The sequence below is a fragment of the Photorhabdus noenieputensis genome, from assembly GCF_018448935.1.
Classification (GTDB): domain Bacteria; phylum Pseudomonadota; class Gammaproteobacteria; order Enterobacterales; family Enterobacteriaceae; genus Photorhabdus; species Photorhabdus noenieputensis.
Window position 1 is genome coordinate 1 of record NZ_RCWC01000001.1, and the last position, 57671, is coordinate 57671.

58 protein-coding genes, 1 tRNA gene and 3 pseudogenes (1 of these 62 running past the window's edge) are annotated in these 57671 nt (G+C 42.3%); 27 read left to right on the forward strand and 35 right to left on the reverse strand.

The features are described from left to right. Window positions 1-116: 116 nt before the first annotated feature. The 3 genes and pseudogenes from EAE91_RS00005 to EAE91_RS24860 all read right to left on the reverse strand — a co-directional run. The gene (locus tag EAE91_RS00005; protein WP_214086718.1) at window positions 117-263 is read right to left on the reverse strand and encodes a hypothetical protein; all 147 of its coding nucleotides are present in this window, start codon (window positions 261-263) and stop codon (window positions 117-119) included. A gap of 32 nt (window positions 264-295) precedes the next feature. Beyond that, on the reverse strand, window positions 296-742 hold the full coding sequence (locus tag EAE91_RS00010) for a hypothetical protein (protein ID WP_214086719.1): 447 nt from the start codon (window positions 740-742) through the stop codon (window positions 296-298). A 691-nt stretch (window positions 743-1433) separates the two neighbouring features. Further along, window positions 1434-2397, reverse strand: a pseudogene (locus EAE91_RS24860) (VENN motif pre-toxin domain-containing protein); the annotation flags it as partial. On the opposite strand from EAE91_RS24860, the pseudogene EAE91_RS23975 reads away from it, so the two are divergent. From EAE91_RS23975 to EAE91_RS00025, 3 genes and pseudogenes are all read left to right on the forward strand, one after another. Next, window positions 2397-2534, forward strand: a pseudogene (locus EAE91_RS23975) (DUF1281 domain-containing protein); the annotation flags it as partial. The pseudogenes EAE91_RS24860 and EAE91_RS23975 sit on opposite strands and share 1 nt — an antisense overlap. A gap of 33 nt (window positions 2535-2567) precedes the next feature. After that, complete coding sequence (locus EAE91_RS00020) at window positions 2568-3419, forward strand: DNA methyltransferase family protein (RefSeq protein ID WP_244868576.1); 852 nt, start codon at window positions 2568-2570, stop codon at window positions 3417-3419. Between the two features lie 365 nt (window positions 3420-3784). Next, window positions 3785-4069, forward strand: a complete 285-nt coding sequence (locus EAE91_RS00025; RefSeq protein WP_247982967.1) for a TraI domain-containing protein — start codon at window positions 3785-3787, stop codon at window positions 4067-4069. Between the two features lie 318 nt (window positions 4070-4387). On the opposite strand, the gene EAE91_RS00030 is transcribed toward EAE91_RS00025, so the two are convergent. From EAE91_RS00030 to mutY, 4 genes are all read right to left on the reverse strand, one after another. Continuing rightward, window positions 4388-4463, reverse strand: a tRNA-Phe gene (locus tag EAE91_RS00030). 160 nt (window positions 4464-4623) lie between these two features. Further along, on the reverse strand, window positions 4624-5697 hold the full coding sequence (mltC, locus tag EAE91_RS00035) for a membrane-bound lytic murein transglycosylase MltC (RefSeq protein ID WP_214086720.1): 1074 nt from the start codon (window positions 5695-5697) through the stop codon (window positions 4624-4626). A 63-nt stretch (window positions 5698-5760) separates the two neighbouring features. Next, a complete protein-coding gene (locus EAE91_RS00040; protein WP_036776906.1) occupies window positions 5761-6033 on the reverse strand; it encodes an oxidative damage protection protein in 273 nt (90 codons plus the stop codon). Between the two features lie 30 nt (window positions 6034-6063). Then, the gene (mutY, locus tag EAE91_RS00045) at window positions 6064-7104 is read right to left on the reverse strand and encodes an A/G-specific adenine glycosylase (protein ID WP_214086721.1); all 1041 of its coding nucleotides are present in this window, start codon (window positions 7102-7104) and stop codon (window positions 6064-6066) included. Window positions 7105-7470: 366 nt separating this feature from the next. Here mutY and trmB point away from each other — a divergent pair, with 366 nt between their 5' ends. The 5 genes from trmB to EAE91_RS00070 all read left to right on the forward strand — a co-directional run bounded on the left by trmB (window position 7471) and on the right by EAE91_RS00070 (window position 11505). Continuing rightward, on the forward strand, window positions 7471-8190 hold the full coding sequence (gene trmB / locus EAE91_RS00050; RefSeq protein ID WP_214086722.1) for a tRNA (guanosine(46)-N7)-methyltransferase TrmB: 720 nt from the start codon (window positions 7471-7473) through the stop codon (window positions 8188-8190). Then, on the forward strand, window positions 8190-8516 hold the full coding sequence (locus EAE91_RS00055; RefSeq protein ID WP_049583164.1) for a YggL family protein: 327 nt from the start codon (window positions 8190-8192) through the stop codon (window positions 8514-8516). Before trmB ends, EAE91_RS00055 begins: the two co-directional genes overlap by 1 nt. A 209-nt stretch (window positions 8517-8725) precedes the next feature. Then, on the forward strand, window positions 8726-9652 hold the full coding sequence (gene glsB, locus EAE91_RS00060; protein ID WP_214086723.1) for a glutaminase B: 927 nt from the start codon (window positions 8726-8728) through the stop codon (window positions 9650-9652). Between the two features lie 47 nt (window positions 9653-9699). After that, a complete protein-coding gene (locus tag EAE91_RS00065) occupies window positions 9700-10422 on the forward strand; it encodes a YggN family protein (protein ID WP_214086724.1) in 723 nt (240 codons plus the stop codon). Between the two features lie 117 nt (window positions 10423-10539). Beyond that, on the forward strand, window positions 10540-11505 hold the full coding sequence (locus EAE91_RS00070; protein ID WP_214086725.1) for a siderophore ABC transporter substrate-binding protein: 966 nt from the start codon (window positions 10540-10542) through the stop codon (window positions 11503-11505). A gap of 215 nt (window positions 11506-11720) precedes the next feature. Here EAE91_RS00070 and EAE91_RS00075 read toward each other — a convergent pair whose 3' ends face one another. The 6 genes from EAE91_RS00075 to EAE91_RS00100 form a co-directional block, all read right to left on the reverse strand. Then, on the reverse strand, window positions 11721-12383 hold the full coding sequence (locus EAE91_RS00075; protein ID WP_214086726.1) for a hypothetical protein: 663 nt from the start codon (window positions 12381-12383) through the stop codon (window positions 11721-11723). Between the two features lie 904 nt (window positions 12384-13287). Next, the gene (gene hemW, locus EAE91_RS00080) at window positions 13288-14418 is read right to left on the reverse strand and encodes a radical SAM family heme chaperone HemW (RefSeq protein ID WP_214086727.1); all 1131 of its coding nucleotides are present in this window, start codon (window positions 14416-14418) and stop codon (window positions 13288-13290) included. Continuing rightward, on the reverse strand, window positions 14411-15004 hold the full coding sequence (locus EAE91_RS00085) for an XTP/dITP diphosphatase (RefSeq protein ID WP_214086728.1): 594 nt from the start codon (window positions 15002-15004) through the stop codon (window positions 14411-14413). Before EAE91_RS00085 ends, hemW begins: the two co-directional genes overlap by 8 nt. A 26-nt stretch (window positions 15005-15030) precedes the next feature. Then, on the reverse strand, window positions 15031-15579 hold the full coding sequence (locus EAE91_RS00090) for a YggT family protein (RefSeq protein ID WP_214086729.1): 549 nt from the start codon (window positions 15577-15579) through the stop codon (window positions 15031-15033). Window positions 15580-15597: 18 nt separating this feature from the next. Beyond that, window positions 15598-16419 (reverse strand): pyrroline-5-carboxylate reductase, encoded by an 822-nt coding sequence (gene proC, locus EAE91_RS00095; protein WP_214086730.1) that lies wholly within the window; start codon window positions 16417-16419, stop codon window positions 15598-15600. A 25-nt stretch (window positions 16420-16444) separates the two neighbouring features. Then, window positions 16445-17140 carry a YggS family pyridoxal phosphate-dependent enzyme gene (locus tag EAE91_RS00100; RefSeq protein WP_214086731.1) on the reverse strand — a complete coding sequence of 232 codons (696 nt, stop codon included), beginning with the start codon at window positions 17138-17140 and terminating at the stop codon, window positions 16445-16447. Window positions 17141-17161: 21 nt separating this feature from the next. Here EAE91_RS00100 and EAE91_RS00105 point away from each other — a divergent pair, with 21 nt between their 5' ends. Continuing rightward, entirely contained in the window at window positions 17162-18175 is a 1014-nt protein-coding gene (locus EAE91_RS00105) for a type IV pilus twitching motility protein PilT (RefSeq protein ID WP_214086732.1), read from the forward strand. Window positions 18176-18283: 108 nt separating this feature from the next. Here EAE91_RS00105 and ruvX read toward each other — a convergent pair whose 3' ends face one another. The 4 genes from ruvX to rsmE all read right to left on the reverse strand — a co-directional run bounded on the left by ruvX (window position 18284) and on the right by rsmE (window position 21067). Next, window positions 18284-18703: a Holliday junction resolvase RuvX gene (gene ruvX / locus EAE91_RS00110; protein WP_214086733.1), complete on the reverse strand. Its 420-nt coding sequence runs from the start codon at window positions 18701-18703 to the stop codon at window positions 18284-18286. Beyond that, on the reverse strand, window positions 18704-19267 hold the full coding sequence (locus tag EAE91_RS00115; RefSeq protein ID WP_214086734.1) for a YqgE/AlgH family protein: 564 nt from the start codon (window positions 19265-19267) through the stop codon (window positions 18704-18706). A gap of 108 nt (window positions 19268-19375) precedes the next feature. Then, window positions 19376-20326: a glutathione synthase gene (gene gshB / locus EAE91_RS00120; protein WP_214086735.1), complete on the reverse strand. Its 951-nt coding sequence runs from the start codon at window positions 20324-20326 to the stop codon at window positions 19376-19378. Window positions 20327-20335: 9 nt separating this feature from the next. Then, entirely contained in the window at window positions 20336-21067 is a 732-nt protein-coding gene (rsmE, locus tag EAE91_RS00125; protein ID WP_036814728.1) for a 16S rRNA (uracil(1498)-N(3))-methyltransferase, read from the reverse strand. A gap of 286 nt (window positions 21068-21353) precedes the next feature. On the opposite strand from rsmE, the gene EAE91_RS00130 reads away from it, so the two are divergent. Beyond that, window positions 21354-22010 (forward strand): prepilin peptidase, encoded by a 657-nt coding sequence (locus tag EAE91_RS00130; RefSeq protein ID WP_214086736.1) that lies wholly within the window; start codon window positions 21354-21356, stop codon window positions 22008-22010. A 66-nt stretch (window positions 22011-22076) separates the two neighbouring features. Here EAE91_RS00130 and EAE91_RS00135 read toward each other — a convergent pair whose 3' ends face one another. Both EAE91_RS00135 and EAE91_RS00140 read right to left on the reverse strand, forming a co-directional pair. After that, window positions 22077-22718, reverse strand: coding sequence for a DsbA family protein (locus EAE91_RS00135; RefSeq protein ID WP_214086737.1), 642 nt, complete (start codon window positions 22716-22718; stop codon window positions 22077-22079). 31 nt (window positions 22719-22749) lie between these two features. Beyond that, complete coding sequence (locus tag EAE91_RS00140; RefSeq protein ID WP_214086738.1) at window positions 22750-23634, reverse strand: MBL fold metallo-hydrolase; 885 nt, start codon at window positions 23632-23634, stop codon at window positions 22750-22752. 106 nt (window positions 23635-23740) lie between these two features. Between EAE91_RS00140 and EAE91_RS00145 the strand changes: the two genes are divergently transcribed. Continuing rightward, window positions 23741-24655, forward strand: a complete 915-nt coding sequence (locus tag EAE91_RS00145) for a LysR family transcriptional regulator (RefSeq protein ID WP_214086739.1) — start codon at window positions 23741-23743, stop codon at window positions 24653-24655. Here the strand turns inward: EAE91_RS00145 and EAE91_RS00150 are convergent. Next, a complete protein-coding gene (locus tag EAE91_RS00150) occupies window positions 24638-25573 on the reverse strand; it encodes a LysR family transcriptional regulator (RefSeq protein ID WP_214086740.1) in 936 nt (311 codons plus the stop codon). The genes EAE91_RS00145 and EAE91_RS00150 overlap by 18 nt on opposite strands. Window positions 25574-25698: 125 nt before the next feature. Here EAE91_RS00150 and lysA point away from each other — a divergent pair, with 125 nt between their 5' ends. Next, window positions 25699-26991, forward strand: coding sequence for a diaminopimelate decarboxylase (gene lysA, locus EAE91_RS00155; protein ID WP_214086741.1), 1293 nt, complete (start codon window positions 25699-25701; stop codon window positions 26989-26991). Between the two features lie 70 nt (window positions 26992-27061). Here lysA and fadE read toward each other — a convergent pair whose 3' ends face one another. Continuing rightward, window positions 27062-29497 carry an acyl-CoA dehydrogenase FadE gene (gene fadE / locus EAE91_RS00160; protein WP_214086742.1) on the reverse strand — a complete coding sequence of 812 codons (2436 nt, stop codon included), beginning with the start codon at window positions 29495-29497 and terminating at the stop codon, window positions 27062-27064. A 259-nt stretch (window positions 29498-29756) separates the two neighbouring features. Here fadE and lpcA point away from each other — a divergent pair, with 259 nt between their 5' ends. Both lpcA and EAE91_RS00170 read left to right on the forward strand, forming a co-directional pair. Then, window positions 29757-30338 (forward strand): D-sedoheptulose 7-phosphate isomerase, encoded by a 582-nt coding sequence (lpcA, locus tag EAE91_RS00165; RefSeq protein WP_214086743.1) that lies wholly within the window; start codon window positions 29757-29759, stop codon window positions 30336-30338. Between the two features lie 24 nt (window positions 30339-30362). After that, complete coding sequence (locus EAE91_RS00170; RefSeq protein ID WP_214086744.1) at window positions 30363-31130, forward strand: class II glutamine amidotransferase; 768 nt, start codon at window positions 30363-30365, stop codon at window positions 31128-31130. Here EAE91_RS00170 and EAE91_RS00175 read toward each other — a convergent pair. Further along, complete coding sequence (locus tag EAE91_RS00175) at window positions 31101-31835, reverse strand: L,D-transpeptidase family protein (RefSeq protein WP_214086745.1); 735 nt, start codon at window positions 31833-31835, stop codon at window positions 31101-31103. The genes EAE91_RS00170 and EAE91_RS00175 overlap by 30 nt on opposite strands. Before the next feature lie 418 nt (window positions 31836-32253). Between EAE91_RS00175 and EAE91_RS00180 the strand changes: the two genes are divergently transcribed. From EAE91_RS00180 to EAE91_RS00220, 9 genes are all read left to right on the forward strand, one after another. Continuing rightward, window positions 32254-33597, forward strand: coding sequence for a Na(+)-translocating NADH-quinone reductase subunit A (locus EAE91_RS00180; protein ID WP_214086746.1), 1344 nt, complete (start codon window positions 32254-32256; stop codon window positions 33595-33597). A gap of 4 nt (window positions 33598-33601) precedes the next feature. Beyond that, window positions 33602-34840 (forward strand): NADH:ubiquinone reductase (Na(+)-transporting) subunit B, encoded by a 1239-nt coding sequence (locus tag EAE91_RS00185; protein ID WP_214086747.1) that lies wholly within the window; start codon window positions 33602-33604, stop codon window positions 34838-34840. Further along, window positions 34833-35630, forward strand: coding sequence for a Na(+)-translocating NADH-quinone reductase subunit C (locus tag EAE91_RS00190; protein WP_214086748.1), 798 nt, complete (start codon window positions 34833-34835; stop codon window positions 35628-35630). Before EAE91_RS00185 ends, EAE91_RS00190 begins: the two co-directional genes overlap by 8 nt. Further along, a complete protein-coding gene (locus tag EAE91_RS00195) occupies window positions 35623-36252 on the forward strand; it encodes an NADH:ubiquinone reductase (Na(+)-transporting) subunit D (protein WP_214086749.1) in 630 nt (209 codons plus the stop codon). Before EAE91_RS00190 ends, EAE91_RS00195 begins: the two co-directional genes overlap by 8 nt. A gap of 8 nt (window positions 36253-36260) precedes the next feature. Further along, window positions 36261-36857 carry an NADH:ubiquinone reductase (Na(+)-transporting) subunit E gene (gene nqrE / locus EAE91_RS00200; protein ID WP_011145527.1) on the forward strand — a complete coding sequence of 199 codons (597 nt, stop codon included), beginning with the start codon at window positions 36261-36263 and terminating at the stop codon, window positions 36855-36857. A 15-nt stretch (window positions 36858-36872) separates the two neighbouring features. Continuing rightward, window positions 36873-38099: an NADH:ubiquinone reductase (Na(+)-transporting) subunit F gene (gene nqrF, locus EAE91_RS00205; protein WP_214086750.1), complete on the forward strand. Its 1227-nt coding sequence runs from the start codon at window positions 36873-36875 to the stop codon at window positions 38097-38099. 87 nt (window positions 38100-38186) lie between these two features. Further along, window positions 38187-39215 carry an FAD:protein FMN transferase gene (locus tag EAE91_RS00210; RefSeq protein ID WP_214086751.1) on the forward strand — a complete coding sequence of 343 codons (1029 nt, stop codon included), beginning with the start codon at window positions 38187-38189 and terminating at the stop codon, window positions 39213-39215. Between the two features lie 13 nt (window positions 39216-39228). After that, on the forward strand, window positions 39229-39456 hold the full coding sequence (gene nqrM / locus EAE91_RS00215) for a (Na+)-NQR maturation NqrM (RefSeq protein ID WP_214054539.1): 228 nt from the start codon (window positions 39229-39231) through the stop codon (window positions 39454-39456). 570 nt (window positions 39457-40026) lie between these two features. Further along, window positions 40027-40305 carry an LCI fold-containing protein gene (locus EAE91_RS00220; protein WP_214086752.1) on the forward strand — a complete coding sequence of 93 codons (279 nt, stop codon included), beginning with the start codon at window positions 40027-40029 and terminating at the stop codon, window positions 40303-40305. Window positions 40306-40460: 155 nt separating this feature from the next. Here EAE91_RS00220 and EAE91_RS00225 read toward each other — a convergent pair whose 3' ends face one another. Together EAE91_RS00225 and EAE91_RS00230 are read right to left on the reverse strand one after the other, a co-directional pair. Beyond that, entirely contained in the window at window positions 40461-40862 is a 402-nt protein-coding gene (locus EAE91_RS00225; RefSeq protein ID WP_214086753.1) for a DUF1240 domain-containing protein, read from the reverse strand. Beyond that, window positions 40852-41721, reverse strand: a complete 870-nt coding sequence (locus EAE91_RS00230; protein ID WP_214086754.1) for a hypothetical protein — start codon at window positions 41719-41721, stop codon at window positions 40852-40854. The genes EAE91_RS00225 and EAE91_RS00230 overlap by 11 nt, the downstream gene beginning before the upstream one ends. Before the next feature lie 823 nt (window positions 41722-42544). On the opposite strand from EAE91_RS00230, the pseudogene EAE91_RS00235 reads away from it, so the two are divergent. The 3 genes and pseudogenes from EAE91_RS00235 to EAE91_RS00245 all read left to right on the forward strand — a co-directional run. After that, a pseudogene (locus EAE91_RS00235) lies at window positions 42545-42715 on the forward strand (zinc ribbon domain-containing protein); the annotation flags it as partial. Window positions 42716-42952: 237 nt separating this feature from the next. Further along, window positions 42953-43996, forward strand: coding sequence for an AAA family ATPase (locus EAE91_RS00240; RefSeq protein WP_214086756.1), 1044 nt, complete (start codon window positions 42953-42955; stop codon window positions 43994-43996). Further along, window positions 43974-46496: a S8 family peptidase gene (locus EAE91_RS00245; protein ID WP_214086757.1), complete on the forward strand. Its 2523-nt coding sequence runs from the start codon at window positions 43974-43976 to the stop codon at window positions 46494-46496. Before EAE91_RS00240 ends, EAE91_RS00245 begins: the two co-directional genes overlap by 23 nt. A gap of 299 nt (window positions 46497-46795) precedes the next feature. Here the strand turns inward: EAE91_RS00245 and EAE91_RS00250 are convergent, their stop codons facing one another. Genes EAE91_RS00250 through EAE91_RS00280 form a run of 7 tightly spaced genes read right to left on the reverse strand, consistent with a single transcriptional unit; the run spans window position 46796 to window position 52689 of the window. Beyond that, a complete protein-coding gene (locus EAE91_RS00250; protein WP_214086758.1) occupies window positions 46796-48133 on the reverse strand; it encodes an MSMEG_0569 family flavin-dependent oxidoreductase in 1338 nt (445 codons plus the stop codon). Window positions 48134-48145: 12 nt separating this feature from the next. Then, window positions 48146-48436, reverse strand: a complete 291-nt coding sequence (locus EAE91_RS00255; RefSeq protein WP_214086759.1) for an MSMEG_0570 family nitrogen starvation response protein — start codon at window positions 48434-48436, stop codon at window positions 48146-48148. Further along, the gene (locus EAE91_RS00260; protein ID WP_214086760.1) at window positions 48424-49479 is read right to left on the reverse strand and encodes a sll0787 family AIR synthase-like protein; all 1056 of its coding nucleotides are present in this window, start codon (window positions 49477-49479) and stop codon (window positions 48424-48426) included. The genes EAE91_RS00255 and EAE91_RS00260 overlap by 13 nt, the downstream gene beginning before the upstream one ends. Next, window positions 49476-50039 carry an MSMEG_0567/Sll0786 family nitrogen starvation N-acetyltransferase gene (locus EAE91_RS00265; RefSeq protein WP_214086761.1) on the reverse strand — a complete coding sequence of 188 codons (564 nt, stop codon included), beginning with the start codon at window positions 50037-50039 and terminating at the stop codon, window positions 49476-49478. Before EAE91_RS00265 ends, EAE91_RS00260 begins: the two co-directional genes overlap by 4 nt. A gap of 12 nt (window positions 50040-50051) precedes the next feature. Further along, window positions 50052-51149, reverse strand: a complete 1098-nt coding sequence (locus tag EAE91_RS00270; RefSeq protein ID WP_214086762.1) for an MSMEG_0568 family radical SAM protein — start codon at window positions 51147-51149, stop codon at window positions 50052-50054. A gap of 23 nt (window positions 51150-51172) precedes the next feature. Next, window positions 51173-52180: a Nit6803 family nitrilase gene (locus EAE91_RS00275; RefSeq protein ID WP_214086763.1), complete on the reverse strand. Its 1008-nt coding sequence runs from the start codon at window positions 52178-52180 to the stop codon at window positions 51173-51175. A gap of 26 nt (window positions 52181-52206) precedes the next feature. Continuing rightward, window positions 52207-52689: an MSMEG_0572/Sll0783 family nitrogen starvation response protein gene (locus EAE91_RS00280; protein WP_214086764.1), complete on the reverse strand. Its 483-nt coding sequence runs from the start codon at window positions 52687-52689 to the stop codon at window positions 52207-52209. A 247-nt stretch (window positions 52690-52936) separates the two neighbouring features. Between EAE91_RS00280 and EAE91_RS00285 the strand changes: the two genes are divergently transcribed. Further along, a complete protein-coding gene (locus EAE91_RS00285; RefSeq protein WP_214086765.1) occupies window positions 52937-54862 on the forward strand; it encodes a sigma 54-interacting transcriptional regulator in 1926 nt (641 codons plus the stop codon). Window positions 54863-55179: 317 nt separating this feature from the next. Here the strand turns inward: EAE91_RS00285 and EAE91_RS00290 are convergent, their stop codons facing one another. From EAE91_RS00290 to EAE91_RS00305, 4 genes are all read right to left on the reverse strand, one after another. Further along, window positions 55180-55461 carry a helix-turn-helix domain-containing protein gene (locus EAE91_RS00290; RefSeq protein ID WP_214086766.1) on the reverse strand — a complete coding sequence of 94 codons (282 nt, stop codon included), beginning with the start codon at window positions 55459-55461 and terminating at the stop codon, window positions 55180-55182. Then, window positions 55448-55771, reverse strand: coding sequence for a type II toxin-antitoxin system RelE/ParE family toxin (locus tag EAE91_RS00295; RefSeq protein WP_214087030.1), 324 nt, complete (start codon window positions 55769-55771; stop codon window positions 55448-55450). Before EAE91_RS00295 ends, EAE91_RS00290 begins: the two co-directional genes overlap by 14 nt. A gap of 436 nt (window positions 55772-56207) precedes the next feature. Further along, window positions 56208-57083 (reverse strand): glycerophosphodiester phosphodiesterase family protein, encoded by an 876-nt coding sequence (locus EAE91_RS00300; protein ID WP_214086767.1) that lies wholly within the window; start codon window positions 57081-57083, stop codon window positions 56208-56210. A 102-nt stretch (window positions 57084-57185) separates the two neighbouring features. After that, window positions 57186-57671 carry the 3' portion of a sigma-70 family RNA polymerase sigma factor gene (locus EAE91_RS00305; protein WP_244868578.1) on the reverse strand. It continues 33 nt past the right edge of the window, so the window shows 486 of its 519 coding nt (coding positions 34-519); the start codon falls outside the window, past its right edge; its stop codon occupies window positions 57186-57188.

Genomic DNA, 57671 nt, shown 5'->3' on the forward strand with positions numbered 1-57671 from the left:
GTTTCTTTTGGTGTATGGGCCTGTACATTTTGTGAGTGGTGTATTAGTTCAGATTAGATCTGATACTTCGATTTGAAAAGAAGAGAGTTACCCGCTTTGATTAAAGGCGCTGAATCTTAAATCAAAGCGGGTCTTCTCAATCGGTCGCGGTAGGAATAGCCGTTACCAGCTACCCCTACCGTGACCGATTTTTTAGCCTGATAAGCCACTTTTCCCGGACGTAGTGAACTGTCCCTTTTAAATGTCGGATGATTGTCTAACATTTGGGGGGCAGTTCATAAACCCGGGATCTTTATTAGTGTAATATATGGGTGAAAAGATCATCAATATCAATCAAGTATCGCCATTCTCCCTTATTTGTATATAAGGATAATTCATAATTTTCACCTGATTTTCCAATATATATTTCAGGGAAATTAACCCCTCGTGCAGCGAATTTAAAACAATGGCTTGCTCGATACTCGAACATCATATCTATAAGACTTTCATTATCCACATCTATTTTTTCGTAAAATTCATGTATGTAATAAGCAATAGAGTCAATACTACAATTATGATCAGGTAGATCAACATAGCGGATATTAGATTCATTATCTTTCATCCATAAAATAAACTCAGACACATTGACTTTCCCATGAAAAATAGAAAAATTTTCTTTATCTTTATATAAAATAAGGTTAATAAGATTACCTTCATCATATGATGATATTTCATCTAACAATACAATTCTTAATTTATACATCATCATTTTCCTTCAATCATTTTATTATACTCAGACTTACTGATATCACCTCTAGAGAGAAATTCTCGTAGTACTTTCGGAGGGGCTTCGTTGCCAGGTATTGGATAACCATGCCAACCACCGGCATTGTCTGGCTGAAACTCATATAATTTCCGTCAGCTATACCATAACGTTGCTTTCCACCTTGAATAGAATTATTCAAAACTTCTTGGGCTTTTGAATTAGTTAAATCCATTGGAGTACCCCAACCTCCAGGAGCATGTTTAGGGCTAGGGACGTATTCATTACTATCAGATAAATAGATTAGCTCATCTTTCGTTGGCCCATCAGGAATTGGTGTCACTGTCGTATTACTACCTACATCCGGCTTACCTTCCGTATTGCCGGTATGATTAGGGTATTTCCTTATATCACCGGATTGATCACCGCCGGTATGTGTTGGTAGGTTAGTTGGATTAGCAACTTGAGTGTATTTATCCTGAAGTGTATTTAGGTAACTCTGTGTGATTTCATCATTTCCCATCATCTGAAGCATAATCAGATGGTCTAAGTCTTCTGAAGAAATCTTATCAGCAATTTCCTTTGCCACTATTCCGGTTATACCCGCCTTAACGCCTATCTCCAGGACTTTTTCTGCCACTTTGGCTCGACATGGAGCAGCTATTGCACACCCTTCTGTTATCAGTTTTCCCAGGAAGTTATTATCCGTCGCATTCTTCCCGGCTTGAGCCCCGGTAATGGCGCTGGCGGTGGAGTCACCGGCAATACCGCCTGCCAATCCTGCTGCCAAGGTGGAAAGGGTGCTGATAGTTTGCTTCTGCTCCTCCGTTAACTCACTGACTTTGGCCCCGTCGCTGTAAAGTTGCGTAATCAGTACCTGAGCGGCCAGCTCACCGGAAGCAGCACCGGCTGCGCCTGACAAGGCATTATTGCCGCTGACCTCTGCCGCTACCGCGCCTAAAATCGCATGGGCCAGCGTATTGGTGGCAATATCCACCTGATGGGTTTGCGGGTCAGTCGTCAGCTCTTTTATCACCCCGGCCAGATACGGTGAAGCCCCTCCGGCCAGCGCCTGACCGAGATTATTCCCCGCTAAGCCCTGAATCGCTGCGGTGGCCGCCTGTAGGGCTTTCTGATAGGTTCCGCCGGTCCCCAAGCCCGATTCATTCAGCGCCTGCGTGTAAGCGGTGTCATAGATTTTTATTGATATCCGCTGGCGAGGGGTCTTTATTACCTGCGTTGATCAATTTTTCTCTGGCCGCGGCTTTGTCCGGTTCACTGATATGGTCCAGCTTCGCTTTCGCTGCTTTGGTGGCGATAATTTTCCCTTCGGTACTGGCTATCTCGGTCATCTGGGCGCTGAGTTCGCCAATCAGTTGCGACTGTTTCAGCCGTTGCTGTTCTTTTTCCTTATCAAATATCGGACTCAGGACATTCGCGGCATTATCGGTATCGCGACTTAAGTTCGCGACATCCTGCGTCTGGTGTGCCTTATCCCGGATAATCAGATTGCCACCACTGACGGCAGCGTGCGTGGTGCCGCTGTCATGGCCTGAGTTATGAGTCCCCGTCAGTCCATTGACCGCCAGATTATTGAGAACCTGACCGGCGGTCGGTTGGCCTAGGCTGACGCTCGCACTCTGCTGTTCAATGTTGTGGTTATGACAAATACCAGAATGGACAGTGGGAAGCTGGCAGTTTTGATGAACTGGAATTTGGTGAGGAAGATGGTGTCCGTAAGGTGATAGGGCCGGCCTACATTCTCGGCAATATTTCACATGACGGATGTTAGTGCGCTGACAATGTTATCCCGCAGGGAAATTCCTTGGGTGAATTGACAGAAAAAACAGGTTCAGGTTTACCTGAGCGTCTGATAACGCTATTGCCGGCGGATATGACGCCGGCGATTTACCCATTGGGGAATATTTCCTCTGAGGGGGCGTGTTCCCCCTTTTTTCAGGAACACGTTTTGTCTGCATTGATTAATCACAAAAAAGCGTTTATGGATTTATTGAATGAAACGGCGCGTTACCCTCATCGTTATCGGGTATTTGGCTATTTTGTGCCGTGTGCGGCGATTAGTCTGCATAATGCTGTTCGCCCAGACCGTAAGTTGGAACAACAGTATTTGCAAATCATAAAACATTATGAACCGGAAGATGTGAGCCGGTTATCTCAACTGCTTGTCCATGTCATCATAGGGTTGGAATGTGAACCCCATGATTTTCTTGGCAGCATTTTTATGGAGATGAATCTGGGCGGCAAGCATCTTAAACAATTCTTTACCCCCTGGCCCGTCAGCCTGGTAATGGCAGAAATGCAGTTGAGTGACATCGGGCCACGCTTAACGAAGCAACCTTTTTTACCTTATACGGCCGGCTTGTGGTGCGGTTGTATGGTCATTGCGATGGCGGAAATATTGAAAGCGTCGGGTTATAACCCTACCCGGCATATGTGGGTATCCTGTGTTGATATTGATGTTGTGGCTGCTTCGATGGCCTATATCCAGCTTTCTCTGCTGGGAATACCCGGTGAGGTGGTGATAGGTAATGCGCTGACAAATGAACGTCATCGGGTTATGTATACTCCGGTACACTGGCTGGGAAACTGGTCGTGTGTCGTCTCAGGAAAAATCGTAAGCAGCATGAAGTTCAAACGGTTTGAGACACTAGATTAAGCCAATTCCGGCTCTTGGGCCGGAGTTTTATCCAACAGGACGGAGATGAAAAATAAATCGATTAAAGTTGTTTTGTTTATCCCTGACACGTTTTGGTCTGAATCGGTAGTGCTTCCCAGATGCACTGGACACATTCTATTTCCCTTAATCCTTTCTTATCATGAGCCGTCATTTGCCTTTTGTACTTATCATGATTGATTCAACGAAATGACCGGATACACGCTTCGTTTACCCGTGACGGAATTGGAAACGTTTGAATCATTGCGTGTGGTTTTCATCGATTAATTTTTATTCCCGGAAAAGAGTTTTGCCTTGTCCCTGCCAGAGGATGTATTAGGGTTTTGGGAAAAAAGAGGAGATTAATCGTGTTGAAAAAAATTAAAATCCTGCTGGCGGGAACCTCCGCAGGAAAAAAGTCACTTCCACAACCCACCTCCATCCCAGAAACGGCCAAAGCAGGCTACTTTTTGCCGTCTGAGTCCAGGCTCTTGCTGGATATTTCCCGGCGACGGCAGTGTTTACAGTGTCTGTGGGACAACAGTGCATTACCTAAAACACACTATCAGGCATTGTGGCTGGCCCCGTTACATGAGTGTGTTGCATTGATGCAACAACTTCCGGCAGCTAAATCATTCCCTGTCGCAAGATAGGGAATTTTTTTGAACCGATGCAATTTCCCATCATTGACCCTTTGCTGATCAATTGGGAAATCTAAGCAACCGATATACAACATCGTGCTAATTAATTCATTGATTTTAGTTTGGATGGCTTGACAGTTGCAATAGAACTTGTAAGTATTGCGCTCGAACAAAAAAAGGACATCTGATTTCTCAGATATCCCGAATCTAGAATCCCTTTAATTAACATCGAAATATTGCATGATTGAATAATGACACGCGATGCATTTTTAGGTTCCAGTATCGAACGCCCGTTGAGCTTTTTTATCTCTCAACCAACGCGCTTTGGATTGGTGCCCGGAGGCGGAATCGAACCACCGACACGAGGATTTTCAATCCTCTGCTCTACCGACTGAGCTATCCGGGCAACGGGGCGCATTAAACCGTATTCGGTAGAACTCGTCAATAGATTTCTTTGGAAATAGTGATTTATGCTTTGAAATTATTCGATTAGCTAGCAATATAAGCAAAATAATAACGGAGAGTAGAAAAATTGCTCTCCGTTATTTTCTTAATATTTTAATGTTTTAATGATGATAGCCTTTCTGGGCAGTATTGACTTTCATCAAGTAACGACGTGATTCTGCTGATGGATGTTTGGTTGTCAGGGTTTCATAAACATCACCTGGTGCCATTTTATTGATAATTTGAGCCGCTTTTTTCTTATCGCTGGAAAATACCCGTAATACACTACCGGCACCACCGTTGTAAGCTGTTATTACCGCGTAACGGCGAGACGTTGCGTTAGTAATGTCACCCAAATAACTGTTTTGTAATATCGATAAATATGCTGTGCCGGCATCGATGTTGTTTTCTGGATCAAATAGATAACTACGGCTTGGTTGCCCTGATTTACCTTTCATCTTAAAGACATCACGGCCAGCAGTATGTTGTACAACTTGCATCAATCCAAGTGCATCAGAACGGCTGACTGCATAGGGATTAAAGCTGGATTCTATTTGCATAATTGCCAAAATTAGGGATTCATCTATGCCATATTTAATGGAAGCTTGACGAATCAGTGGCAGATATTTATGAGCACGTTTGTCCAGATGGTTTGGGACCAGTTGTATAGTGACAGACCAAATGACATGTAAACCGGATTGGCGTTTTTGTAATTTGTTGGCAATCAGATAATCTGCAAAGTGTGTTGCTCGCCATTCCCAACGAATCGGTTGGCCGTTATTGTCCATCACTTGTCCGTACAGAAAAGGTTCTTTACTGATTTGGATATCGTTAGTATCAGAGTAAAGATCAACGGAGCCCGGATCATCGCCCATTAATAAGGTCGTGATAATGGCTTTGCGTAAATAGGCTGTAGGGTCAATTGGAGAAATTGTTTCAATCGTGATCGCTCCAGCTTCAAAATTGATATGGCTGCGAGTCTGGTATTGATCAGTATATTTTACGTAATCTTTTGGGCCTGCAATTAATACTTCATGCAACCCCCAAATGTTCTCAATGTTATGAGCAAACTGGCCCATCAAAATGTCAAAACCATTGGTATCTTTTATATATTCTTCACGGTATTCACGATTTTTGTTGCTGGTACAGGAAACAAGAATTGGGGCAATAACAAACAGTGCTAACAGTTTTTTCATCTTACATTGCCATCTGGTATTGAATACAACATCAGAGCCGCTGGCTCTGATGAAAGCTAAATATTATTTTTCTGGTGGGGTATATCCATCAATTTGAATATCATGACCTTCGAACAGGAATTTAGCCATTTCCTGTTCAAGCAATTTACGATCTTCCGGGTTCATGGTATTGAGTTTTTTCTCATTGATCAGCATGGTTTGTTTGCTCATCCATTGTCCCCATGCTTCTTTAGAAATTTCATTGAAAATGCGTTTGCCCAATTCGCCCGGATAAAGCTGAAAATCCAGTCCTTCGGCTTCACGTTGTAAGAAAGTACAAAAAACAGTTCTGCTCATAATAAATCCTCAAAATAGTGGGTATGGGATTCAGCTCAGTTGCTGTAATAGATATTCAACTGGTGCTGCCAGCCCAACAGTTGCGGGTTGCTGTAAGTTATACCAAAGTCCTCTATTTTCATCCATGCAGGTAGTAAAGGATAAAATATTTATTTTTATCGGCACAATATCTAGATGAAAATGGCTAAATGTGTGGCGGAATGCGGTGAGTTGTTCATGTTTACTGTGAGAAATACCTGATTGTTCTAACCAGCCATTTAGTAAATCCATGCTCTCAAACTGAGGAAACGCAAACAAACCACCCCAGATCCCGGTTGGGGGGCGCTGTTCTAACCAGACAGAATCGTGATTCTGCATCAACAGGAAATAAGCTGTTTTCTCAGGAATGCTCTGTTTAGGTTTTTTCCCTGGATATTTGGTCCAGCTATGATTAGCGTAAGCAATACATCCTTGATTTAATGGGCAGATTTCACACTTCGGCTTGCTGCGAGTGCAAACCATTGCGCCTAAGTCCATCATCGCCTGATTAAAATATTCCACCTCTTGCGCTGGCGTTACATTGGTGCTGATTTGCCAGAGGTTGCTTTCAACCTCTTTTTTACCGGGCCAACCTTCCACGGCATAACAGCGGGCCAATACCCGTTTAACGTTGCCATCAAGAATCGGGAAATGTTTACCTTGAGAAAGTGAAAGGATTGCCCCCGCTGTTGAACGACCAACGCCAGGTAGGGCGACAACATCTTCAAAAGTTGTCGGGAATTTACCTTGGTGCCGCTCCACAACCTGTTGTGCTGCTTTATGTAAATTACGAGCGCGAGCATAGTAACCAAGGCCGGTCCATAAATGAAGGACTTCATCAAGGGGGGCTGCGGCAAGTGAAGCCACATCGGGAAAACGTGAAATAAAACGCTGAAAATAGGGAATAACCGTTGCAACTTGAGTTTGTTGCAACATTACTTCTGAAAGCCAGACGTGATAAGAGGTCTTTTCCAATTGCCAGGGCAGGGTTTTACGACCGTAACGATGGTACCAATCCAGTACCACTGCGGAGAATTGCTTTGCTTCCATCATTGGGATAATTGTCTTTAGGGAAAATCAATGTTTCGTGAATAGGATTGCAACATAGTGTAACCTCGCTGTAAACCGGAACTTTGTTTTCGCAGCGCTACGCAATTTCGTATTAAAATTGTACTTGTCACTATCGGACTTGCTAAAATCGCCCATCTTTGGATAATGCGCTCTCTTTTATACCCAATGGATTTCAAGATGGATCGCAACGGCAAGGGAGCGAATCCCCGGGAGCACAGAGAACTATGTGGCCGGGGGAGTGAGTGTAGCCGACAAAGAGGCAACTTGAAAGATGACGGGGATAGGTGGTTTGCTGGTAAAGCAGCCATAAACGGCTGAATAAATGCCTTTAAAACTGACAGAAATACCATGATAAATAACGTAATTTCGCCGGAATTTGATGAAAATGGCAGGACGTTGCGCCGTGTTAGGAGTTTTGTTCGTCGTCAGGGCCGGTTAACTAATCGTCAACAACAAGCTCTTGATAATCTCTGGCCAAAAATAGGTGTTGAGTATCAGGCAGAAAAGCTGGAGCTGGCAGCACTTTTTGGGCGAGAAGCCTCTGTGGTGTTGGAAATTGGCTTTGGCATGGGGGCATCACTTGTCACTATGGCAAGTCAGAATCCAGAAAAAGATTTTCTTGGGATTGAAGTTCATGCACCTGGTGTTGGCGCTTGTCTGGCTTCCGCAGAAGATGAAAATATTGGTAACTTGCGGGTGATGTGCCATGACGCGATTGAAGTGCTGGAAAACATGATCCCGGATAATAGTTTGGAAATGGTACAGCTTTTCTTTCCCGATCCGTGGCATAAAGCACGTCATAATAAACGCAGGATTGTACAGCCGCCATTTGCTGAACTGATAAGAAGCAAGTTGAAAGTGGGTGGCGTATTTCATATGGCGACTGACTGGCAGCCATATGCTGAGCATATGTTGGAAGTGATGAATGGCGTAGATAATTACCGTAATTTGTCTGAAAATGGTGATTATGTACCGCGTCCATCTTCACGCCCGATAACGAAATTTGAATTGCGCGGTCAGCGGTTGGGGCATGGCGTATGGGACATAATGTTTAAGAGGATTAAGTAATGGCTAAAAACCGCAGTCGTCGTTTGCGTAAAAAGATGCATATTGATGAATTTAAGGAATTGGGTTTTTCTGTTAAGTGGAGTTTCCCGTCTAATACACCTGTAGATATTATCGATAGCACTGTTGATGCATTTATTGATGAGCTGATTGAATCTAATGGCTTAGCATTGGATGCCAGCGGTTATCTGCATTGGGAAGGCTTAATCTGTTTGCAAAAAATTGGTATGTGTACAGAAGAACACCGCCAATTGGTTGAAAAATGGTTGAAGGATCGCGGTATGGAAGATGTCATGACCTCCGAATTGTTTGATGTTTGGTGGGATTGATTAATCTATACCCTATGGATGTCAAGATGCATCACGACGGCAAGGGAGCGAATCCTCGGGAGCATAGTTAACTATGTGACTGGGGTGAGTGAGCGCAGCCGACAAAGAGGCAACTTGAAAGATAACGGGTATATCGCTATAAAATAGCTTGCATGAATTACAACAGGGGCCTTGGTGATTAATGAGCGTCCCTGTCTGGAGTAAAATCAGTGAGTACAACGTTCTCTAATACGTTATTGTCGGATATTTTGCGGCAAGTTCGTCCCCTGATTGGCCAAGGGAAAGTGGCAAATTATATTCCTGCATTGGCGGAAGTTCCTGCTGATAACCTGGCAATAGCTATCTGTACCATCGATGGGCAGATATTTCATGCCGGAGATGCTGAGAAGCGTTTTTCGATTCAATCTATTTCTAAGGTATTAAGCCTGACTCTAGCCATGACGCGTTATCAGGAACAAGAGATCTGGCAACGGGTTGGGCAGGAACCTTCTGGTCAGCCGTTTAACTCATTAGTTCAGTTGGAACTGGAAAAAGGCAAACCCCGTAACCCTTTTATTAACGCGGGTGCATTAATTGTCTGTGACATGTTGCAGTCGCGATTGAGTGCACCGAAACAGCGTATGCTGGAAGTGGTGCGCAAACTTGCTGGTTGTCCTGATATTTGTTACGACAGCAAAGTTTCTCGTTCTGAAATGGAACATTCTCACCGCAATGCGGCGATTGCCTATCTGATGAAATCTTTCGGTAATTTCGATAATGATGTGCTTGCGGTACTGCAAACTTATTTTCATTATTGCGCTTTGAAAATGAACTGTATTGAGCTTGCAAAATGTTTCATTTATTTGGCGAATCAGGGGAGTACGATAGGTTCTGAGCAACAAATCCTTAGTCCTCGTCAGGCCCGGCAGATTAATGCATTGATGATGACCTGTGGTATGTATGATGGTTCCGGCGAGTTTGCATTTAGGATTGGTATGCCAGGCAAATCGGGCGTTGGTGGTGGGATCGTGTGTATCGTGCCAGGAGAGTTTACTGTTGCTGTCTGGTCACCGGAATTGGATCGATCGGGGAACTCTTTAGCGGGTTGTGCTGCCCTAGAATTGTTAGCCGATCGTGTTGGGCGATCCGTTTTTTAACTCTCAATCCGTTTTTTAATTCTCAGGTGATTTTCTTAGGAGAAAACATGTTACGCAAAATTATCACTGTTGCATCTTTGCTATTTGTTGCTCAGGCTCAGGCAGGTTATGAATGCCAGGTAAATCCACAGAATGACATTATTATTACTTCTCAATCAGTTCAGGTTGTGGGGGCAAGTGGCAATCTCCAGATTTCACCGGATGGTTCAGTAATTCGTGATGGTAAGAACTTAAGTTTAAATACTGAACAGCGTCAAAAAGCCCAACGTTATCAGCAGGCTTTACGACAGGATTTGCCTTGGATTAAACAAGAAACCGGAAAACACTTGATAACAGCCCGTAAATCCTTGGATAAAGTAGTAGTAGATACTATTGGCAAGGATAGCAATGTGCGTAATCGGTTGTCTGAGCTTGAGTCAGGGCTTAACCAGCAAATAGACCGAATTATTGAAACTCGTTCTAATGGTATGGCATTCCATCATCAAGCGATTAAGCAGGTTGAAAAAGATAGCCGTAGCTTAATCGAGCAAAGTCTTGGTGGGGTGTTACAGGACAGTATTAATGAGATTGGCAATAAACAATTTAGCCTGAATGGTGATAATAATCAGGCATTACAATCGTTGCTTGGTAGCTTGGGTGGATTGCAGAATAATTTGAAAGCTGAATGGCGGGTTCAGGAAGAAGATTTCCAGCGTTTTGGCAAAGAGGTTTGCGGTAAGGTCAGTGGCCTTGAGCAACAAAGAATTGAGTTACTGAATTCTATTAAATAATTTCTAATAATCACAAATAAGAATCAATTTGAAATTGATTCTTATTTAGATTGACATATTTTTTTCGCTACCTAGAATGCAAATGTTTACTAAATATCCTTTCTTGGAGTGCGATATATGAAAAAGATAATCCCTGTCGTTCTGGTATCGTTATTTGCTGTTGCAAGCCATTCCGCATTTAGTCAGAAATCTTCTGTAGTTGAACCAAATATAGTTACACCCAATGTAGTTACAGCTCAGACTAATGATAAGATCACAGTTAAGCACCTTTCCGGTGAAACTGAGGTCAAAAAAAATCCTCAGAAAGTCGTTTCATTTGATTTCGGTATTTATGATTCATTAGTTAAATTAGGTTTATCAGATAGGGTTGTTGCATTACCTACTGGTAATACTCCTGAATATCTCCGTAATAGCTTACCTAAAGGGGTAGAAAATGCGGGGGGGATGAAAGAGCCAAATCTGGAAAAATTGGCGCAAATTAAACCTGATTTGATCGTTATTAGCGGGCGTCAAACTTCTTCCTATGAAAAGCTGTCAAAAATAGCACCGACAATTAATCTGGGAATTGATAGCAAAAATTATCTGGCTTCAGTTGAAAGTAACATAACGTTATTAGGTGAATTGTTTAATAAACAGAGTGAAGTGAAAGATCAACTTGCTGAGCTGGAAAAAACCATTGCTAAAGCTCAGGATAAAGCTAAATCTTCTGATGCAAAAGTTTTAGTATTACTGCATAACGCAGGTAAATTAGCTCTGAATAACCAGAGCGTAGTGTATGACGTGGTTAAGGCACAGAAAGCAGAAGTATCTATTCCTGCTGGTGAAGATAAAAACAAATTTGTTGTAGTGACTTCTGATATGATTGCTAAGGCCAATCCTGATGTGATTCTCATTATTGACCGTAGTGAAGCAATTGGTGCAGGTAAGCTGGACAAAGAAAAATTTGAAGATGATAAAATAAAGTCTACTTCAGCGTATAAGAATGGCAAAATTACTTACCTGAAATCTGATCTGTGGTATTTATCAGGTGGTGGTTTGGAAAGCTTAACTGCACAAGTTAATGCTGTAGCTGATGCCCTTTAATCAGGCCGCTTTTGTTATGTTGAATTGGGCTGTGATTGAAGTTCTATAGTGCGTTGTTTTAGAGCCTATCCCAGTAGCCTTAATGGGATAGGCTGTTAGTTTGACAGTTAATATTACCGGTGACTATCAGATTTAATTTCAGTTGTTTATATTGGAAGAAACTTATAATAAATAATAAGTTCTTTCATAGTTAAATAAGATTACAAATAAAGGTTTTATGGGCAAACATGAACTGCGTTTGCCGCATCAATCCCCAATGTAGCTATAGCAGCACCAGCCATAGCTAGTTCTGCAATAAATGCGGCTCCATCTGTAGCAAACCATATAGTTAATTGTGCTGCTGCGGTTACCCCAGTAATTACCCAGTCATACCAATGCATTGAGTCCTTTAATGCCTTGATTATTCCAGAAAAACCTACAGCATTCTTAATTTCAGAAATTAATGACCAAATAATCTTCGCTTTATCAAGAATAGAAGTCGCATTTTTAAAGTCTTCGATTGTAGCAAGTAATCCACGTAGAGTATCCTGGCCTAACTCTTTTAATAATGCGCGTGTGGCTGCACGAGTTTCAGCTTCATTTATACCTAAAAATTGGAATACAAGACCAAAAGCATCAGCAACAACCGTACCAATGGCAAGAATACATGGAGATACACCTGCGTATTCAATTGGTTTTAATTCTCTATCAATGCGAAGATGAGTTAAATTATTAAGGAGTAATCTCTTGTGAGCATCATTTACAACCATGTCAAGGTTGATATTTGCTTTTTGGTAATCCGAAAGTTGATCATAAAAATCTTTATAATACGGAGTCAGTGCTGTAGCGAGGTCTTCTTTGGATAAAGTATATAACATTTCTTTATTTTCAATGTTCATTTTTTATTCCTAATTTCCTATTCCTATTAAAGTTAAAAATGATTCTTGAGAATGCTTGTGCTTATCAATAAAAATATAACAGAAAGAAAATTAAGTGTAATCTTAATTGAGATAACTTAAGTAATATTATTGTGTTGTAATTCACAGATATTAAAAATTATAGCTTTAATCTTGTAATAAATATAATTTTATTAAAATGCAATTAATGTGTATTTTAACAATCAATATTAATTATTATCTACATGGGTAAATATATTTATAGGAAAGTTAACGAATGTTTATTTTGTTTTTTACATGCTGGATTTTTATTGTTGATAATTTAATTGTTATTTTAATGCTTTAATTGAGTTGTGACTTATATATTATTTAATTTGTGATTACAGTAATGATATATAAAATATAATGATTTTATATATTGGATGTATCAGTCTTGATAGAATATTCAAGTCATTCTTCGGTTATTAATTTTCTTGGTATAAAAGTTATGATTATTTAAGTACAGCTATAAATGAGTATTATTTATAGTTATCCTCTTCATTTTGATAAAAATGATGTGTTATCAACTCTATTAACCGTTGGGGACCGGAGATTTTTTAGTGTTATAGCTATTGATTGAGACACTGCGCATTTAGTTATCCTCGTCTAACGAGGAGCTCCTACTGTGAAGTTCAGTAAGGGGCAATGCATTGTATACCCGTCATCTTTCAAGTTGCCTCTTTGTTGGCTGCACTCGCTCACCCCGGTCACATAGTTTGCTATGCTCTCGGGGATTCACTCCTTTGCCGTCGCGATGCATCTTGAAATCCATAGGGTATTATAGATAAACTCGAAACTAATAGCGGTATACGAGTTTATGCACACGATGATCTTTGTGAAACTGAATTTTCCAAAAGCAATTCTTGTACTAGAGAAATAGTTCCAATAATGAATTTAGGAATAGTTTACCTTTTTGCGTAATTTGCCAGTGTGTTACTGTTTCAGAGAGATAACCTGCGGCTAGGGCTTGTTCAATTTGAGCACGGATTGAGGTCGCAGATAATCCGGTGAAATCACTGAAATCTTGTTTTGGCATCATTTCAAGTAAACGGAATCGGTTCATAAAAAATTCAAATGGCCGATCTTCATTTTCTACCTGATGCTGTTTATCTAGATAGCGTCCTTGCATATATCCGCGGGGATGTTTGGTTTTCACTGTACGCAGAATACGGCCATCTTCAAATGTGATTTTTCCATGAGCGCCACAGCCAATACCAAGGTAATCTCCAAAGCGCCAGTAGTTGAGATTATGCTGGCATTGATAGCCTGTTTTGGCATAAGCAGAAGTTTCATATTGCTGATAACCCGCTGCTGTCAGCAATTGGTGACCTTGTGAAAAGATATCCCATAAAGCGTCATCGTCGGGCAGAACGGGAGGGCGAGAGCCAAAGCTGGTATTAGGTTCAATAGTCAACTGATACCATGAAAGATGCGGTGGTGATAACTCGATTGCTTGACGTAAATCATCTAGCGCCTCATCAAGGCTTTGGTTCGGCAAACCATGCATCAAATCGAGATTAAAACTGCGTAGCCCCAGACTAGCGGCTAAATGTGCTGCCCGTTTGGCTTCATCTGGCCCGTGAATACGGCCAAGACGTGCCAGTTTATCCGGGCTGAAACTCTGCACGCCAATGGATATTCGGTTAATACCCGCTTGTTGATAACCACTAAAGCGGTCGGCTTCCACAGTGCCCGGATTAGCTTCCATAGTAATTTCAGCTTGTGGCGATACTGGCAGCAGGGCACGGACACCATCCAGCAATTGTTGCATTGCCTGTGAGCTAAGCAGGCTAGGGGTTCCACCACCAATAAAGATAGTGGTAACTTCCCGACCATTGACCATTGGCAGATCCGTTTTCAGATCTGCCAATAGATGGTCAACATACTCTTGGTGCGGAACATCACCTTTCAATGCATGAGAGTTGAAATCACAGTAAGGACACTTTTGTACACACCACGGAATATGGATATAAAGACTTAGTGGTGGGAGCTTAAGCATTACGTAGTGTATCCAACATCATCTTTAGTGCCTGACCACGATGCGAAACGGCATTTTTTTGTTCACCAGTTAATTCAGCGGCAGTACACCCTAATTCCGGTATGTAGAAGATAGGATCATAACCAAACCCACCATTACCGGCGGGTTGGCGGGCGATAATCCCCGGCCAGCGGCCATGAAATACCAGTGGTGTTGGATCTTCCGCGTGGCGTATATAAACCAGCACACAGTTAAACTGAGCTTGACGTTGATCATCAGGAATATCTTTCATCGAATCTAGCAGTTTTTCTAGATTTTGCTGATCGGTGCTGTTTTCACCTGCATAACGAGCTGAATAGATGCCTGGAGCGCCGCCAAGGATGTCTACGGATAGACCAGAATCATCCGCAATTGCCGGCAGGCCGGTAACTTGTGCTGCGTGGCGAGCTTTAAGAATGGCATTTTCAATAAATGTCAGCCCAGTCTCTTCGGCTGAATCTACGCCTAATTCAGTTTGAGCAACAATATCCAGACCAAAATCAGCCAGTAATTGTGCCAGTTCACGAACTTTTCCGGGGTTGCCGGTTGCCAGAACGACTTTTTGCATTATTTTGAATCCAATTTAATTCTTATTTACTGTATCAGCCATGAAAGAACATCAGCGCGAAGATAGTTCAGTGCGTAGAGGATCAAAATGACGATCATTGCTGAAAAATCAAGGCCGCCCATTGTTGGGATAATACGGCGGATAGGTGCCATCAACGGTTCTGTCAGTTGCATCAGAACATAGTCAATCGGATTGCGCCCCTGGCTTATCCAGCTTAGCAAAGCACGTGCCAGCACTAACCAAAATACCAGTTTACCTGCTGCTGTCAGCAACTCGATTAACCCGATGGGAAGGAGAAGCGCGTGGAAAGCAACCTCGCCGCTATTGAACAAAATTTGCGTGATAAATTTAAACAATACCAAAAAGTATGCGACAACAATGGAGGCCGTATCGAGCGATCCAATAGCCGGTATAACTCGGCGTAACGGCCGAACGATCGGTTGAGTCATTTTCACAATAAATTGGGCAAATGGATTATAAAAATCACAGCGAGCCCACTGCATCCATACACGAAGTAATAAAACAGCAATGTATAAATCCAGAACTGTGAATAGAATAAAGGTTAAAAATTGCATTTAGCAGCCTTGATAAAATTAAAAGTGTTTTTCCATTTCCTGTGCCCGGCGAATAGCCGCTTGCATAGCGTTGGATACGGTTTCCGGCAATTTGCCTTCGTAAAAGATACGTAATGCTTCCGCAGTAGTACCGCCTTTAGATGTTACCTGTTCACGCAGGGTTGCAAAAGGGAGATCTACATTTGATGCGGCCAGTGCCGCAGAACCTATTGCCGTTTGCAAAACAATTTCACGGGCTGTTTGGCTATCAAAACCTAAACGTTCTGCTTCCTGTTGCATTGACTCCATAAATAGGAAGAAATAAGCGGGTGCACTGCCTGCTACGGCGATAATGTCATTGATGCCGTTTTCATCTTTTAGCCAGTAAGTTTTACCGACACTGTTCATTAATGCTTGAGTAAAATCACGGTCAGACTGGCCGACTTGTTCAGATGCGAATAATCCACTCAACCCCTGACCAATTAATGCCGGCGTGTTTGGCATAATGCGGACAATATTGAGTTTGTTTTGTAATAAAGCATCAAAGCGTGCAACGGAAATACCTGAGGCGATAGACAAAACCAGTTTGTTACTGAAATCTACGTTTTCTTTCAGCGGCTGACAAACATCTGCCATCACTTGTGGTTTTACCGCCAGAATAACAACGTCAGCTTCCTGTGCGTAGCGAATATTGTCACTACCGCTGTTAACGCCATACTCTTTTGCCAAGGCATCACGGCGAGTATGACTTGGTGCGCATATATTAATCAGCTCAGCAGGGTACCCTCCTTTTACCAATCCGGCTATGATGGCGTGAGCCATATTACCCGCACCAATAAAGGTAATTTTACGTTTTTCCATTAAATACCTCGTAGCGTTGAAATGGTTAATTGTGATATTGACGGGTACCGAAAATTGCTGTTCCAATTCGTACTAATGTGGAACCGCAATTAATAGCCGCAGCCATATCATCAGTCATCCCCATTGAGAGGGTATCTATTTGAGAATATTCAGTTTTCAGATTAAGAAAGGCTTGCTCCATTCTCCTGAAAACCACCAATTGACGTTCATAATCAGGTTCCAGCGCCGGGATTGCCATTAAACCGCGGAGCTTTATGTTTGGTAGTTTGTTCACTTCGGCAGCCAGAGTAGGTAGTTCATCAAGTTGAATACCTGATTTGCTCTGTTCATCACTGATATTTATTTGAATAAGAATATTCAGTGGTTCCATTCCCTTTGGACGTTGTTCGTTCAAGCGTTGTGCTATTTTTAAGCGGTCAATGGTATGGCACCAGTTAAAATTTTCTGCCACCAAACGGCTTTTATTAGACTGTAACGGACCGATAAAGTGCCATACCAAATCGTTACAATTTGCAAAATAAGCAATTTTTTCCACACCTTCCTGCACATAATTTTCACCAAACTGGCGTTGCCCGGCAGCGATTGCTTTTTCGATATCTTCCACAGGTTTGGTTTTACTAACTGCAAGCAAGGTAATTTCTTCTGGAGCGCGTTCGCATTTCTGTGCGGCAATGGCGATGTGGGTCCTGACATCTTGTAAATTTTGTTCGATATTGTTCATGGTGACTCAGGAGATTAAAAAATGAATATGGATAAGTTAGTGGCCCTTAGTGTAAAGCATAATGCTTCAGATCTGCATCTTTGTATTGGACAAGTTCCTGTATTACGTATAAATGGAGTGCTTTGCCCGCAAACTCAACTGTCATCTGTAAATAATCTATTGTTGGAAGAGTGGAGTAGACAGTTTTTATCAGAAAATCAGCGACAACAGTTATTAACTGGTGGACATGTGGATTTTGCGCTGGAGACAGAAAATGGTCAACGATTGAGAGGCAACATCTTTCGTCAGCACTCTGGGTTGTCAGCCGTTTTGCGTTTAATTCACTCTCGGTGTTCAACCCTAGAACAGCTAAAAGCACCTGAAATTATCCGTGAAATGGCTTTGCGGGAAGAGAGTGGGTTGATTCTAGTGACCGGCGCTACAGGCAGCGGGAAGTCGACAACGTTAACTGCTATTGTGGATATGCTGAACAGCCACAGTTGTCAGCACATAATTACATTGGAAGATCCCGTGGAATTTATCCACCACAGCCGCAATTGTCTGATACAACAGCGACAAATTGGATTGGATTCGCCCAGTTATCAGGCCGCGTTAAAAGGGGCTCTGCGGCAAGATCCTGATGTATTGCTGTTGGGTGAGTTGCGGGATAAGGAGACAATACGTTTGGCGTTAACTGCGGCAGAGACTGGGCATCTAGTATTATCGACTTTGCATACCAGAGGTGCTGTGCAGGCAATTGATCGGTTGGTAGATATTTTCTCTGCTGAAGAAAAAGGATGGGTACGTAGTCAGCTAGCAGGCAGTTTGAAAGCCGTGATAGCACAGCAATTAGTTTCTGCACTGGGAGGGGGGCGAATTGCTGTATATGAAGTATTGGTGGTTAACCAGGCTGTGAGTCATCTGATACGAGAAGGAAAAAATCATCAAATAACAACGCTTATGCAGACGGGCGCTGCCAGTGGGATGCAAACCTACGAACAAGGCTGGCAGCAGCGTAAATTGCAGGGATTACTGGCAGAGCAAACGGAGAGGTAGGTTAAAGAAAATGCTATCAGTTAATCGCGAATCGCGGTTATACGATTACTGTTAATTGATCGCTGTTACTGTTAGTTGATCGTTATTACATTATTAGCTATTACGCTGTTAATAGTGCTGTTCAAACCAGCTCTCCAGAATAATAACAGCGGAAGTAGCATCTACTTTTCCTTTATTTAAGGCTTTGTAACCACCTCGGTCAAACAGATGAGCGCGGGCTTCAACCGTTGTCAGGCGTTCATCTTGGAGCTGGACTTGTACGCCAAACCGGCCATGCAGCCGGTTTGCAAATTTACGTGCTTGCACTGTGACGAATTGCTCAGTGCCATCCATATTGAGGGGAAGACCAACGATAACCAGATCGGGTTGCCACTCTTTAAGCAATTTTTCGATTTGCTGCCAATTGGGGATACCATCTGTGGCTTTAAACGAGGTTAATGCTCTGGCGGTACCCGTGATTTCTTGTCCGATGGCTGCGCCGATGCTGCGGGTGCCAAAATCGAAAGCCATTATTGTACGGTTACTCATCTACGCATGTCCTGCTTGTGGCGCAATATTGTAGATATTGATACCGAGCAAAGATGCCGCTTCACGCCAGCGGTCCGCAATGGGTGAGTTGAAAATAATATGTGGATCAGCATTTGCCGTTAGCCAACTATTCTCCATTATCTCTTTTTCAAGTTGGCCTTTTTCCCAACTGGCGTACCCCAACGTGACCAATATCTGTTTTGGTTGGCGTGGTGTACCCAAGGTTTCAAGGACATCTTTGGATGTGGTGATCATTGTGTCATCGGAAATTTTGATACTTGAACTGAAACCTAGTTTGGGGGTGTGCAATATAAAACCATGATCTTCAGCCAGTGGGCCGCCAGTCATGACAGGTTTGTTTAGATTGATATTTTCATCCCGATCTTCTGGTGATATTTTCAGCTTTTGTAAAACTTTCCGAACGGAGATTTGCTCAATAGGTTTATTTATCACCAATCCCATTGCCCCATTTTCATTATGTTCACAAATGTAAACAACTGAGCGTTTGAAATAGGGATCAGATAATGAGGGCATGGCGATAAGAAAATGGTGCTGTAGATTCATTTTATTTCTAGTAATTAACCTTGCTATGTAAGGATTATTTAGCCCACAGTATGTGGGCTAAAAGTATAAATGACAAACCCTGACAGGCAAATTCGCAAAAAGAATTTTTTATTTCTTTAACCGTTCTTCAATCGCATTCATTAACATGCCAATGATTGAAATATCAGGGAAAGCGGCTTCTATCTCGCGTGCACAGGTTGGGCTGGTGACATTAATTTCAGTCAGTTTGTCACCAATGATGTCCAGACCAACAAAAATTAACCCTTTTTCTTTTAAAGTCGGAGCAACAGCTCTGGCGATAGCCCAGTCACTTTCTGAAAGTGGGAGAGCTTCACCACGGCCACCCGCAGCAAGATTACCACGAGTTTCACCTTGGGCAGGGATGCGAGCCAGACAATAAGGAGCGGGTTCACCATCGACAATTAATACTCGTTTATCGCCTTCTTTTATCGCGGGTAAGAAATTTTGGGCCATACAGAAGCGATTACCATGTTCCGTCAGGGTTTCAATAATAACCCCAACGTTTGGATCATCTTTTTTCAGGCGGAATATCGATGCACCGCCCATACCATCTAGTGGTTTAAAGATGACATCGCCATGTTTCTGGTGGAATTCACGCAACTGAACGGCATTGCGAGTCACTAATGTATCTGGTGTTAAATCAGGGAACCAGGCGGTGAAGAGTTTTTCGTTACAATCACGCAGGCTTTGTGGTTTATTGACAATGAGCGTGCCTTTCTCTTCCGCGCGTTCCAAGATATAAGTGGCGTAAATGTATTCGGTATCAAATGGCGGATCTTTGCGCATCAGGATGACATCTAATGTTTCCAGTGCCAGATCTTGTTCTCTATCGAACTGATACCATTGTTGTGGACTGTTTTCTACCTGCAATAAGCGGGTACGTGCGCGGGCTTCCCCTTGGTGCAGATAGAGATCACTCATCTCCATATAATGGAGTTCCCAGCCGCGGTGTTGTGCTTCCAATAGCATGGCAAAACTGGTGTCTTTCTTGATGTTGATGGATGAAATAGGGTCCATCACGATGCCGAGTTTGATCATTCTTTCTCCTTAACCCAAATCGCCGAAACGCACTTGTAGTGCAGTAATTGCGGTGAGCGCTGTCGTTTCTGTTCTCAGTACCCGTGGTCCTAATAGGATATCAGTAAATTGGTAATTAGCTGTCATAGCAATTTCATCTATCGATAATCCGCCTTCCGGGCCGATCAGCAAACGCACTTTTTCGACAGGTAAAGGCAGGGTATTGATACTTTGGCTGGCTCGTGGATGTAGATTTAATTTTAAACTGCCATCATCTTCCGCACACCAGTGTTCGAGTTGCATCACTGGGCGAATTTCAGGTATACGGTTGCGACAGCATTGTTCACAGGCAGCAATAGCAATCTTCTGCCACTGTTGAAGTTTTTTAGCCAACCGTTCTCCATCCAGCTTTACACCGCAACGTTCAGAAATTAAAGGCGTAATAACATTTACCCCTAGTTCTACAGATTTTTGAATGGTGAATTCCATTTTCTCACCGCGGGATATGACTTGCCCCAGATGGAGATTCAGTGGTGATTCATTATCGGCAAGTTCGCTGTTGCTGATATGTACTTTGACAGATTTTTTGCTAGCTTCGGTGATCTGAGCGTTGAAGATCTGATTACTGCCATCAAACAGTTGTAACTGTTGACCATGAGTCATTCTGAGTACCCGCCCAACATGGTTAGCCGCCTCATCACTCAGATAAATTTCAGTGTTCGATGAGAGTAATTCCGGGTGATATATGCGGGGTATACGCATGTTTTTCTTTCCTTCCTGCGGGGGCATAAGGCAATAAATAATGGAGGGTATGATAATGGAGTCTTAATCCAGTTATCAAGCTATCTCGCTACAGATTGTTATCTCTGAATAAATGTTGCGAGTCTGCTCGCATATTTATATTTAATTTGGTCGTTTTATATTTATTTTGTTGTTTTAAAGTAGTGGTGTTTATTATTATATTTTTATGCCGAAAATATAGTGGATGTTTGTTTTTTTATTTGGGTGAAGTATTCATTATATAATTAAACCGGAGGTGTTTTATTAAGTGGACTTTAATATTAAAGTTATTGTTTTAGCTATTTTTGTTGGAATAGTGGTGGGAATAAGTTTGAATAAAACGGTATCACTATTTATTAAAATTATTTATAGATATGAAAAAATAGCTTTTGGTTATTTTCAGATTGAATTAGTAACGCTGTTTATAACAGCTTTCTTTATGATTTATTTTCCATTGAATTTTCATTTATATGTTGTTTTGATATTTGTTTGGGTGTTAATTATACTTTCTTTTATTGATATAAAAATTAAGTTATTGCCAGATATAATAAATTATCCATTTTTATGGTTAGGGTTATTATTGAATTTGAAGCAAACTTTTGTGCCTATTGAACACGCTGTGACAGGTGCGATTGCGGGTTATTTGATTTTATGGTCGCTCTATTGGTTATTCAAAATAATTTGTCATAAAGAAGGGTTAGGATATGGTGATTTTAAGTTAATGGCGGCGGTTAGTGCTTGGTTGGGGATTGGCGCAATTCCTTTATTAATGTTTTTATCCTCGCTGTTTGGTGTTATTGGGTGTTTGTGGATGTGGAGAATACGAGGAAAGTATCCAGAGTCTGTTGCTTTTGGCCCATATATAGCCATTTCTGCGGTCATAATGATCTATATGCACTTATTGGGAATAGATGGATTATCGTGAATGGCACCCGATAGCTGAAAATGTATGGGTGCCAGTAGTTAAAATTGTGGTATCAAAACTGTGGTATTAAAACTGACAGTGAATCAGTGCATCTTGCCAACGTTTGGGTTGTCCCAAGTATTTATCAAGAGAAATAATAGATAGCTCGTTTCTGTTATTTTCTAAAATAAATGTAGGGAAGCCTGAACCGCCAACTGCTGCCAATAGTTCACGGCTTTTCCTAATATGTTGGAGACTTTCTGATTCATTATTCAGTGTCAGATCTTGCTGAAACAGTTCTGAATCAAGCTGCAACTCATTTGCTAAATTCAATAATGTTTCAGTTTCGCTGATTTTTAATCCACGAACATAATGCGCTTTTTGTACTGCCAGTAACATTTCGACACCTTTGCCAGCCAACTTTTCTGCTGCAAGAATGGCTGATATTGGTGGTAATGAATCCATAATCAGTGATTTATCATTTAACAGTGCGACATATTGCTCACTGAAAATTTGCCCGGTAAGGCTTGCGATCCGTTTATCCTGACTAAGGACATAATCACGCCATGTGCTGTCTATTTGGCGTCTGTTATCACCTGTCAGCATTCCGCCGCCATGCAATTCAATTTTCACATTTGCGACCTCTTTTGCTACTTGTATCAGAGAGGAAACGCCATAACACCAGCCACATAGTGGATCATAGATATAATGCAGAGTCATTCCGGGCATATTACTTATTCCTGAAAAAGAGTTAGTTCACTTATTGGGGCCACTTCATTTCGCCTTTCAGCACTTTGGCACTTAATTCGAGACTGGATTTGTCTGCAAGTTTTGGATAGCACTTTTCCATTGCGGCTATCAGCGCTTTTGAATCTTTCGCTTTTGCCAGCTCTTTTTCAAAAGTAGTCAGGTATCTTTGCGTAAATTTGACTGATTCCAATGTCATTGGTGTGTTGCCAATGAAATGTCCCGGAACTACAACTGTTGGTTTCAGCTCTTGTATACGATCTAGTGTCTGCATCCAGTTTTTACGCGATTCTTTAGTCTGTGTATCTGCCATCCAGACATGAATGTTGCCTGAAACGGTGACACCGCCTACTACCGCTTTCAGTTTTGGTATCCAAACAAAAGTACGGTCGGCCGCAGGGCCATCAAGACCTTCGACGATTAACTTCTCACCGTCAACTGTAAAAGTGTTACCTTCCAACGGTTGCGGCACGATAACTTTTTTGGGGGCCTGTTCTTTCAGAACACCTCCCCAATAAGCCAGTTTGCCATCTTTGGTCTTTTTGATTTCTTTAATGGTTTCTGGTGATGCAATGACTTTGGCGTTAGGGAACGCTTTGGTCAGTGTATCAAGGCCAAAATAGAAATCAGGATCAGACTGACTGATATAGATAGTTGTCAGTTTTCTGCCGGTATACTTAATTCTTCTGGCCAGTGCTTCAGCGTCATTTTTTTGGAACTGAGCATCGATCAGTACAACTTCTCTATCACCGATGATGAGCTCAGAAGAGACGGGAAATATGCTTCTTTCACCTGGATTGAAAACATCCAGTTTTAGGTTAGTGGCTTGTGCCAGAGAAATGGTACCCAAGGAAAGGATACCTGCCAGCGCAATATTTAGTGTTGTTTTGCGAGTCATGATTAAATTCCTGATGTTGTGTGTAGCAAGGTTCATAATAAGTTGCGTTTTTCGATGAAAAAACCGCATAATTGGCAATTGTTTGTTGCATAAATCGAGCTAATTGATGGATAGAGTCACTGCTGCGCAAGTGTTCACTATAATTGTAGAACAAGGCAGCATGATTGCCGCATCGGAACGGTTAGATATGTCGCGGGCAATGGTATCCCGCTATCTGGCTGAAATGGAAAAGTGGGCGGGAGTACGTCTGTTACATCGTACAACGAGAAAGATCAGCCTGACATCGGCAGGAGAGATCGCCTATCAGCGCAGTCGTAAATTATTGCAATTGGCGGAAGAGATACCAGTTCATCAACCAGTGGAAGCACAGGAGCTGAGTGGCCTTTTGCGGATAAGCAGTTCTCAATCTCTGGCGGTGAGCGCGTTGTCTGTGGCGATTCCTGAGTTTATGCAGATTTACCCTCAGATAGCTATTGATATGCAAATGAGCAATAAGGCAATAAATTTGGTTGAGGAGCGGATAGATTTAGCGTTACGCATCACGAATAATCTGGAACCGAATTTGATCGCCAGACCGTTATCGACATGTCATTCTGTGGTTTGCGCGGCCCCTTCCTACCTGATGGGAAAAATGCGTCCTCAAAAGCCTGCTGATTTAGCCCTGCATAACTGTATGACTTATAACTTCTTTGGCAAAAGTCTTTGGCTATTTGAACGCCGAGGGGAAAAATATTCTGTTCCTGTTAGCGGTATTTTGAGTGCTAATGAATCGATGGTGTTAATGGAAGCAACGTTGCAAGGAGCGGGAATCGCCATGCAACCCTATTATTCTGTCGCTTCGCATTTGGCGTCAGGAAAATTGATTCAGTTGTTGCCGGAATATCGACCTCAGGCTATGGGAATTTATGGTATTTATGCCAGCCGTCAAAATATGCCAGCAACGCTGAGGGCATTACTGGATTTTCTGGTTCAGTGGTTTGCTTCTTCTCCGTACTGGCAAGCACTAATGTTGAAAAGCTGACTTTAGTTTTTGAGGAAATAGGGCAATTTGTGCTTTTAGGTGTTCAATAAAAGTATCGACTGGGGCAGAAGAAGGGCGGTGGATGGGCTTTATCAGGCTGACAGTAAAAGGAATGTTGATACTGAATGGGCGAGCGCATATTTCAGATTTGCCGTGGCTGTCCAGATAATCGAGTACGGTCAGTGGGTTGACAATAGAAACACCAATGCTTTCGCGCACCATTGCACATACTGATGCAGCACTATGAGTTTCCATAATCATGCGTCGGCGAATATGGTGTTCTGCGAATATTCCATCAATGAGCTGCCGGTAGCTATCCGTTATCGAAAGGCTGATAAAATTTTGTTCGCTGAAATCTTCGGGAGTCAATAACGGCTTATGACTGAGAGGATGAGCGGCAGGCAATACGCAAATTTCATTCAGTGTGATCAATGTTTCTCTCTGTGTACCCGGTGGTGTCTGCAAATGTTCTGTCAAACCCAAATCATGGCGTTGAGCTGAGAGCCACTCTTCCAGTAGCGGTGATTCCTGTGGAATGATGGTTAAATTAGTCTCAGGATATTGACGGATAAAGTGATGGCAAACCTTCGGTAATAGTGATTGAGAAAATACCGGCAGGCAGGCGATGGAAAGCTGAGCATGTTGAAATTTACGTATATTGTCAGCCGCATTCATTATTCTTTCGAGTCCATAATAAGAGCGCTGAACTTCTTCAAAAAGGCGTAATCCTTGTGCTGTTGGATGCAGGCGGCCTTTTACTCGGTCAAATAGTTTGAATTTTATTAGATGCTCGAATCGTGCTAATTCACGACTGACGGTTGGTTGTGATGTTTGTAATAAAATAGCCGCTTCTGTCAGGTTTTTTGTCGTCATTACCGCATGGAAGATTTCAATATGGCGCCATGAACAAGAAGACATAAATTGTTCCTTTCAGATAGTAATTCTATATCACAGATGAATAGACTATAACGAAATGGATATTTTTATTCCTGTTTTTTACTGCCAATAATGGGTTATCTGTTGACTTTGTGAGAGAAACCCTGATGAGTACTTTTACCCCCAATTTTACCCGCAATAGTTGTCCTAATCTGATACCGGAGAGTTTGGGTCGTCTGCCAGAAACGTATGGTACTCCATTATGGGTTTACGATAGTGAAACAATTATCCAAAAAATCAAATTGTTATGTCATTTTGATGTGGTCAGGTTTGCTCAGAAAGCTTGTTCTAATACTCATATTTTGCGCCTGATGCGTGAATATGGTGTGAAAGTTGATGCCGTTTCGCTAGGGGAAATTGAGCGTGCTTTACGGGCCGGGTTTTGTCCAGGGCAAGAAGTATCAGATATCGTTTTTACTGCTGATTTAATCGATGTACCGACGTTGCAACAAGTAACCAAATTGGATATTCCGGTTAATGCGGGTTCTATCGATATGTTGGAACAGATTGGTCAATGTAAACAAGGGCATCCGGTATGGTTGCGGATTAATCCTGGGTTTGGTCATGGTCATAGCCAGAAGACAAACACGGGGGGGGAAAACAGTAAACATGGTATTTGGTATCAGGATCTTCCACAGGCAATTGAGAAAATCCGCCACTATGGATTGAAATTGCTTGGTTTACATATGCATATTGGCTCTGGTGTTGATTATCATCACCTTGCCAGTGTGTGCAATGCGATGGTTGAACAGGTTATTCTCTGTGGTGAAGATATTCAGGCAATTTCAGCCGGCGGGGGTTTATCGACGCCTTATCATCAGGGAGATGAGCGAATCAATATCGCTCATTATTTTGGGTTGTGGGATGATGCTCGTAAAAAGATTGAGCAGCATTTAGGTCATAAAGTTGAGTTAGAAATTGAACCGGGGCGTTTTTTGGTAGCGGAATCTGGCGTTCTGATGACAGAAGTTCGGGCGGTTAAGCAGATGGGCAACCGTAATTATGTTCTGGTGGATGCGGGTTTCAATGACTTAATGCGTCCAGTAATGTATGGCAGTTATCACCATATCTCAGTTTTGCCTGCTGATGGACGTAAGATTGAGCAATTGCCATTGCGGGAAACGTTAGTTGCGGGGCCGTTATGTGAATCCGGTGATATCTTTACCCAGGTTGAGGGCGGGGGGATTGCGCCAAGAGCGTTGCCACCTGTTCAAGTTGGCGACTATTTAGTTTTTCATGATACTGGTGCCTATGGGGCGTCAATGTCCTCCAATTACAATAGCCGTCCACTGATCTCTGAGGTGTTGTTTGTTAATGGTGAGCCTCAATTAATTCGCCGCCGTCAAACGATTGAAGAGTTGTTAGCATTGGAAGAAGTATCCTGTACCTCTATGCCATAAAAGATGGGGCGATACTTTAAGATATCGCCCCATGATTAATTTAGCTCTTAATGCTCTTTAATCGTCAGTTTTAGGCTGCTTTTGTTCTCGGTTTTTTGACCGGGGCAGCGACAGCCAGTGCTTCTGGTTCAAACTCATCGACATTAATAGAACGCAGACGGCTTGCTTCAGCGCGTTTTAGAATTGCAGCCTCGTCTGGCGTAACCTTACGTTCTGCAAGTGCCCGTTCTGCCAGTTTATCCAGGCGAGTAAAGCCAAGGCGTTTACCTGCTTCGCGACTCAAGCGGGCGTGGATTGGTTCTGCGGCAATAATATCGTGCAGAGCTTCTTCTAGTAATCCGTGAGGATTGTGCTCGCTTGGTGTCAGATATTGGCCTCGGCCAATGCGATCACGGGTAGCCGAAGGTTGTTGTAAGATCTGGGCCAGTTTGTGATCCAGATGGTCAGATGGTGCTGAATGTACACGCCCCAGAGGGAAGACAATAACACGCATCAGACCGGCAACCAGACGATTCGGGAAGTTACTCAGTAAATTATCTATCGCCTGCTCTGCCTGATACAAACTATCTTGAACGGCCCACTGAACTAGCGGTAAATCTTCTTTTTGACGACCTTCATCTTCATAGCGTTTCAACGTCGCGGAAGCCAGATAAGTTTGACTCAGAACATCTCCAAGACGGGCAGAGACACGTTCGCGACGTTTCAGGCTACCACCTAATACCCCCATTGCCACATCTGATAATAGCGCAAGGTTGGCACACTGACGGTTTAATTGTTGATAGTAACGGCGTGTTGCATCATTGACCGGTGTGCTGCTGGTGCGGCCATTGGTTAGGCCAAGCCAGAAGCTGCGTAACATGTTGCTAGCAACGTGACCAAGGTGGCTAAATAGTGCCTTATCAAAATCTTTAATACGGTTATTTTCAGCCGCAGCCATTTCATCAAGGACATAAGGATGGCAGCGGATAGCGCCCTGACCGTAGATAATCATGTTACGGGTCAGAATATTGGCACCTTCAACGGTAATGGCGATAGGTGCGCCTTGATAAGCGCGAGCAAGGAAGTTGGATGGACCAAGGCAAATACCTTTACCACCGGCAATATCCATTGCATCAATAACAGATTTCTGGCCTCTGTGGGTGCAGTGATATTTGACGATAGCGGATAACACCGAGGGTTTTTCACCTAGCATGATACCGGTTGTTGCAAGCGTTGAAGCGGCATCCATCAAATAGGCATTACCGGCAATGCGTGCCAGTGGTTCTTCAATCCCTTCCATTTTACCAATTGGCATTTTGAATTGGCGACGGATGTAAGAGTATGCGCCGATCGCCATAGCAACACTTTTCAAACCGCCGGTTGCATTTGATGGCAGAGTGATACCGCGGCCGACAGACAGACACTCAACTAGCATCCGCCAGCCTTGTCCGGCCATTTTTGGCCCGCCAATAATATAGTCGATTGGAACAAAGATATCTTTACCGCGAGTTGGGCCATTCTGGAATGGAATATTCAGTGGGAAGTGGCGATGGCCAATTTCTACCCCCGGTACATTGGTCGGGATCAATGCACAGGTAATGCCCAATTCTTCTGTATCGCCCAATAAATGGTCAGGGTCAGAGAGTTTGAAAGCCAGACCGAGTACGGTAGCGATAGGTGCAAGTGTGATATAACGTTTATTCCAGGTCAGGCGCATACCCAGAATTTGCTCGCCTTGCCATTCTCCCATACAGACTACGCCTGTATCTGGGATTGATCCGGCATCAGAGCCAGCTTCCGGGCTGGTCAATGCGAAACATGGGATCTCTTCGCCACGGGCAAGCCCAGGCAGGTAGCGGTTCTTCTGCTCTTCGGTGCCATAATGCTGTAACAATTCACCCGGGCCGAGAGAGTTAGGCACACCTACGGTGATTGCCAGAATGCCGGATGTCCCCGCCAATTTTTGCAGGACTCGTGCCTGTGCATAGGCTGAGAATTCCAGACCGCCATACTCTTTTTTAATGATCATGGCAAAGAAGCGGTTTTCTTTCAGGTAACGCCATAACTCAGGCGGCAAATCAGCAAGTTCATGGCTTATCTGGAAATCATTGGTCATACGGCAAGCTTCTTCTACCGGGCCATCCAGAAATGCTTGTTCTTCAGCGGTTAACTGAGGCTTTGGATAGTTATGCAATTTTTTCCAGTCGGGTTTACCGCGGAACAGTTCACCTTCCCACCAAGTGGTACCTGCATCAAGAGCTTCTTTTTCCGTGCGAGATAGACTTGGCATTACTTTGCGGAAGGCTTTTAAGGCCGGAACAGTCAGTAAGGAGTGGCGCATTGGCGCAAAATTCAGCGGGAACAGAATAATGGCCATTGGTAACAACATCCAGTAGCTCCATGCATCAATAGCGCCCATCAAGACGGTATAGACAAGGAGCAGTAGGCTGCTAAGACTGAGATTGACTTTGTGATAGCAAAGTATCCCAATCAAGACTAAGAATAGAATAATACTCAATGTGGTCATAATAAAAGCTCCTGGTTAATCTCAGGGTCAGGAAAGTCATCAGAGGTCGGACCTGTTAGGGTGTTCTTCTCTTTTTAGACCAGGAAATTGTTTTTAGCAATATCTTTACATCTTAATTACAATCTAGCTCACAAACTCGTGGTGCTTGGGAGTGGATTAATGCTCCAGAAACGTGATGTTGTCTTCTTTCAATTCTCTTGATCCGGTAAACTGCCATCCGGCACAACATTAAAGATTACCTGACCGAAGTGAGGAGCCTATGTATCAAGACCTGATCCGTAGTGAATTGAACGAAGCCGCGGATACGCTGGCCCAGTTTTTAAGTGACGATGCAAATATTGAAGCAATTCAAAAAGCAGTAGTATTACTGGCTGATTCATTTAAAGCGGGTGGCAAGGTGCTGTCCTGCGGTAATGGAGGGTCGCATTGTGATGCGATGCATTTTGCCGAAGAATTGACCGGCCGTTACCGCGAAAATCGCCCTGGCTATCCAGCGATTGCGATTTCTGATGTTAGTCACCTTTCCTGTGTCAGTAATGATTTCGGGTATGAATTTGTTTTTTCTCGTTATGTGGAAGCAGTTGGAAAAGAGGGAGATGTGTTACTGGGTATTTCCACTTCCGGTAATTCCGGTAATATTATTAAAGCAATTGAAGCTGCCCGCTTAAAAGGCATGAAAGTTATTACGCTGACAGGCAAGGATGGCGGTAAAATGGCAGGGACTGCTGATGTGGAAATTCGTGTCCCACATTTTGGTTATGCAGATCGTATTCAGGAAATTCATATCAAAGTTATTCATATCCTGATTCAACTTATCGAAAAAGAGATGGTTAAAGTTTGATTTTATAGGCTACAGAGGTGGGCAATGTGTGAGTTACTTGGCATGAGTGCGAATGTGCCAACAGATATCTGCTTTAGTTTAGGTGGTCTGATTCAACGGGGGGGTCATACCGGGCCCCATAAAGATGGTTGGGGGATCACATTTTATGAGGGGCGGGGTTGTCGCACATTTAAAGATCATCAGCCAAGTTACAATTCGCCCGTTGCTCGCTTCGTACAAGAGTACCCGATTAAATCCAGAGTAGTGGTTTCTCATATTCGGCAGGCTAACCGTGGTAATGTTGCGTTGGAAAATACTCATCCTTTCATTCGTGAGATATGGGGACGTAACTGGACTTATGCTCATAATGGGCAGCTTCGGGGCTATCGGCAGCTTGAAACGGGTCAGTATCGCCCCGTAGGGCAAACTGATAGTGAGCATGCTTTTTGCTGGATTTTGCATCAACTTTCACAAAAATATCCGAGAACCCCTTCCAACTGGCCTCAGGTTTTTCGTTTTATCGCTTCACTAGCAGACGAACTCAGCAAAAAAGGCGTATTCAATATGTTGCTGTCAGATGGGCGTTTTGTGATGGCATATTGCTCAACCAACCTCTATTGGATCACTCGTCGGGCACCGTTTGGAAAAGCAAAACTTCTGGATCAGGATGTTGAAATTGATTTTCAACAACATACACAGCCGGATGATGTTGTTTCTGTCATTGTTACTCAACCGTTAACCGGTAATGAAGCCTGGAGTCGTATTGAGCCGGGTTGCTATGCGCTATTTCATCTTGGTGAACGCATATTGTGATTGATGTTGCAAAAGTGGTGATTTGTCAGGTGTAGCATTAACCACATATTGACCGTTAATGACGCTAATGGTTGCCGGCCGATGATTTTTTACAAAATACTCATAGGCCGGTTGTAACTGTAGCCAAAACATATAATGGGAGGATGAACGGTGGCGTAACATATTCTGGGGTGTCATTCTGAATGGATAAATACTGATATTAATTTCATATTGCCCGCGCAATAATGCACTTTCTACATAATCGTAGATTTCATCCATGTAACCATTAGTCATCGCATAGCAACCGACAGATTTACACTCTCCGTGGATCATTAAATAGTTGCCGGAATAACCTCTGAATTTATCGTATTCATTTGGAAAACCCAGATTAATAGATCGGTAATACCGACTATTTGGATTAAGTTGGTTGTTTTTTATACGATAAAATCCTTCTGGACTTTTCAGATCACCTTCTGTGGTTTTGGGACCAAGGCCGCCAGAGTAATTACAGATGGGATAATTTTTAAACAGTTGGTAGCTTCCATGACTATTTTTAGTATAAAGCTCTAGTATCCGCTCTTCTTTGAATATTTGGATAAAGACAGGAGAGCCGATCTGCACGGGAGAATTTTTCATCAATTGAACTAAAGTATCCTTAGCATAGACAGGAGTGAATGAACTAAATAACAACAATATTATTGCAGGAAAAGCCGCAGTTTTTTTCATGTGACTACCGTATAGCGACGTGGCGGGTTGACTAAAAATTTAGCTTAAGATTGCCATGAGTCATCGACTTTGTGAATAGAAAATGATGATGATAACTTTATCACTATAAAGTGATTGCCAGGTTAAAATATAATCGGTTGTCGGTAAAGGTGATATAATCATTCGTTTTTTGCGAACTGTTAATGGTTCAGCGCCAAAATTATTCCTGTTTGCTTGAACTAAATCACTTGATTAGTCAGACAGTTCAAGAAGGGAGATGTTAAAATTACCGCCCGGAGATTAAAAGAAAATCGTAACAATTATCGGAGAATTATAACCTGGGCACGATTCGTGACTTAAGGGGTTTTTTATAGAGTGGCTATATTACCACCAGGTAATCTGTAGCATATGATTTAATTGATAAACTTGTGCAAATCTTATGATTAAAATTAAAAAAGGACTCGACCTCCCGATTGCAGGAGCACCTGCTCAAGTAATAGAAGACGGTCCGACGATTCGCCATGTAGCACTGTTGGGTGAAGAGTATGTTGGAATGCGTCCTTCTATGTTGGTTAAAGAAGGTGAGCATGTTAAGAAGGGCCAGATTCTTTTTGAAGATAAAAAGAATCCGGGTGTGGTCTTCACCAGTCCGGCCTGTGGGCGGATTGTGGCGATTAATCGTGGTGAACAACGTATTTTGCAGTCAATTGTGATTGAGATAACGGGAGATGAACAGGTTGATTTTGACCGTTATGATCGTTCCCAACTTTCTCAATTATCCCGAGAACAAGTGGAAAAGAATCTTATCGATTCTGGGTTATGGACCGCGCTACGTACCCGTCCTTACAGCCGGAGTCCTGCTCCCGGCTCCTCGCCAAAAGCAATTTTTGTAGCTGCTATGGATACTCAGCCTCTGGCTGCAAATCCACAGGTTATTATTGCTACCGATGAAGAGGCTTTTGTTGATGGTCTGAATGTGCTGACTAAACTGACCGAAGGTAAAGTCCATGTTTGCCATAGCGCAGGGAGCTTGCCGAGTGTCGGTAATAATGCACAAATCACGTATAATCAGTTTTCAGGTCCGCATCCAGCGGGATTAGTTGGAACTCACATTCACTTTATTGAACCCGTCAGTGCGACTAAAACGGTATGGCACTTGGGATATCAGGATGTGATTGCTATCGGTAAATTATTCACTACCGGCACACTTTATACTGATCGTGTCGTTGCATTGGCCGGTCCACAGGTTGAGAAACCACGTCTTATACGTACCTGCTTAGGGGCTGATCTGCTTGAGTTGACTCAGGAACAGCTTAAAGAGGGTGAAAACCGTATTATTTCAGGTTCTGTATTGTGCGGTACTCAGTCAGATGAAGTTCATCACTATCTTGGTCGTTTCCACACTTTGGTTTCCGTTTTGCGTGAAGGCCGCGAAAAAGAGCTATTTGGTTGGATCATGCCGGGTATCGATAAATTTTCCATTACCCGCACCACCATTGGTCATTTCCTGAAAAATAAGCGCTTTGCTTTTTCAACGGCAATGAATGGCGGTGAACGTTCAATGGTGCCAATTGGTAACTATGAGCGTGTAATGCCTTTGGATATTATGGCAACGCATTTGCTGCGGGATTTGCTGGTGGGTGATACCGATAGTGCTCAGGCACTGGGTTGTCTGGAGTTAGATGAGGAAGACTTAGCGCTTTGTACCTATGTCTGTCCTGGCAAATATGAATATGGTCCGGTACTGCGTGAAGTGCTGACTAAGATTGAGCAGGAAGGATGATTTCATGGGCCTGAAAAACTATTTTGAAAAAATTGAGCATCACTTTGAGTCCGGGGGCAAATTAGAAAAATATTATCCGTTGTATGAAGCGGTAACGACGATTTTCTATACACCGGGTACCGTAACTTCTGGCGGTGCCCATGTCCGTGATGCTATCGATCTAAAGCGTATGATGATCATGGTATGGCTGGCTGTATTCCCGGCAATGTTCTGGGGAATGTATAACGTTGGTCAGCAGGCGATCCCTGCGTTGTATCATTTATACAGTGGCGCAGAATTACAACAACTTTTGGTATCTGACTGGCACTATTGCGTTGCTCAGTTTTTGGGGGCATCACTGACACCGGATGCGGGTTGGGGCAGTAAAATGTTGCTTGGTGCAACTTACTTTTTGCCTGTTTACATCGTTGTATTTGTGGTGGGTGGCTTCTGGGAAGTGCTGTTTGCCCTTATCCGTAAACATGAAATTAACGAAGGATTTTTCGTTACTTCTATTTTATTTGCGTTGATTGTTCCACCAACGATTCCTCTGTGGCAGGCGGCGTTGGGGATTACATTCGGTGTTGTCATTGCGAAAGAAGTCTTCGGTGGTACAGGTCGTAACTTCCTGAACCCGGCACTGGCTGGCCGCGCTTTTCTATTCTTTGCTTATCCGGCACAGATTTCGGGCGATTTGGTATGGACCGCGGTTGATGGTTTCTCTGGCGCGACGCCTTTATCGCAATGGGCGGCTGGTGGCAGTCAGGGATTAGTGAATACCGTTACCGGTCAACCTATTACCTGGATGGATGCTTTCATTGGTAATATTCCTGGCTCTATCGGTGAAGTGTCTACGTTGATGATTCTCATTGGTGGTGCGATTATTCTGTTTACCCGTATTGCTTCATGGCGCATTGTCGCCGGGGTGATGTTGGGTATGGTTGCAACTTCCTACTTATTTAATGCTATCGGTTCAGATACTAACCCGTTGTTTGCTATGCCGTGGTATTGGCATATGGTTCTGGGTGGTTTCGCTTTTGGTATGATCTTTATGGCGACAGATCCGGTATCCGCTTCATTTACCAACAAAGGTAAATGGTGGTACGGCATTCTGATTGGTGTGATGTGTGTTCTGATCAGGGTTGTTAACCCGGCATATCCAGAGGGTATGATGCTGGCGATTCTGTTCGCAAACCTGTTTGCGCCATTGTTTGATTATCTGGTTGTGCAAGCCAATATTAAGCGGAGAAAAGCCCGTGGCTAATGATAAACCCAAAAATAGTGACAGCGTAGGCAGAACATTTATCGTTGTTTTTGTGTTATGTCTCGTTTGCTCAATTGTTGTGGCAGGTTCTGCGGTAGGGCTGAAATCTCAGCAACAGGAACAAAAGTTGCTGGATAAACAGCGTAATATCCTTGATGTGGCTGGATTACTCAAACCCCAGATGAGTGCTGATGAAGTTAAAGAAACGTTCAAAAGTCGGATTAAAACCGAGTTATTGAATCTGGAGACGGCAACGCTTGAAAGCAGCCAGGGCAAGTTTAACCTGAACGATGCGTTGCGTAGTGATGATACCAGTATTGCATTACCGCCTGAAAAGGATCTGGCGAAAATTCGCCGTCGCGCCAATATGGCCGAAGTCTATCTGGTGAAGAATGAACAGGGTAAAACTCGCGAAATCGTTCTGCCTATTTATGGTTCTGGCTTGTGGTCTGTTATGTATGCTTTTATCTCCGTTGATGTGGACGGCAAAACGGCTCGTGGCATCACCTATTATTCACATGGCGAAACTCCGGGGCTGGGGGGAGAAGTGGATAACCCGCAATGGCGTAAAAAGTGGATAGGTAAAAAACTGTATAACGATGAAGGCAATCCGGCGATCAAAATTGTTCGTGGCGGTGCTGCTGTCGATGATCCTTATGGTGTTGATGGTTTGTCTGGTGCGACTCTCACCTCTGCCGGTGTTCAGAACATGTTTAATTTCTGGTTAGGGGATAGCGGTTTTGGTCCGTTCCTGAAAAAAGTACGCGAAGGAGCGTTGAAAGATGGCTGATAGTAAAGAAATAAAACGAGTCCTTCTTGGGCCGCTTTTGGATAATAACCCGATTGCCTTGCAGGTTCTGGGGATTTGCTCAGCGCTGGCGGTAACAACCAAGTTGGAAACGGCATTGGTAATGACAATAGCGGTAACATTGGTTACTGCCTTTTCCAGCTTTTTTATCTCGTTGATCCGTCATTACATCCCCGGCAGTGTGCGAATCATTGTCCAGATGGCGATTATTGCATCACTGGTTATCGTGGTAGATCAGATTTTGCAGGCTTATGCTTATGAAATTTCCAAGCAGTTGTCGGTATTTGTTGGCCTTATCATTACTAACTGTATCGTGATGGGACGTGCGGAAGCCTATGCGATGAAATCTCCACCTATTGAGAGCTTCATGGATGGTATCGGTAATGGTTTAGGTTACGGGGTTATTCTGGTACTGGTTGGTTTCCTGCGTGAGTTGTTTGGTTCCGGCAAACTGTTCGGAATTACCGTGATGGAATCGGTAAAGAATGGGGGTTGGTATCAGCCTAATGGTCTGTTCCTGTTAGCCCCTAGCGCGTTTTTCATTATTGGTATGCTGATTTGGGGTCTGAGGACTTTGAAACCGGCGCAGGTTGAGAAGGAGTAACTGACAACATGGAACATTTTATAAGCCTGTTTGTCCGCGCCGTCTTTATTGAGAATATGGCGTTGGCTTTCTTCCTCGGTATGTGTACTTTTTTGGCAGTATCGAAAAATGTCACAACAGCGTTTGGTTTGGGTATTGCCGTCACGGTGGTTCTAGGGATCTCTGTTCCGGCTAATAACCTGGTGTATAACTTGGTATTGCGTGACGGTGCATTGGTTGAAGGGGTTGATCTCAGCTTCCTGAACTTTATTACGTTTATTGGCGTGATTGCTGCGTTAGTGCAGATTCTCGAAATGATCCTTGATCGTTATTTCCCTTCACTCTATAACGCGCTCGGCATTTTTTTACCGCTGATTACGGTTAACTGTGCGATTTTTGGTGGTGTCTCTTTCATGGCTCAGCGTGACTATAACTTCTCTGAATCCATCGTGTATGGTTTTGGTTCAGGTATAGGTTGGATGTTGGCAATTGTTCTGCTGGCTTCTATCCGTGAAAAAATGAAATATGCTGATGTTCCGGCAGGTCTGAAAGGATTGGGGATCACCTTTGTCACTACGGGTTTGATGGCATTGGGTTTTATGTCCTTCTCTGGTGTGCAGTTATAAAGGCGAGAAGCGTTCATGGATATAATAATTTTAGGCGTAGTGATGTTTACCCTCATTGTGTTGGTACTGACGGCGCTGATTTTGTTCGCAAAATCAAAGTTGGTTAACACAGGGGATATTAGGGTTGAAGTTAATGGCGATCCGGAAAAGAGCTTTACTGCTCCTGCCGGTGATAAATTACTAAATATGTTGTCAAGCCAGGGGATTTTTGTCTCTTCCGCTTGTGGTGGTGGCGGCTCTTGTGGGCAATGCCGCGTAAAGATTAAAGATGGCGGTGGTGACATTCTGCCAACAGAACTTTCTCACATTAGTAAGCGTGAAGCGAAAGAGGGTTGCCGTCTGGCTTGTCAGGTCAATGTAAAGCAGGACCTGAAAATTAAGTTACCGGAAGAGATATTTGGTGTTAAAAAATGGGAATGTGAAGTCATCTCCAACGATAACAAAGCAACGTTCATTAAAGAGCTGAAATTGAAGATCCCTGATGGGGAAGTTGTGCCTTTCCGTGCCGGTGGTTATATTCAGATTGAAGCTCAGCCACATATTGCTCGTTACGCGGATTATAATGTGCCGGAAGAATACCGTGAGGACTGGGATAAATTTAATTTGTTCCGCTTTGTTTCTGAGGTGAAAGAGTCGGCAATTCGTGCTTACTCAATGGCAAACTACCCAGAAGAACACGGTATTATCATGCTTAACGTTCGTATTGCGACGCCGCCGCCAAGAAATTCGGAAGCGCCGCCGGGAATTATGTCTTCTTATATTTGGTCACTGAAACCCGGTGATAAAGTGACTATTTCTGGTCCATTCGGTGAATTTTTCGCAAAAGATACTGATGCGGAAATGATCTTCATTGGTGGTGGCGCAGGTATGGCACCAATGCGTTCTCATATCTTTGACCAGCTTAAAAGATTGAATTCCAAGCGTAAGATTAGCTTCTGGTATGGCGCTCGTTCTAAACGTGAAATGTTCTATACAGAGGATTTCGATCAACTGGCGGCTGAAAATGAAAACTTTACCTGGAATGTAGCGCTATCTGATGCACTGCCTGAAGATAACTGGGATGGTTACACCGGTTTTATCCATAATGTTCTGTATGAGAATTATTTGAGGGATCATCCGGCTCCTGAAGATTGTGAGTTCTATATGTGTGGGCCTCCGGTTATGAATGCCGCGGTGATCAAGATGTTGAAAGATCTCGGTGTCGAGGATGAAAACATCATGTTAGATGATTTCGGCGGCTGATCGTCCATAAATAGTTTGATTTTAATGACCGGCCCCCCAGCGCCCACAAATTTGTGGGCGCTAACAATTCGGAAAGAGTAACTAACTGTGCGTAAAAAGATAAGTAGCTGGATAGCGTTAATATTTGCAGTACTGCTGCTGGCGGCATGCGATGGTCTGGAGCAGAAAAATATTCATGGGCAAACAATGGGGACTTACTATTCCATTAAATTTGTCACGGGTTCGTCGGCTCCTTCGTCAGAAGATCTGCAAAAAGAGATTGATCGTTTGCTGGAGGAGGTTAATGACCTGATGTCAACATATCGCCCTGATTCTGAATTAAGTCGTTTTAATCAAAGCCGTCAAATTGATCGGCCATTCCCGGTATCCCCTGCGACAGCCAAAGTAGTTAAGGAAGCGATCTACATTAATAAATTGACTGATGGCGCATTGGATGTGACGGTTGGCCCATTGGTTAATTTATGGGGGTTTGGTCCTGAAGGGCGCGTGACGAAAGCACCTTCTGCAAGTGAACTGGAAAAACGCCGTGAATGGACTGGGATTGATAAACTGGTGGTAGAAGGTAATAACCTGATTAAAACCGTTCCAGAGCTGTATATCGATTTATCATCTATCGCTAAAGGTTATGGCGTAGATGTTGTTGCTGAATATCTGGAATCGCAGAATATCAAAGATTATATGGTTGATATTGGCGGAGAAGTCCGTACATCAGGCCATAATGGTAAAGATCTGCCGTGGCGAATTGCGATTGAAAAGCCGTCTGACACTGGCATAGCACAAAATGCTCAGGAAGTGATAATGCCTGGCAATATGTCGATAGCGACTTCTGGTGATTACCGCAATTACTTTGAACAAGATGGTGTGCGCTATTCACATACGATTGATCCAAAAACGGGAAACCCTATTTCTCATAACTTAGTCTCTATTACGGTTATTGCTCCAGCTTGTATGAGTGCTGATGGCCTTTCTACTGGGCTGAATGTTTTAGGGCCGGAAAAAGGGATGGAAGTTGCAGAAAATCTGAGTATCCCGGTTTTTATGATCATAAAAACGAAAAATGGTTTTGAAGAGCGTTACAGTAAAGCCTTTGAGCCATACCTACAGAAAAATCAATGAGAAGGAGAAAGAAGTGCTGAAAATATTTATTGCAGCCTTCGTCTTTTTCCTGCTGGCTTTTGCGGGAATGTCGTTAGGCTACATGATTAAACGTAAGAGCATACAAGGGAGCTGTGGCGGTTTAAGCAGTATTGGTGTGGAGAAAGTATGTGATTGCCCGGAACCTTGTGATGCTCGTAAAAGGCGTATGGCTCGTGAGGCTGCGCGGCAGGTTCAATTAGAGAAACATCGGATTATCTGAATTTAATAAACTTGCGGAATTCTCCTTCCCAAATGCTAATTGAGAGCAAAGAGAACTTTTAGGAGATTTCGCGGCGTTTGAGATAAAGTAAATAAAAAGCAAAGATGCTGGTTTGATAAACCTCCCTTCACATTAAGCGGCTTACTGTGAAGGGTTTTTTCTAATACATATTTCGTTAATATTATCACTGAAGGTTTTAAGATAAAGTGCGCTTATTAGTCTAATCCTCCAAATTCAGGTTATTTAATTGCACCTTTTGAAAACTATTTAATCGACAGAAGACCCTTTACATTGTGCGAGGTGTTATTTTTAAATAATAAATTAAACTTCCAATTTAAAATAAAAAATATAAACAGCTTTTAAAATTGCAATATAGGTTAATGATGATTTAATATGTATTATTACATATGATTTTATATTTCTTATCAAATAATTTTCTATCCAATATTACCAAGATTAAAATAAATATTTTTATAACTTCATAATTTTGACAAGCTTTATAAAAGCGATACACTTAAGGTGAAATTTATAAAGTATACAAGTTATAAAACTATTAAAGGAGAAAATTTTATGTTTAAGAAATTATTAGCTATTGGGGTATTAGCGACAGGTATTACATTAACTGGAGGAATTGGAGTTGCATCGGCAAGCGTATATATTCCTTGGGACAATTGTTATAGTTCGGGTATATCCCATAACAATGGCCTATATACTCAATATATTGCTAAAGATAATGGCAATTTCCCTAATATATATGATTGGGCTGGAGTTAGATGGTATCTTAAAGGTTATAAATATTTAGATTATTGTGGAAAATATATCGCTTTATATGAAGGTAGAGGGTTATAGAATTTTACCTAAAAACCTCAATAATCTGAGCCAAATATTATAAAAATTTGGCTCATTATATTATGTTCGATACTTCTCCCTGTGAGGGAGTTAGTTTATTGCGAAAAATATATGTCAAAGCTTCCCCAGTTATGAAGAAATTAAATACAATAATATTAATCACATAGCTTAATGTTTTTCACATAGGTATTAGGCGACCTCCAGGATATTTTTTCACATATTAAATAATTCTCACTTTTTAATTTATAATCCACATAAAAAGATAGGGGGAAACTTAAAAAGAATGAAATAATGGCTATCACCCCAAAACAGTTAATAAAACTATCGTGATGTTTTGGCCAGCGATTTTTTATATTAAGGAAAATAACAGAAACTATAAAGTATGAAAGGAAAGGAAAAGCAAAAAATAGCATAAAAACAGGGCCTGAGAATATTATTTTATCTTCCATTTTAACTAAGGAAATTAAATTTTCTCCGCTAGAAAAAAAAGTAAATAACGTTAGAATAATAAAAGAAAAAGCTCCTATAATATGCAAAATCTTTTTTTTATTTACCATAATTCCCCCAGTTATGAAGAAATTGATTGAAATTAGCTTCTGGCGTTCTTGGTTTTCTTTCTATTTCTTTTTTGATTAAATTAATCACAGTTTCACTAATTTTAAATTTTTTATCTAATGAATCAAGTATAGATACTGTTGCAATACCTACTAAAAGCATAATACCAGCCACAACAATTACGCTAGCACCAGTAGCAAATGCAGTTGCTGCAAAAGTCCCAATAACCCAAGAAGCAAAAGCCGCTACTGCTGCTTTAGCCATATCTACTGAAAGATTGCCTAAGAAATCAGCCAGTGTGTATTCATCCTTAAAGATGTATTCAACCGCTCGATAAGCTGAGGAAAATAGTATATTGAATTTAACTCCCTTAACTATGCTACTATTTATTCCCTGTTGCCCTATCCCCATAGAGATCATCTTCATGTTAGAAGCACTGTATCTTGAAGCATTGATGATTTTTCTAAGCCCCGCATGACCTGAGATTTTAATATATCTTTGCCCATTTTTACCAACATACTCTGTGGCTTTAATTCCTAATTTTTTAAATTCTCCTACTACATTTGCAAAGTCAAAAGCATCACGTATATTACCTGCATAGGGTGATATAGGATCGGTAATCGAAAACACTTTCTTTATAAATGGACTTTTTGGTTTTGGCGAATCAATCTCCTCTAAAACATCTTTCGCTTCCTCTAAGGATAGTAGTGCAATATACGCTGTATTCTCGTTTAACTGTTTCTCAAGACCAATAGCATCAAAGAACTGATGCTGAGGTTTCAAATGATTAATCCCAGCGTTACCTCTTAGAAAATCGCCCATATAGCTTTCCCAAGAGGGGCTGTATCTTTTATGTGTCATCGTGAAGTTTCCTTTAATATTCTTAAAATCAAAAATCATCACATCGGTATTTAACGGATGGAGTTTACAATTTGAGTATAACATCGTTGTGTAAAAAGAAGCCATGTCGGTTACATAATAGTAAAAAGTTAGATAAGCGCAACACATCAGCCATTATATTCCTGCATCATAGTGACTAAAATCATCTTTGATAGGATAGTATTATAGACTTAAGCTCTTTAAAGGCTCGGATTTTTATAATGCTTAAAACTGAGTAACAAAACGAAGGCCCCACACCCAAATCTGATTTAATCTGACAAGATGGGAGTGAATATAAGTGTGGAAATGATTAAAATAAAGATAATTTAATTTCTGTTATCCTAACCATCCTCAATAAACGAAACTATTAACTAAAACCGGTAAACAAAAGCTTCTATGCTTTAGGAAAGAAACTCGGTATTAAAACTATTTACCTTTTTATTTGCTTTTTTTTCGGGGAGAAACGCCTGTTTTTTTAAGTTTAATCATCATAGTCTTATCTTCATAAATCGGTGAGTAAATAGTCTGATGATATAAAGATACCAGTTTATATTCTTTTAAGACAATCCCTCTTTTTTAGGGTTTAAATCCTGCTAAATTCTTTTCAATTCTCATTTGATGTTTAATAGCTTTCTATTAAATGCGATTTACTATTTGTCTGAAAAGTGAATTTATTATGTGAATCCAAGGTTTTAATATATTTATATTAGTGCTTTTAAATTTTTAGGTCGGTTAAATAAAGGCATTAAACGTGCCAGAAAATAAAATTGCTTTCAGTCACGTTGTCTCTTTTTAAAATCTTGTATTAATGGAGCGCCTCTGGCAATGCCCGGTTTGTCATGTCGAACATGACCGCGGTATCAATGCGGCGATCAACATCCAGAGCAAGGGTACAACAGTATTACAGGCGGCGGGGCTCGTCGTTTCTGCCCTCGGAGGCCAGCGTAAATCCGTCATAAAGACGGTTACGGCCTGAGAAGTGGGAAGCCTCGCCGTTTTTTACGGCAGGGAGCAGTCACCATTTAGTTTTTTCCTATTTTCGCTGCTAAGACAACTAGAAATTGGGTTTTGAAAATACTTTTTATATACCCTTACTCAGTCTTCAAAGACTAAAAACACAAGCATTATTACGTTTACTCTGTATCGGCTTACTTGCTAAACTCTTAAAAGTATGCAGGTGAATTTTAGACAAGTAAAAGATAGGAATACCAACGTGGCAAGCGCAGAGCAACTCAAGGCACTTATCAAATCGTACATCAGTCGCGATGATAGCCATTTTTATTCAGTTGCTATGCAAGTTGCTGCGCACGAAGCCAAACAAGGACACGGTAGATTGGCAGAGGATCTGCTAAATTTACTGGACAAAGCGAAAGCAAAACTCGCTAATGATAAGACAGGTAAATTAGTTCCATTAGCAAGTGCCGCTAAAAATCGTACTGATCTTGGTAACTTACTTAGTATAAGCCACCCTGCTTATCGTCTATCTGACGTAGTACTGGATGAATCTGCCAATATGCAGCTTCAACGATTGATAAAAGAACAACGGATGATGTCTCGCATTAAAGAGCATGGCTTGTCACCCAGGCGAAAAGTATTGCTTATTGGCCCACCGGGAACAGGAAAAACTATGACGGCATCGGCTCTCGCTGGTGAGTTAGGTATTCCCTTGTTCCAAGTTCGTTTTGATTCCTTAATTACAAAATTCATGGGAGAAACAGCGTCTAAACTTCGACAAGTGTTTGATGCAATCGCTGATATTCGCGGCGTTTATTTCTTTGATGAATTTGATGTTATTGGTTCCCAACGTAGTCTTGCTAACGATGTTGGTGAAATTCGTCGAGTATTGAACAGTTTTCTTCAAATGATTGAGCAAGACACCTCAAATAGTATAATCATTGCTGCAACAAATCATCCTGAAATATTGGATTATGCACTGTTCAGGCGTTTTGATGATGTCATCGAATATCATTTACCTACTTTAGAACAAGCCTTGAACTTGATTAAGTTTCGTTTAGGCTCTTTTATACCTAAGCCTTTCCGTAAAAAAAATGGATTAGAAAAGCATGTATTAGGTTTAAGTTATGCTGAAATTTGCAGAGCGGTAGATGAATCGATAAAAGATGCAATTATGAGCGACCGCATTCAAGTTGATCCCACGCTTCTAAAACAGGCTTTAGAAGAACGTCGTTTAATCAGTAGTAAACTATCAATTAACGAAAAAAATAAATTAAACCATGACGGAAATAACGCACGATAAAAGGCTACATCTAACTCTTCTAAAAACGTCTACTTCCCAACTATATACAGCTCACTCCTCTGGCAGAGATTCATCGCAAGATCTTCCAGAGCGGGAGCGTAGAGAGCACGGTCAAGCTCTAAATGCACAATTACAGCGGTTAAAAGCCATTGCAGCCAAATCGCGAGATCAGCAAGCCCGGTTAGACCTCAGAAGTGGTATTGGTTTACAGGTTGAGTTTGTTGGTCAGCCCGATGTAGCCCTTGCGTTTGAAAGTCTTAGCAGCGAAAAAGGAAAGAACAAAGACAGGCATATTGAAGTACTTAGCATTCACGAAGAAGAAGCAATTATCTCTGCCAACGTATTTATTCCTGACGGTAAAATTGAGCACTTCGAAAATTATGTTCAGGATTATTTGAAAAAAAAGCTCCGAGCCGATGGTCAAGCTGCCGATCACAAAGCATTAATAAACACTATTTCTTCGATACGGCTTGCCGGAATAAGGTCATTATGGACCGATGATCTTGATCTTCTTCCTACTGATTTAGATGAAGTGTTTTGGTGGGAGGTTTGGCTCCCAGTCAGAGGCAACAGAGATGCCGTTGTTGCAGATTTTCGTAAGTTAAGCCATTTCTCTGAATGTCATGTTAGTGAACATCAGGTTTATTTTCCTGAACGAACTATTACATGGATGTTTTGCTCTCAAAGACAATTTTCCCGTGCAGAATTGATTCTAAACTGCGTAGCAGAATTAAGACGAGCAAAAGACACCGCAGAATTCTTTGTCGGTTCTTCAATCACGGAGCAACGGCTTTGGTCTGATGATGCGCTTGAACGCTTACAAGCTCCAGCGGAAGACGATAATGTACCCTATGTTTGTTTACTCGATTCAGGAATAAACCGCGGGCATCCAATGCTTGCTCCTGTATTACATCAGCAAGATGTGCATACGGTTAATGACGCTTGGGGTATACATGATACGGCTAATCACGGTACTGGGTTAGCCGGTATTGCTGTTTATGGCGACCTGTTTGAGACATTAACGTCCGATACCATAATTGATATTCGTCATCGTCTTGAGTCAGTAAAACTCACGCCAAGTCAGGGCGCTAACGCAGGAGATGCGAAACAGCATGCTTACTTGTTTAGCGCTGCTGTAACCCGTCCCGAAATTTTATTTGGTCAACGAAGACGCGTTTTCAGTTCTGCCGTTACTGCTACTGACTATCGTGATTTTGGTCGTCCTTCTGCTTGGTCATCTATAGTCGACTCCCTTGCTGCTGATGTGATGTCAGGTAACACATTCCCTCGTCTTTTTGTACTTTCGGCTGGAAACATATGTGATAGAGAGCACTGGGCAACATATCCTGACAGCCTTTCATTAAACCAAATCCATGACCCGGGGCAAGCTTGGAATGCAATTACCGTAGGTGCATTTACTAATAAAATAGACATCAGCGAAGATGATGTTGATGACTTTTCTCCTGTCGCCGACCAAGGGGCATTAAGCCCTTTTACAACGACATCTATTCAATGGGACAAGGTTTGGCCGTACAAACCAGACGTCGTATTCGAAGGTGGAAATGCGGCATCAAACACAGAAATTGTCGATAACTTTGCAAGCTTAGAGTTACTGACTACAAACGCCTCTCCACAATATCGCCTTTTCTGGACAACAAACGCGACCAGCGCGGCTTCTGCCCTTTGCGCTCGTATGGCAGCGCAATTGATGGCTCAATATCCTTCTTTACGCCCGGAAACAATTCGTGCGCTGATTACTCATTCTGCACAATGGACATCAGCGATGTTGGAGATGTACCCAGTACGCACAAAAAAAAGTTATACATCGCTTGTCCGTCACTGTGGTTGGGGTGCACCCAATATTGAAAGAGCACTATGGAGCGTAAAAAACAGCTTAACGCTTATTGCAGAGGACAGACTGCAACCCTATCGAAAAACTAATCAGGGAATTAAAACACGCGATCTAAACTTACATGCCTTGCCTTGGCCGCAAGAACAACTACAGGCGTTGCAAAATACAGAGGTTGAAATGCGTGTAACGCTCTCTTACTTCATTGAACCAAATCCATCAGAACGTGGGGCAGCCTCGAAGTATCATTATCCATCACATCGCCTTCGGTTTGCCGTGAAACGACAAACAGAGTCATTGGACGAATTTACCATCAGAATCAATGCGGCTGCCGATTCGGATGATAATGACAATGGGGTCACAGGCAACGATGATAATTGGCTATTGGGAGCAACACAGAGACACAAAGGCTCATTACATCAAGATATTTGGCGAGGAACCGCAGCAGAACTGGCAAACTGCGGGTATTTGGCGGTCTATCCTGCACAGGGGTGGTGGAGAACGCGAAGAGCGCTTGGGCGTTATGATTCCGTGGCAAATTATAGCCTTATCATTTCTATCCATGCGCCGCAAACAGATGTAGATCTGTATGCAGCTATACAAAATATGGTCGAGAATCAAATACAGAACCCTATTGAGATATCAACTTAGTTTATTGATTTTTTATATATACCCTATGGATTTCAAGATGGATCGCGACGGCAAGGGAGCGAATCCCCGAGAGCATAGAGAACTATGTGACCGGGGTGAGTGCAGCCAACAAAGAAGCAACTTGAAAGATGACGGGTATAAGTATTATCAGTTTAAAATTCACTATTAAAATTGGTTGAATAGGAGGCATTTTACGACGACTACAGACCACATGATGGTTTGAAAAGTAAAATGCCTTATTATGCTCTTATTAAAAAAATAAGAATTTAAAAATATTCTGTCAGGTGAAGTTAGAAGTTTCACATTTGAGATATTCTTTTATCTTTGATTTTAGATTTAGCACCTTTAATCAGAGTAGGTAGCATATGTATATTTTGCTGACTTATTTGTTGCTCAATATGTTGCACTACATAGGCGGCATCTTGATCGATCCCCAGAAAACGCCCAGAACCCCATGTATATAACCACGGCAAACCAATAAATGTGACATCCGGATCGATAGTAATACCACGGTCATGTTTTGGATAACCATTGGTTTGAAAAATATCTAAATCAATCCATGAATAATCTGGTCTAAAACCAATACACCAAATTATTGAAGTGATATTTTCTTTTGCTAAATCAATGTGTGTGATTTCCTGCTCAGGCTGCCAAACAGGTTGATACACCGATGCAGGTTCGTTGGTTGCAATATTGTTTTTCTCTAAGTACTCATCAATCGAGGCATTAATGCGATTATAAGTAACATCGGCAAGGTCCAGATTTTCCGATAAATTTGGTTTAAACCAGAATTGACCCTCTTTAAAGTCATCAAAATGTCCGAACAGTTGCATACCTTCTAAGGCAAATTTACGCAGGTCAATATCACGCCCACCGTCACGCCCTGTGACATAGTGGTTGGTACTGTTACGTACTTCTTCACTATAACGATGATGTTTGACAGTCGTTTCGTAATAACCCATATCAAACAGCCATTTCACTACATCTTTGCCGCGATAAAAGCGAGCACAACGTGGGGCATTGCCTGTCGATAAATAGACTTTTTTGCCTGCCAGATGTAGATCTTCGGCAATCTGTGCACCGGATTGCCCTGACCCGACCACCAGCACCGCACCTTTAGGGAGTTGATCTACATTTAAATATTCTTCCGAATGCATTACTTTCACATGCTTAGGCAAGGTATCGCTTAGTTTTGGATAAATCGGGGTGTGATATCCACCCGCTGCGACAACAAGCTGTTTGGCTGTGGTTGTACCGTGATTGGTCTCAATGACAAACTCATGTGCCGCAACTTTTTTCACATGTTTTACCTGAATATTTAAAATGGCGGGAGGATTAATCTTTTCAATAAATTCGTCAAGATAGGCCACAATTTCAGGCTTTGTCATAAAGCCGTCAGGATCTTTCCCCTGATAAGGATGTTCAGGCAATAGACACTGCCAGTTCGGTGTCACCAAGGTAAAATTATCCCAACGTTTATGTCGCCAGCTATGGGTCAACTCGGATTCTTTTTCCAATATCACATGGTCAATGCCCGCTTTTTGCAAATAGTGACTGATACATAAACCAGCCTGACCGCCACCAATAATCACCACATCATAATTTGGTTGTAACATTTGATTTTGGATACTTAACATGGAATATCCCTCTCATTGATTCTTCATTTCAATAACTTCAATTTGATCTTCCGGATTTAACCCGAAGAATTTGGCCTGGCGTTTGATTATCGCCAGATTGTCCACGGCCGAACTACAGAAAAAGCCATAACGTGCCCGTACCCTTTCCGATGCGGCATGTAGACCATTTTCAACCTGATGCAAGAACTGCATACTTGGGTAACGCTGGCCAATGGACAGATATTCATAAATCACTGTTGAGGGGGAGTAATATTGAATCAGCTCCCCATTAGGCCATTTCACAGTAAAATTCACGCTCGGCATAACATCGATTCCTGCTGACTTTTAGGCTTAATCTGTACGGATTGGGCCTGTAACTTTTTTAACGCATCGGCATAACAAAAACCGGTAAACATTTGGTGGTTGAAATCCCAAAATATGCTGTGCTGCTTTTGTTGTTGCACGCCAATTACACCACCGACATTGGTTTCACCAATCACTGCGCAAGCAATGCCCTGACGGTGAAACAGCTCGATAATTTCTTCACATTCATTTGCATCGGCAATCAGTAAAAAACCAAAACTGGGGAAGATTTGTAGCCATTTAAACCAGTCCACATTCTCAGGTTTAGGAATGGCATCTAAGTTGATATGTGCCCCCGATGCCGTCGCTTCTAGCAGCATCAATAAACTGCCTAAGATACCGGCATTGCTAATATCACGGGCGGCATGAACCAGACTGGCTTCTGCCAATTGCGGCAATAAGGCAATTTGTGACTGTAGAATGCGGTCAGACACTCGTTCGAAGCATTTCCAATAAGTGGTATTGGGGTGGAATTGTCCTTTCAGATTTAAAGCGATCAGAATTTTTTGTTGTGGTTTGACATGCAACACCGAGAGCAATTTTCGTGCTATGCCTTGAATCGCAACGGATAAAGTGGGCTGATAAACCACTCCAATATTGGTATGTCCACCGACCAATAGCACACCATAAGCACGACAAGCATCCTGTATACCTTGCATTAACAACTGGGCATGTTCGCTATTGGTATGCCAAAAGCTATTCACTACTGACAATGCCCGACCACCCATTGCGGCGATATCACTAATATTCGCCATGACCGCTGACCATCCGGCAAAATAAGGATGATTGGTAACGAAGCTTGGTAACATGCCTTCACAGGCGTGCAATACATATTGACCATTTAGCGACACTGCCGCCGTGTCATCTCCGGGATAGGCATATAAGCTATCTAATGAATCCACATGGCAAGTTGTGTCAATTGAAATATTGTGAGCAATCGCCTGCTTGGATTGCATAGCAGGTGTATGTTTTAACATTTCGAGTAATTGATTGAGTTTCATCATTGCGTCTCCTTCTGCATATAGGTTTGCATCGGGACATGCGGTAATGGATAGTTTTCAATCTGTGCCTGCATCAGCACATGTGGAATGTTGGCAATGGTCAACTGACGTAAACTATCCCAACGCAACCGTTGGAAATAGTGTTCATTTTGACTTTGCACGGTAGCTAAAAAAGTACGGCATCCCAAGTTTTTGGCGGTCGATACCGCAGTATTGATTAACGCTTTACCAATGATATGGCGACGTCGATATAAGGGTTCTACGCATAAACGCCCGCCATACCACGTCTGTTCGCCATCCGGGAAAATCCGTACTGCGCCAATCACTCGGTCATGCTCACCAAACATTTTCTCAATGGCAACAATGCCTAGTGCTTTAACATCGTATTCGTCACGATCTTCTTGCAAGATTTTCTGTTCATCGCGAAAGGTCATTTCACGCAAACGATAATATTGGCGACGCTCCCAATCTTCCGACACAATTTTGATGGCAATGTCATCGCTAACAAATTGTTTCAGCCCTTCATTTTGCTCAAGCAGCCAAGGATAGCGAGAAAGTTCCATATCACATTCTCCTTATTCATACGCTTTCAGCGAAGAGCAAGCGCCGCATTTGGCGCAGCCGGCCTGAGTATTTTCCGAGTTCAAACCATGTTGTTTGAGTTGCTGGCCAATTTTCGGATAGAGCGACTGCATAAAAGCTTGATCAGGTTTAGGGTGATGCTCTAATGGCGTGCCTCGAATCGGTACAAACGGTACCACAAATGGATACACCCCAATTTCAGTCAGCTTGGCGGTCATCTCCACGATTTCCAGTTCGGTATCGCCCAAACCTGCCAAAATGTAGGTACTGACTTGTCCACGACCGAATACCGCAACGGCTGCTTTAAATGCCGCAAAATATTTTGCCAACGATACTTCGGCTTTACCCGGCATAATTTTCTGCCGTACACGTTCGCTCACCGCCTCAAGGTGCATGCCAATCGATACCGCTCCGGCATCTTTTAAACGTTGGAACCAGGCAAAATCATCAGGTGGTTCGCACTGTACCTGTATTGGCAAATCGACTTGCGCTTTAATCGCTTTAACTGAGTCATATAAAATTTTGGCACCACGATCTCCCGTGTTTGGCGTACCCGTGGTGATCACCATTTGCTTGACGCCATCCAGCTCAACGGCTGCTTTCGCTACCTCAGCCAATTGTTCCGGGCGTTTACGGATCAAGGTTCGACCCTCTTTTAAAGACTGATCAATCGAGCAAAATTGGCAGGCGGTCGCCTTATCCTTCATACGAATGCAATGCTGTAACACCGTTGTCGCCAGCACATCACGGCTATGTAAGGTCGCAATTTGTTCGTAGGCAATGCCTTCTGCGGTTTTTAAATCGTAAAAACGTGGTCGTGCAGGTGCAGTTAAGGTCGCCACAGGAATCCGGTTTTTAAAGACAATCACCTTGTCAGAGTGCGGCTCAGGCTTTGCGGTGTAGGGAGAGTCTTGTGCTGCAAGGTTCAGCACAGGAATCATCATAGTCTGCCCGTCAAGGCTCAGCGCTTTATGATCGCTTGGCCCTGCGCCGCCTTTACGGGACAAGCCAAAATTGCCTTCCCATTTCAGACCATTACATTGCAAATCGGTTAATAATTGCAAATTGGTTAATAGTTGTATTGCAGACATCTTTAACCCCCTATCGATTGGGTTTACATCAATATGGTTTCGGCATGTTCTTGATTAAATGTTGAGAACTTTTCGAGATGGCTTTGATCTGATGTTTCAACTTTCAGTTCGTGTAATACGTGTGCTGGACGACGATCAATTAATAAGCTGAGTAATTCAGGTCGGCTGTAATGCCCAATCGAATCCATCATGCGTTTGCGTTTATCAATCAGGCTAAAGTCCAGATCGGCAATGCAATAACCTTCACCTTGTGTGATCGGTTCAGCCAGGAACTTGCCTTCGGGAGAAACGATGGCGGCAAAACATCCTCCTGAAATTGGACCAATATCACAGCCAGTATCCTGCATAATCTGCTGTTGCTGTTCGGGATGCAGCCATGCGGTGGCGTTGATCACAAAGCAACCAGACTCTAAAGCATGGTGTTGAATGGTTGCGCGGATTTGATCGGCAAAGACTTGCCCTACCAACGAACCGGGAAACATGGCAGCATGAATTTGTTCGCCATCTGCCATTAAGGCAAAGCGGGCCAGCGGGTTGTAATGCTCCCAACATGCCAGAGAACCAATACGTCCTACCGCGGAATTAATGGCACGTAAACCACTGCCGTCGCCTTGTCCCCACACCATGCGTTCATGGTAAGTTGGGGTAATTTTGCGGCGATGTTGAATGATTGAACCGTCGGCATTAAATAACAGTTGCGCGTTATAAATCGTACTGCCCGCACGTTCATTAATGCCAATCGATACCACCATGTTGGCTTCAAGACAGGCTTGACCAATCGCTAAGGTTGCTTCGGAAGGTACAACCACCGATTCATTTAATAGCTTTAAATGCTCTTTACCCATAGCAAATGGCGGTTGTACAAAGGAGAAATAAGGGTAATAAGGCACGACGGTTTCAGGAAAGACTGCGAATTGCACTCCCTGTTTTCCAAGCTCTAAAATAATGTCACAAATTTTTTTTACTGTTGCGGCTTGACTATAAAGCACTGGGCTACATTGCACTGCGGCAGCTTTAATTATTCGGTTCATAACCTTATCCCCTGTTTATGTTTTACTTAGGCAGTCCAGGTATCAATGATTAAGGCATTGTCGCGACGCATCAGCAGTCTTAAATCCATCACATCCAATGGATTAATTGGCCGAATTCCCGGAATAAGCGCTTTTTCGGTTTGACCATAAAATGCTTGTAACGCAAAACGGCAGGCATAGACTTCTCCGCCTTCTGCCATAAAGGCTTTCAACTGATTGTTGACGGCTAAATGACCCGGAAAAGCTTCCGCTCCTAAAGTTGGAAAACCACGTTGTACACCCAACTGCACGCCTGGGCCGTAAAGCAAAATTTTGGTTTCAAAGCCTTTGCGCAACAGACGTTTTGCCTGTAACACATTGACCAAGCCAATTGATCCTTCAAATGCAACGGTATGGAAAGTCACTAATGCCTTTTCACCTGGTTGGGCTTTGACGTCCTCAAACACTTTTTCTTCGTAATCAACAAGAAAATCGCCGTCTTTATATTGTTCGATATCAATCTTTGGCATAACCAACTCCTCGTTCAATGTTATTTGGGAATGAACCAACATGTAGTCTGTCTGTACTATTGCGAGAAATTATTGCGAGAACTGTGCCAAGTGATATTTTGAAGCGGAAGTTAATTCTTATCACATTGAAAAATATCATCTAATTTTTATAAAAATAGTTTTCATGGAGATAAATTGAACTATTAGGGAATTAGGATTTTTCGTAGTATTATGAAATTTCATAGCTTAAATTATGAAATTTCATAGTATGAATACGACTGACTTTATCTCAGACTGGGTAGTTTATGAAGACTCGATTCGCCCGTTGGTATTTGAACACACGTCACAGGCATTAATTGTATTGGACCCACATCAAAACCAGTTTATTGATGTGAATATTAGCGCCAGCCAATTATTACAATATGAACGTCATGAAATTATTCAAAAAACGGTGACTTCCATTTTTGGTCATTTCAGACAACTGCCATATCTTGTGGCATTTACCGAAGGCGCTTTGGCGAAAGGGCGGGCCTGGAACAATGAGCTGTATATCTTTGATAAAAACGGTGAAAAAATCCAGTTGGATATTACTGCTGTTTCATTGCCCTATAAAAATAAAACCTTGCTGATATGGTCGCTGGTGGATGTCAAAGAGTTAGAACTGCGCCAACTCAATAAAAATACCGATAAAGCCATTCGTACAGGTTTAAAAGAGTCGCAAGCCTTACAAGAGCTGTTTATTGACTCCGACACAGGCAAGCATTTATTACTGAGTTCAGTCGGTGACGGTATTTACAGTATTAACAAACAAGGCTTGTGTACCTTTATTAACCCTGTCGGGGCTAAAATGTTGGGGCTGCAACCTGAAGATGTATTGAGTGACAATATTCATAAGATTCATCACCATACCCATGAAAATGGCGAACCCTATCCTGAAGAAGAGTGCCCGATTTATGCAGCGGTACATGACGGTATTGTGCATGAAGGGGTGCAGGAAATTTTTTGGCGTCGTGACGGTAGTTGCTTTCCGGTGGAATTTACCAGTACCCCAGTGATTCGTGACAGTGAAATTATTGGCGCGGTAGTGGTGTTCCGTGATATTACCGATCGGCTGAATACCGAAAAACAATTGACCTATGCCCTTGAAGAACTACAAGATTTAAAAAGTCGGCTGGAACAGCAAAATGAATATCTGCAAGAGGAAATTTTACATGAAAATCAATATGATGAAATTATTGGCAGGAGTGCATCCATTTTACAGATTATTGAAAAAATCAAGGTGGTCGCCCCAACCGATGCCAATGTGATGATTTATGGTGAATCAGGTACAGGCAAAGAGCTGATTGCTCGTGCTATTCACCAATCCAGTCACCGTAAACAGCAACCACTTATTCGAGTCAATTGTGCCGCCATTCCTTCGGAACTGTTTGAAAGTGAATTTTTTGGACATGTCAAAGGCGCATTTACTGGAGCTGTGCGTGACCGCGCCGGACGTTTTGAATTGGCGGATCAGGGCACACTGTTTTTAGATGAAATTGGCGAAATTCCTATTGAGCTACAAAGTAAACTGTTGCGTGTGTTGCAGGAAGGAACCTTTGAGCGGGTTGGCGAAGAGAAAACGCGATATGTGAATGTGCGGATTATTGCTGCTACCAACCGCAATTTAAAAGAAGAAGTTAAACACAAGCGCTTTCGTGAAGACCTCTATTTCCGTTTAAATGTATTTCCGATTTATTCACCGGCTTTACGTGACCGTAAAGAAGATATTCCACTTTTGGTTACGCATTTTACTAAGTTGATTTGTGACAAGCGTAAAATTAATTATCTACCATTTTCACAAAAGCATATTTTAGAATTACAGCAATATGATTGGCCTGGCAATATTCGTGAATTACAAAATGTTATTGAACGCGCACTCATTATAGCGAAACAAGGCACTGTTTCGTTTAAATATTTGCTAGAACAAGATCAACAGCAAAATGAAACGACGCATCAGAATATTCACAATAAACTTCAACAAATTGAAGTTGTGCTGACCATGCAGCAACTGAAAGACTTGGAAATTAATAATTTCTCTCTTGCCGTGAAACAATGCAAAGGGAAAATTTTTGGTGATGCTGGTGCAGCAAAATTGTTGGGAATGAACCCAACGACCTTGATCTCACGTTTAAAGAAATTGGGAGTTGATTATTAAAAAGCTTATCTTGAGTTTGGAAAATGCGTTTTATATGTGTCCGTTCATTATTGTAATGCGCTATACCCGTTATCTTTCAAGTTGCTTCTTTGTTGGCTGCACTCACTCACTCCGGTCACATCGTTATCTATGTTCCCGGGGATTCGCTCCCTTGCCGTCGCGATGCATCTTGAAATCCATAGGGTATAAATAGCTTGATCATTATTCCATTTGAAACCATAAGTTTCACATTTATCTGACCAGACGCTTGCAAAAAATAGTGAAGTAAGAAAAGAGGGGGGATTGGGAATTACTCCAAACCCCATTGCATACGAGAATTACAACATAATTTGTGGGTTCTGGATACCACAGGCACGAGCATAGCGTGCTAATGTCTCTATACTGGCTTTTGTTACATTGTTTTCCATTTTCGTTACTGTCGGCGGCGTAACTCCCATTCTTTCAGCAACTTGTGAACGAGTCAGTCCAGCGAATTTACGCCATTCAGCTAAGGTTTCTTGCAATCTTTCTTTGCGCTCTTCAGCTTCATAAGCGGCTTTAAATTCTGGGTTTTCCATCATTTCAGCCAAAACTTCTGAATGGGTTTTATACTTCTTCATGTTTCATTTCCTCTAGTCTATGGAATGCCAAAGCTATCTCACTGGGTGGAATTTTTTGTGTTTTCTTGATGAAAACCCGTAACAGATATATTTGTTTTCCTGTTTGATATACCCAAAGTCCACGAGCTATATCTCCTCCCATTGTTCGAATTTCGTAGAGTCCCCCACCTATCGGTTTTGTGTTTGGCTCTCTCAATGAGCGGGGATCTGTTTCCAGTTTTCCAATAAGCCTTGCTAATTTTACTCCGGTTTTTGCTGGTAAAGATTTGATTTCTTGTTCAGCTTCGTCGTGGTATTTAACTATAAACACACTTATTTCCTCCTGATAGATTAAATTAATCCAAAGGATAATTTGCATCAAGAGAAAAATTATCCTTTAATGCAATTTTCGTGGTTCATGCGTGGAGCGCATGGAAGTGGTTGTACGACGGAATCGCCGAGAATTTTGTCACTCAATCTAGAAACTGAAAACAGCTCAGATAGAGCGCTGATCGAATACTGGCCTGTTCTATGTTTTTGATCCTGTTTCTTCAACACCTTACGAAATTATGATGTTTAAGGGGCAGTACTATTTTTTGGGATCAATACTGAAAGCCGGAAGGAATCACTGCCATGTTAAACAAGGTGTGTCAGTGGTCAAAACCCGCAGAGGAGAAAACTGCGGGTTTTGCTTTGTTCATAGGTGTAAAAGAGGTTCCGTCAGAAAATGATTACTGGCACTGCTTGTTTTCGGGAACCCCAAATTCTTATTTTGTTTTAAAGGTACTGAACAACTTGGGAGAATCCACCAGCACACCATCGGCACCAAGTTCTTTAGCTTGTTTGAAATCTTCCTCTGTTTTAATGCCAAAGAGAATGATGCTAGCGCCACCCTTAGCACGGAAACACGCCATTGCTTCCTTATCCCATGACAATACGGATTTGGAACGTGCTTCACCAAGAGTATATTTCTCAACAACTTCTACGTTACGGCGCATTTCCAAACCATACCAGCGAGCGGTGTCGGTATTTGCAGGGATATCACATTGGTGAACCATTGTGATATTTGCCAGCATGGTACGGGTTTTATCCCGGCTTTCAAAACGCTGTATTGTTGCTGGTAATGCGTTAAGGTAAGTTTCGTTAGTGGAATAGAAACGGGTACGGGCAAGCGCTTTTTGTTTGATCAGTACTTTTTCTAGTGCTTTGGTTTGTTGGGCTGGATCTGCATCCGGTGATTTCAGATCAATATAGAAGAAAGTATCTGGGTATTTTTTTAAGACTTGTTCTAATGTTGGAATACCTAATCCTTTATTACGGAATGGATGATGACCATCAGAGCCAAATTTGTAACCGGCATCAAATTTAGCCAATTGACTTGCTTTATAAGCAGAAACGAGTCCACTTTTATTGGTCAAGCTATTTAAGTCTGTTGGACGATAGAGTACGGGAATACCATCCTTTGAAAGCTGGACAGTGATCCAAATAGCATCTGCTTTATTCTCTAAGGACTTAGAAATTGCGTACTCAGTATTTTCAGGTGCATCACCTGTACCAGCCCGATGAGCGATAATTTGTGGTGTTGTTGCGAAAGTGCTGGCAGAGCAGCAAAGTAGGATTGCAGCGGTAATTCCGTGTCGCATCGTTTTCTCCATAATATCCAATTATAGTTAAGTTAAAATAATTAACTTTATAAATGATTTCTAAATGAAATCAATTTTGAATGTAACACGGTTTTTTGAATTTTAAGTGAGAATTTGAATTTTTTTACATTTGTTATGTGCCCGTTGCAAATACTGTTTTACTGAACTGGAAGAAACCTGGAGTTGATCAGCTATTTGGCTATAACGCAGTCCCTGTAGCTGTGCCAGCAAAAAAGCGCTTTTTACTTGGACAGGCAATTTATCAAGAGTGATCTCAAGTTTTTCAAGCTGTTCAAATGTGGCGATTCTGCTTTCAGCAGAGGGCATGGTCATTTCTGGTGTCGAGTTTATATATTCCAAATAGTTCTCTTCGGTCTTCCTTCGACGGTAATAGTTGGCAACCAGGCAGCGAGCTACGGTCGCCAGAAAAGGCCGCGGTTGGCGGATGTCTGACAAATTTGAACTTGATAGAACGTTCAGGAAAGTGTCCTGCGTGAGATCCTCAGCATGGCAGGGGCAAGGGACTTTACAGCGTAGCCAGTTGTATAACCAGTCATGATGTTCAAAGTAAAATTGTTGCGCAGAACT

Bases quoted from the DNA above. Each gene is read 5' to 3' on its own strand.
- EAE91_RS00250 (WP_214086758.1), bottom strand. From the start codon at position 48,133: ATGTTAAGTATCCAAAATCAAATGTTACAACCAAATTATGATGTGGTG.
- EAE91_RS00225 (WP_214086753.1), bottom strand. From the start codon at position 40,862: ATGGTAAATAAAAAAAAGATTTTGCATATTATAGGAGCTTTTTCTTTT.
- lysA (WP_214086741.1), top strand. From the start codon at position 25,699: ATGAGTACTTTTACCCCCAATTTTACCCGCAATAGTTGTCCTAATCTG.
- EAE91_RS00285 (WP_214086765.1), top strand. From the start codon at position 52,937: ATGAATACGACTGACTTTATCTCAGACTGGGTAGTTTATGAAGACTCG.
- hemW (WP_214086727.1), bottom strand. From the start codon at position 14,418: ATGCTTAAGCTCCCACCACTAAGTCTTTATATCCATATTCCGTGGTGT.
- gshB (WP_214086735.1), bottom strand. From the start codon at position 20,326: ATGATCAAACTCGGCATCGTGATGGACCCTATTTCATCCATCAACATC.
- EAE91_RS00105 (WP_214086732.1), top strand. From the start codon at position 17,162: ATGAATATGGATAAGTTAGTGGCCCTTAGTGTAAAGCATAATGCTTCA.
- EAE91_RS00070 (WP_214086725.1), top strand. From the start codon at position 10,540: ATGAAAAAGATAATCCCTGTCGTTCTGGTATCGTTATTTGCTGTTGCA.
- EAE91_RS00150 (WP_214086740.1), bottom strand. From the start codon at position 25,573: ATGTCTTCTTGTTCATGGCGCCATATTGAAATCTTCCATGCGGTAATG.
- EAE91_RS00195 (WP_214086749.1), top strand. From the start codon at position 35,623: ATGGCTGATAGTAAAGAAATAAAACGAGTCCTTCTTGGGCCGCTTTTG.
- EAE91_RS00085 (WP_214086728.1), bottom strand. From the start codon at position 15,004: ATGCAAAAAGTCGTTCTGGCAACCGGCAACCCCGGAAAAGTTCGTGAA.
- EAE91_RS00040 (WP_036776906.1), bottom strand. From the start codon at position 6,033: ATGAGCAGAACTGTTTTTTGTACTTTCTTACAACGTGAAGCCGAAGGA.
- EAE91_RS00280 (WP_214086764.1), bottom strand. From the start codon at position 52,689: ATGCCAAAGATTGATATCGAACAATATAAAGACGGCGATTTTCTTGTT.
- EAE91_RS00065 (WP_214086724.1), top strand. From the start codon at position 9,700: ATGTTACGCAAAATTATCACTGTTGCATCTTTGCTATTTGTTGCTCAG.
- nqrF (WP_214086750.1), top strand. From the start codon at position 36,873: ATGGATATAATAATTTTAGGCGTAGTGATGTTTACCCTCATTGTGTTG.
- EAE91_RS00135 (WP_214086737.1), bottom strand. From the start codon at position 22,718: ATGCCCGGAATGACTCTGCATTATATCTATGATCCACTATGTGGCTGG.
- EAE91_RS00185 (WP_214086747.1), top strand. From the start codon at position 33,602: ATGGGCCTGAAAAACTATTTTGAAAAAATTGAGCATCACTTTGAGTCC.
- ruvX (WP_214086733.1), bottom strand. From the start codon at position 18,703: ATGAGTAACCGTACAATAATGGCTTTCGATTTTGGCACCCGCAGCATC.
- EAE91_RS00270 (WP_214086762.1), bottom strand. From the start codon at position 51,149: ATGTCTGCAATACAACTATTAACCAATTTGCAATTATTAACCGATTTG.
- EAE91_RS00055 (WP_049583164.1), top strand. From the start codon at position 8,190: ATGGCTAAAAACCGCAGTCGTCGTTTGCGTAAAAAGATGCATATTGAT.
- EAE91_RS00180 (WP_214086746.1), top strand. From the start codon at position 32,254: ATGATTAAAATTAAAAAAGGACTCGACCTCCCGATTGCAGGAGCACCT.
- EAE91_RS00170 (WP_214086744.1), top strand. From the start codon at position 30,363: ATGTGTGAGTTACTTGGCATGAGTGCGAATGTGCCAACAGATATCTGC.
- EAE91_RS00075 (WP_214086726.1), bottom strand. From the start codon at position 12,383: ATGAACATTGAAAATAAAGAAATGTTATATACTTTATCCAAAGAAGAC.
- EAE91_RS00100 (WP_214086731.1), bottom strand. From the start codon at position 17,140: ATGAACAATATCGAACAAAATTTACAAGATGTCAGGACCCACATCGCC.
- EAE91_RS00245 (WP_214086757.1), top strand. From the start codon at position 43,974: ATGACGGAAATAACGCACGATAAAAGGCTACATCTAACTCTTCTAAAA.
- trmB (WP_214086722.1), top strand. From the start codon at position 7,471: ATGATAAATAACGTAATTTCGCCGGAATTTGATGAAAATGGCAGGACG.
- EAE91_RS00300 (WP_214086767.1), bottom strand. From the start codon at position 57,083: ATGCGACACGGAATTACCGCTGCAATCCTACTTTGCTGCTCTGCCAGC.
- EAE91_RS00255 (WP_214086759.1), bottom strand. From the start codon at position 48,436: ATGCCGAGCGTGAATTTTACTGTGAAATGGCCTAATGGGGAGCTGATT.
- EAE91_RS00230 (WP_214086754.1), bottom strand. From the start codon at position 41,721: ATGACACATAAAAGATACAGCCCCTCTTGGGAAAGCTATATGGGCGAT.
- EAE91_RS00140 (WP_214086738.1), bottom strand. From the start codon at position 23,634: ATGACTCGCAAAACAACACTAAATATTGCGCTGGCAGGTATCCTTTCC.
- EAE91_RS00175 (WP_214086745.1), bottom strand. From the start codon at position 31,835: ATGAAAAAAACTGCGGCTTTTCCTGCAATAATATTGTTGTTATTTAGT.
- EAE91_RS00275 (WP_214086763.1), bottom strand. From the start codon at position 52,180: ATGAACCGAATAATTAAAGCTGCCGCAGTGCAATGTAGCCCAGTGCTT.
- EAE91_RS00265 (WP_214086761.1), bottom strand. From the start codon at position 50,039: ATGGAACTTTCTCGCTATCCTTGGCTGCTTGAGCAAAATGAAGGGCTG.
- EAE91_RS00260 (WP_214086760.1), bottom strand. From the start codon at position 49,479: ATGATGAAACTCAATCAATTACTCGAAATGTTAAAACATACACCTGCT.
- mutY (WP_214086721.1), bottom strand. From the start codon at position 7,104: ATGATGGAAGCAAAGCAATTCTCCGCAGTGGTACTGGATTGGTACCAT.
- rsmE (WP_036814728.1), bottom strand. From the start codon at position 21,067: ATGCGTATACCCCGCATATATCACCCGGAATTACTCTCATCGAACACT.
- proC (WP_214086730.1), bottom strand. From the start codon at position 16,419: ATGGAAAAACGTAAAATTACCTTTATTGGTGCGGGTAATATGGCTCAC.
- EAE91_RS00090 (WP_214086729.1), bottom strand. From the start codon at position 15,579: ATGCAATTTTTAACCTTTATTCTATTCACAGTTCTGGATTTATACATT.
- EAE91_RS00220 (WP_214086752.1), top strand. From the start codon at position 40,027: ATGTTTAAGAAATTATTAGCTATTGGGGTATTAGCGACAGGTATTACA.
- EAE91_RS00145 (WP_214086739.1), top strand. From the start codon at position 23,741: ATGGATAGAGTCACTGCTGCGCAAGTGTTCACTATAATTGTAGAACAA.
- EAE91_RS00290 (WP_214086766.1), bottom strand. From the start codon at position 55,461: ATGAAGAAGTATAAAACCCATTCAGAAGTTTTGGCTGAAATGATGGAA.
- EAE91_RS00010 (WP_214086719.1), bottom strand. From the start codon at position 742: ATGTATAAATTAAGAATTGTATTGTTAGATGAAATATCATCATATGAT.
- fadE (WP_214086742.1), bottom strand. From the start codon at position 29,497: ATGACCACATTGAGTATTATTCTATTCTTAGTCTTGATTGGGATACTT.
- mltC (WP_214086720.1), bottom strand. From the start codon at position 5,697: ATGAAAAAACTGTTAGCACTGTTTGTTATTGCCCCAATTCTTGTTTCC.
- nqrE (WP_011145527.1), top strand. From the start codon at position 36,261: ATGGAACATTTTATAAGCCTGTTTGTCCGCGCCGTCTTTATTGAGAAT.
- lpcA (WP_214086743.1), top strand. From the start codon at position 29,757: ATGTATCAAGACCTGATCCGTAGTGAATTGAACGAAGCCGCGGATACG.
- EAE91_RS00005 (WP_214086718.1), bottom strand. From the start codon at position 263: ATGTTAGACAATCATCCGACATTTAAAAGGGACAGTTCACTACGTCCG.
- EAE91_RS00115 (WP_214086734.1), bottom strand. From the start codon at position 19,267: ATGAATCTACAGCACCATTTTCTTATCGCCATGCCCTCATTATCTGAT.